The 56774-nt window shown below is 62.8% G+C and carries 56 protein-coding genes and 1 riboswitch (1 of these 57 cut by a window edge); of the genes, 33 read left to right on the top strand and 23 right to left on the bottom strand.

The annotated features are described in order from the left end of the window. Positions 1 to 216: 216 nt before the first annotated feature. The 3 genes from A3M3_RS0102165 (at position 217) to A3M3_RS23505 (ending at position 4801) form a co-directional block, all read left to right on the top strand. Complete coding sequence (locus A3M3_RS0102165) at positions 217 to 1992, top strand: ABC transporter family substrate-binding protein (RefSeq protein ID WP_028264957.1); 1776 nt, start codon at positions 217 to 219, stop codon at positions 1990 to 1992. 176 nt (positions 1993 to 2168) lie between these two features. Then, the gene (locus A3M3_RS0102160) at positions 2169 to 3710 is read left to right on the top strand and encodes an ABC transporter permease (protein WP_028264956.1); all 1542 of its coding nucleotides are present in this window, start codon (positions 2169 to 2171) and stop codon (positions 3708 to 3710) included. Continuing rightward, entirely contained in the window at positions 3707 to 4801 is a 1095-nt protein-coding gene (locus A3M3_RS23505; protein ID WP_051422886.1) for an ABC transporter permease, read from the top strand. The genes A3M3_RS0102160 and A3M3_RS23505 overlap by 4 nt, the downstream gene beginning before the upstream one ends. 21 nt (positions 4802 to 4822) lie before the next feature. Here A3M3_RS23505 and A3M3_RS0102150 read toward each other — a convergent pair whose 3' ends face one another. Continuing rightward, on the bottom strand, positions 4823 to 5452 hold the full coding sequence (locus A3M3_RS0102150; RefSeq protein WP_028264955.1) for a PH domain-containing protein: 630 nt from the start codon (positions 5450 to 5452) through the stop codon (positions 4823 to 4825). A gap of 79 nt (positions 5453 to 5531) precedes the next feature. Here A3M3_RS0102150 and A3M3_RS23500 point away from each other — a divergent pair, with 79 nt between their 5' ends. The 7 genes from A3M3_RS23500 (at position 5532) to A3M3_RS23495 (ending at position 15865) form a co-directional block, all read left to right on the top strand. Next, entirely contained in the window at positions 5532 to 7379 is a 1848-nt protein-coding gene (locus A3M3_RS23500; RefSeq protein WP_035741240.1) for an ABC transporter ATP-binding protein, read from the top strand. A gap of 425 nt (positions 7380 to 7804) precedes the next feature. Then, entirely contained in the window at positions 7805 to 9487 is a 1683-nt protein-coding gene (locus A3M3_RS0102140) for a peptide ABC transporter substrate-binding protein (RefSeq protein WP_028264954.1), read from the top strand. Between the two features lie 133 nt (positions 9488 to 9620). Continuing rightward, on the top strand, positions 9621 to 10550 hold the full coding sequence (locus A3M3_RS0102135) for an ABC transporter permease (RefSeq protein WP_028264953.1): 930 nt from the start codon (positions 9621 to 9623) through the stop codon (positions 10548 to 10550). A 7-nt stretch (positions 10551 to 10557) separates the two neighbouring features. Further along, entirely contained in the window at positions 10558 to 11508 is a 951-nt protein-coding gene (locus tag A3M3_RS0102130) for an ABC transporter permease (RefSeq protein WP_028264952.1), read from the top strand. Positions 11509 to 11519: 11 nt separating this feature from the next. Then, the gene (locus A3M3_RS0102125) at positions 11520 to 13232 is read left to right on the top strand and encodes a dipeptide ABC transporter ATP-binding protein (protein WP_028264951.1); all 1713 of its coding nucleotides are present in this window, start codon (positions 11520 to 11522) and stop codon (positions 13230 to 13232) included. 284 nt (positions 13233 to 13516) lie between these two features. After that, entirely contained in the window at positions 13517 to 15445 is a 1929-nt protein-coding gene (gene typA / locus A3M3_RS0102120) for a translational GTPase TypA (RefSeq protein ID WP_028264950.1), read from the top strand. A gap of 42 nt (positions 15446 to 15487) precedes the next feature. Next, positions 15488 to 15865 carry a hypothetical protein gene (locus A3M3_RS23495; RefSeq protein ID WP_035741237.1) on the top strand — a complete coding sequence of 126 codons (378 nt, stop codon included), beginning with the start codon at positions 15488 to 15490 and terminating at the stop codon, positions 15863 to 15865. Between the two features lie 3 nt (positions 15866 to 15868). On the opposite strand, the gene A3M3_RS0102110 is transcribed toward A3M3_RS23495, so the two are convergent. Continuing rightward, positions 15869 to 16375 carry a helix-turn-helix domain-containing protein gene (locus A3M3_RS0102110; RefSeq protein ID WP_028264949.1) on the bottom strand — a complete coding sequence of 169 codons (507 nt, stop codon included), beginning with the start codon at positions 16373 to 16375 and terminating at the stop codon, positions 15869 to 15871. 24 nt (positions 16376 to 16399) lie between these two features. On the opposite strand from A3M3_RS0102110, the gene A3M3_RS23490 reads away from it, so the two are divergent. Together A3M3_RS23490 and A3M3_RS0102100 are read left to right on the top strand one after the other, a co-directional pair. Continuing rightward, positions 16400 to 17791 (top strand): MFS transporter, encoded by a 1392-nt coding sequence (locus A3M3_RS23490; protein ID WP_231497160.1) that lies wholly within the window; start codon positions 16400 to 16402, stop codon positions 17789 to 17791. Positions 17792 to 17991: 200 nt separating this feature from the next. After that, positions 17992 to 18801, top strand: coding sequence for a type IV toxin-antitoxin system AbiEi family antitoxin domain-containing protein (locus A3M3_RS0102100; RefSeq protein WP_028264948.1), 810 nt, complete (start codon positions 17992 to 17994; stop codon positions 18799 to 18801). 231 nt (positions 18802 to 19032) lie between these two features. Here the strand turns inward: A3M3_RS0102100 and A3M3_RS0102095 are convergent, their stop codons facing one another. Next, positions 19033 to 19275, bottom strand: coding sequence for a putative acetyltransferase (locus A3M3_RS0102095; RefSeq protein ID WP_051422885.1), 243 nt, complete (start codon positions 19273 to 19275; stop codon positions 19033 to 19035). Between the two features lie 137 nt (positions 19276 to 19412). Between A3M3_RS0102095 and fdxA the strand changes: the two genes are divergently transcribed. From fdxA to A3M3_RS0102080, 3 genes are all read left to right on the top strand, one after another. Beyond that, complete coding sequence (gene fdxA, locus A3M3_RS0102090) at positions 19413 to 19739, top strand: ferredoxin (protein ID WP_018776555.1); 327 nt, start codon at positions 19413 to 19415, stop codon at positions 19737 to 19739. Between the two features lie 15 nt (positions 19740 to 19754). Then, positions 19755 to 20903 (top strand): succinyldiaminopimelate transaminase, encoded by a 1149-nt coding sequence (dapC, locus tag A3M3_RS0102085; RefSeq protein ID WP_028264946.1) that lies wholly within the window; start codon positions 19755 to 19757, stop codon positions 20901 to 20903. Between the two features lie 229 nt (positions 20904 to 21132). Next, positions 21133 to 22416 carry a citrate synthase gene (locus A3M3_RS0102080; RefSeq protein WP_028264945.1) on the top strand — a complete coding sequence of 428 codons (1284 nt, stop codon included), beginning with the start codon at positions 21133 to 21135 and terminating at the stop codon, positions 22414 to 22416. Between the two features lie 70 nt (positions 22417 to 22486). Here the strand turns inward: A3M3_RS0102080 and galE are convergent, their stop codons facing one another. Next, entirely contained in the window at positions 22487 to 23500 is a 1014-nt protein-coding gene (galE, locus tag A3M3_RS0102075; protein ID WP_028264944.1) for a UDP-glucose 4-epimerase GalE, read from the bottom strand. 114 nt (positions 23501 to 23614) lie between these two features. Here galE and A3M3_RS0102070 point away from each other — a divergent pair, with 114 nt between their 5' ends. Both A3M3_RS0102070 and A3M3_RS0102065 read left to right on the top strand, forming a co-directional pair. Then, entirely contained in the window at positions 23615 to 24241 is a 627-nt protein-coding gene (locus tag A3M3_RS0102070; RefSeq protein WP_028264943.1) for a TetR/AcrR family transcriptional regulator, read from the top strand. A 64-nt stretch (positions 24242 to 24305) separates the two neighbouring features. Next, positions 24306 to 24917: a hypothetical protein gene (locus A3M3_RS0102065; protein ID WP_028264942.1), complete on the top strand. Its 612-nt coding sequence runs from the start codon at positions 24306 to 24308 to the stop codon at positions 24915 to 24917. 34 nt (positions 24918 to 24951) lie between these two features. Here A3M3_RS0102065 and A3M3_RS0102060 read toward each other — a convergent pair whose 3' ends face one another. Continuing rightward, a complete protein-coding gene (locus tag A3M3_RS0102060; RefSeq protein WP_028264941.1) occupies positions 24952 to 25794 on the bottom strand; it encodes a hypothetical protein in 843 nt (280 codons plus the stop codon). Positions 25795 to 25805: 11 nt separating this feature from the next. After that, positions 25806 to 26831: a 2,3,4,5-tetrahydropyridine-2,6-dicarboxylate N-succinyltransferase gene (gene dapD / locus A3M3_RS0102055; protein ID WP_028264940.1), complete on the bottom strand. Its 1026-nt coding sequence runs from the start codon at positions 26829 to 26831 to the stop codon at positions 25806 to 25808. A gap of 93 nt (positions 26832 to 26924) precedes the next feature. Between dapD and dapE the strand changes: the two genes are divergently transcribed. Then, positions 26925 to 28049, top strand: a complete 1125-nt coding sequence (gene dapE / locus A3M3_RS0102050) for a succinyl-diaminopimelate desuccinylase (RefSeq protein ID WP_028264939.1) — start codon at positions 26925 to 26927, stop codon at positions 28047 to 28049. Between the two features lie 51 nt (positions 28050 to 28100). Here the strand turns inward: dapE and A3M3_RS0102045 are convergent, their stop codons facing one another. The 4 genes from A3M3_RS0102045 to A3M3_RS0102030 form a co-directional block, all read right to left on the bottom strand. Then, positions 28101 to 28955: an amino acid ABC transporter permease gene (locus A3M3_RS0102045; RefSeq protein ID WP_028264938.1), complete on the bottom strand. Its 855-nt coding sequence runs from the start codon at positions 28953 to 28955 to the stop codon at positions 28101 to 28103. After that, positions 28952 to 29599, bottom strand: coding sequence for an amino acid ABC transporter permease (locus A3M3_RS0102040; RefSeq protein WP_028264937.1), 648 nt, complete (start codon positions 29597 to 29599; stop codon positions 28952 to 28954). Before A3M3_RS0102040 ends, A3M3_RS0102045 begins: the two co-directional genes overlap by 4 nt. 74 nt (positions 29600 to 29673) lie before the next feature. Further along, positions 29674 to 30573, bottom strand: a complete 900-nt coding sequence (locus tag A3M3_RS0102035) for a glutamate ABC transporter substrate-binding protein (RefSeq protein ID WP_035741234.1) — start codon at positions 30571 to 30573, stop codon at positions 29674 to 29676. Between the two features lie 49 nt (positions 30574 to 30622). Beyond that, positions 30623 to 31378, bottom strand: a complete 756-nt coding sequence (locus A3M3_RS0102030; RefSeq protein ID WP_028264935.1) for an amino acid ABC transporter ATP-binding protein — start codon at positions 31376 to 31378, stop codon at positions 30623 to 30625. A 183-nt stretch (positions 31379 to 31561) separates the two neighbouring features. On the opposite strand from A3M3_RS0102030, the gene A3M3_RS0102025 reads away from it, so the two are divergent. The 4 genes from A3M3_RS0102025 to A3M3_RS27200 all read left to right on the top strand — a co-directional run bounded on the left by A3M3_RS0102025 (position 31562) and on the right by A3M3_RS27200 (position 34441). Continuing rightward, entirely contained in the window at positions 31562 to 32413 is an 852-nt protein-coding gene (locus tag A3M3_RS0102025) for a TIGR00730 family Rossman fold protein (protein ID WP_028264934.1), read from the top strand. A gap of 40 nt (positions 32414 to 32453) precedes the next feature. Further along, complete coding sequence (locus A3M3_RS0102020; protein ID WP_028264933.1) at positions 32454 to 32780, top strand: DivIVA domain-containing protein; 327 nt, start codon at positions 32454 to 32456, stop codon at positions 32778 to 32780. A 35-nt stretch (positions 32781 to 32815) separates the two neighbouring features. Beyond that, a complete protein-coding gene (locus A3M3_RS0102015; protein WP_028264932.1) occupies positions 32816 to 34033 on the top strand; it encodes a glycosyltransferase family 39 protein in 1218 nt (405 codons plus the stop codon). A 240-nt stretch (positions 34034 to 34273) separates the two neighbouring features. Then, positions 34274 to 34441: a DUF3117 domain-containing protein gene (locus tag A3M3_RS27200; RefSeq protein WP_009357720.1), complete on the top strand. Its 168-nt coding sequence runs from the start codon at positions 34274 to 34276 to the stop codon at positions 34439 to 34441. Positions 34442 to 34516: 75 nt separating this feature from the next. Here A3M3_RS27200 and A3M3_RS0102005 read toward each other — a convergent pair whose 3' ends face one another. Continuing rightward, entirely contained in the window at positions 34517 to 35149 is a 633-nt protein-coding gene (locus A3M3_RS0102005) for an O-methyltransferase (protein WP_028264931.1), read from the bottom strand. Positions 35150 to 35416: 267 nt separating this feature from the next. Between A3M3_RS0102005 and sigE the strand changes: the two genes are divergently transcribed. From sigE to A3M3_RS0101990, 3 genes are read left to right on the top strand one after another with little or no spacing between them, the layout of a single operon-like run. Further along, entirely contained in the window at positions 35417 to 36061 is a 645-nt protein-coding gene (gene sigE, locus A3M3_RS0102000) for an RNA polymerase sigma factor SigE (protein WP_028264930.1), read from the top strand. Positions 36062 to 36097: 36 nt separating this feature from the next. Further along, positions 36098 to 36976 carry a hypothetical protein gene (locus A3M3_RS0101995; protein WP_028264929.1) on the top strand — a complete coding sequence of 293 codons (879 nt, stop codon included), beginning with the start codon at positions 36098 to 36100 and terminating at the stop codon, positions 36974 to 36976. A 31-nt stretch (positions 36977 to 37007) separates the two neighbouring features. Next, the gene (locus tag A3M3_RS0101990; RefSeq protein WP_028264928.1) at positions 37008 to 37391 is read left to right on the top strand and encodes a twin-arginine translocase TatA/TatE family subunit; all 384 of its coding nucleotides are present in this window, start codon (positions 37008 to 37010) and stop codon (positions 37389 to 37391) included. A 3-nt stretch (positions 37392 to 37394) separates the two neighbouring features. Here the strand turns inward: A3M3_RS0101990 and A3M3_RS0101985 are convergent, their stop codons facing one another. From A3M3_RS0101985 to A3M3_RS0101975, 3 genes are read right to left on the bottom strand one after another with little or no spacing between them, the layout of a single operon-like run. Then, positions 37395 to 38522: an Mrp/NBP35 family ATP-binding protein gene (locus A3M3_RS0101985; RefSeq protein WP_028264927.1), complete on the bottom strand. Its 1128-nt coding sequence runs from the start codon at positions 38520 to 38522 to the stop codon at positions 37395 to 37397. An 11-nt stretch (positions 38523 to 38533) separates the two neighbouring features. After that, positions 38534 to 39235 carry a DUF1003 domain-containing protein gene (locus A3M3_RS23485; protein WP_442853088.1) on the bottom strand — a complete coding sequence of 234 codons (702 nt, stop codon included), beginning with the start codon at positions 39233 to 39235 and terminating at the stop codon, positions 38534 to 38536. Continuing rightward, complete coding sequence (locus tag A3M3_RS0101975; RefSeq protein ID WP_028264926.1) at positions 39228 to 40511, bottom strand: magnesium transporter MgtE N-terminal domain-containing protein; 1284 nt, start codon at positions 40509 to 40511, stop codon at positions 39228 to 39230. The genes A3M3_RS23485 and A3M3_RS0101975 overlap by 8 nt, the downstream gene beginning before the upstream one ends. Positions 40512 to 40588: 77 nt before the next feature. On the opposite strand from A3M3_RS0101975, the gene A3M3_RS23480 reads away from it, so the two are divergent. Further along, a complete protein-coding gene (locus tag A3M3_RS23480; RefSeq protein ID WP_035741231.1) occupies positions 40589 to 41410 on the top strand; it encodes a general stress protein in 822 nt (273 codons plus the stop codon). A gap of 143 nt (positions 41411 to 41553) precedes the next feature. On the opposite strand, the gene A3M3_RS0101965 is transcribed toward A3M3_RS23480, so the two are convergent. Continuing rightward, a complete protein-coding gene (locus A3M3_RS0101965; protein ID WP_028264925.1) occupies positions 41554 to 43137 on the bottom strand; it encodes an aminopeptidase P family protein in 1584 nt (527 codons plus the stop codon). Between the two features lie 81 nt (positions 43138 to 43218). Between A3M3_RS0101965 and A3M3_RS0101960 the strand changes: the two genes are divergently transcribed. After that, positions 43219 to 44064, top strand: coding sequence for a PHP domain-containing protein (locus A3M3_RS0101960; RefSeq protein WP_028264924.1), 846 nt, complete (start codon positions 43219 to 43221; stop codon positions 44062 to 44064). Between the two features lie 175 nt (positions 44065 to 44239). Here A3M3_RS0101960 and A3M3_RS0101955 read toward each other — a convergent pair whose 3' ends face one another. The 4 genes from A3M3_RS0101955 to thiE form a co-directional block, all read right to left on the bottom strand. Then, entirely contained in the window at positions 44240 to 45103 is an 864-nt protein-coding gene (locus A3M3_RS0101955; RefSeq protein ID WP_028264923.1) for a DNA-methyltransferase, read from the bottom strand. An 8-nt stretch (positions 45104 to 45111) separates the two neighbouring features. After that, positions 45112 to 46806, bottom strand: a complete 1695-nt coding sequence (locus tag A3M3_RS0101950) for a DEAD/DEAH box helicase (protein WP_028264922.1) — start codon at positions 46804 to 46806, stop codon at positions 45112 to 45114. Positions 46807 to 47092: 286 nt separating this feature from the next. Beyond that, on the bottom strand, positions 47093 to 48580 hold the full coding sequence (locus A3M3_RS0101945; RefSeq protein WP_028264921.1) for an RNB domain-containing ribonuclease: 1488 nt from the start codon (positions 48578 to 48580) through the stop codon (positions 47093 to 47095). A gap of 37 nt (positions 48581 to 48617) precedes the next feature. Next, entirely contained in the window at positions 48618 to 49307 is a 690-nt protein-coding gene (thiE, locus tag A3M3_RS0101940; RefSeq protein WP_028264920.1) for a thiamine phosphate synthase, read from the bottom strand. Between the two features lie 26 nt (positions 49308 to 49333). Beyond that, positions 49334 to 49453, top strand: a riboswitch (TPP riboswitch). Between thiE and thiO the strand changes: the two genes are divergently transcribed. The 4 genes from thiO (at position 49445) to A3M3_RS0101920 (ending at position 52544) form a co-directional block, all read left to right on the top strand. Beyond that, positions 49445 to 50776, top strand: coding sequence for a glycine oxidase ThiO (gene thiO / locus A3M3_RS0101935; RefSeq protein WP_035741228.1), 1332 nt, complete (start codon positions 49445 to 49447; stop codon positions 50774 to 50776). (Overlaps the previous riboswitch by 9 nt.) Continuing rightward, positions 50773 to 51009: a sulfur carrier protein ThiS gene (gene thiS / locus A3M3_RS0101930; RefSeq protein ID WP_028264918.1), complete on the top strand. Its 237-nt coding sequence runs from the start codon at positions 50773 to 50775 to the stop codon at positions 51007 to 51009. The genes thiO and thiS overlap by 4 nt, the downstream gene beginning before the upstream one ends. Positions 51010 to 51012: 3 nt before the next feature. Next, positions 51013 to 51819: a thiazole synthase gene (locus tag A3M3_RS0101925; protein ID WP_028264917.1), complete on the top strand. Its 807-nt coding sequence runs from the start codon at positions 51013 to 51015 to the stop codon at positions 51817 to 51819. 59 nt (positions 51820 to 51878) lie between these two features. Continuing rightward, the gene (locus A3M3_RS0101920) at positions 51879 to 52544 is read left to right on the top strand and encodes a 4a-hydroxytetrahydrobiopterin dehydratase (RefSeq protein WP_028264916.1); all 666 of its coding nucleotides are present in this window, start codon (positions 51879 to 51881) and stop codon (positions 52542 to 52544) included. Positions 52545 to 52562: 18 nt separating this feature from the next. Here the strand turns inward: A3M3_RS0101920 and A3M3_RS0101915 are convergent, their stop codons facing one another. From A3M3_RS0101915 to A3M3_RS0101905, 3 genes are read right to left on the bottom strand one after another with little or no spacing between them, the layout of a single operon-like run. Further along, the gene (locus A3M3_RS0101915) at positions 52563 to 52865 is read right to left on the bottom strand and encodes a hypothetical protein (protein WP_028264915.1); all 303 of its coding nucleotides are present in this window, start codon (positions 52863 to 52865) and stop codon (positions 52563 to 52565) included. Positions 52866 to 52902: 37 nt separating this feature from the next. Next, positions 52903 to 53127 (bottom strand): DUF3107 domain-containing protein, encoded by a 225-nt coding sequence (locus tag A3M3_RS0101910; RefSeq protein WP_028264914.1) that lies wholly within the window; start codon positions 53125 to 53127, stop codon positions 52903 to 52905. 50 nt (positions 53128 to 53177) lie between these two features. Continuing rightward, entirely contained in the window at positions 53178 to 53834 is a 657-nt protein-coding gene (locus tag A3M3_RS0101905) for a TetR/AcrR family transcriptional regulator (protein ID WP_051422883.1), read from the bottom strand. 86 nt (positions 53835 to 53920) lie between these two features. Between A3M3_RS0101905 and moeB the strand changes: the two genes are divergently transcribed. Together moeB and A3M3_RS0101895 are read left to right on the top strand one after the other, a co-directional pair. Next, positions 53921 to 55132 (top strand): molybdopterin-synthase adenylyltransferase MoeB, encoded by a 1212-nt coding sequence (moeB, locus tag A3M3_RS0101900; protein ID WP_035741224.1) that lies wholly within the window; start codon positions 53921 to 53923, stop codon positions 55130 to 55132. Between the two features lie 75 nt (positions 55133 to 55207). Further along, complete coding sequence (locus A3M3_RS0101895; RefSeq protein ID WP_081736665.1) at positions 55208 to 56200, top strand: SDR family NAD(P)-dependent oxidoreductase; 993 nt, start codon at positions 55208 to 55210, stop codon at positions 56198 to 56200. 217 nt (positions 56201 to 56417) lie between these two features. Here the strand turns inward: A3M3_RS0101895 and A3M3_RS0101890 are convergent, their stop codons facing one another. After that, positions 56418 to 56774, bottom strand: partial view of a glutamyl-tRNA reductase gene (locus A3M3_RS0101890; RefSeq protein WP_028264910.1) — the end only. 969 nt of this gene lie beyond the right edge of the window; only the last 357 of its 1326 coding nucleotides appear in the window; the start codon falls outside the window, past its right edge; the stop codon is at positions 56418 to 56420.

Here is a 56774-nt window from a genome sequence, read left to right as displayed (position 1 = left end):
TGTCGTGTCAGCTGGATCATTGAACCACTTGGACGTCCTTCAATGATTGCATATCGATAACAAACTTTACCGACGGGAAACTTTGGCCACAAACATCCGTTCCGGGCGCTAGGCTACTGCTCATGTGAGACTAGCCACAAGCCTGCTGAGGGGGTTGTGGCAGTCTGCCGGAGTCAACAGCGCCGGCTTTTTCCACTCAAATACATAGGAGGCGGAATGCGTTTCGGACGTACTTCCAAAGCAGTGGGTATTGCGGCAATCGCCGTGATGGCACTGAGCGCCTGCGCCGGCAACTCCGGTGGCAATACCCCATCCACTGGAGCAGCCAAGACGGGCGGCACGGCCACCGTGGTCGAGGTCAACGCTTTCAACACCTTCAACCCCAACACAGCCGACGGCAACACGGACATCAACTCCAAGATCAGCTACGCAACGCACTCGGGCTTCTACTACATTGACAACAAGTTGAACGTCGTTCACAACGACAAGTTCGGCTCGATGGAAAAGGTCTCGGACAACCCACTGACCGTGAAGTACACCATCAATGATGGCGTGAAGTGGTCCGACGGTACCCCGGTTTCTGCAGCCGACCTCCTCCTGCAGTGGGCAGCGTTCTCCGGTTACTACGACGACGCCGACCCCAAGGCCAAGACCGGTACCTCGTATTTCTCCTACGCCGGTGACAATACAGGCCTGAGTCTCACGGACTTCCCGGAGATCAGCAACAACAACAAGACCCTCACGCTTAAGTACTCCAAGCCGTTCGCTGACTGGGAGATCGCGCTCGGCGGTCCCGGCATTGACGTTCCTGCCCACGTCCTTGCCCAGAAGGCCGGCCTGAAGGACACCCAGGCCTTGATCGACTTCTTCAAGAGCAAGCCCCGCGGAGACTCCAAGGCACCGCTGCCTGCGGACCCGAAGCTGAAGGCAATGTCGGACATGTGGAACACCGGCTTCGACACGAAGACGCTTCCCGCGGACCCCACCCTGTTCCTCTCAAACGGTCCTTACATCGTCAAGAGCATGAACCAGGACCAGTCCCTCACCATGGTCCGGAACAAGGACTACAACTGGGGACCGACTCCGAACCTGGACGAAATCACCGTCCGATACATCGGTTCGGCACCGGCACAGGTTCAAGCCCTCAAGAACGGCGAGGCGGACATCATTGCCCCGCAGGCTTCCGCTGACACGCTTGACCAGCTCAAGGCGCTCACGAGCCAAGGCGTCACCGTTGACCAGGGCAATCAGCTGGCCTTCGATCACTTGGACCTGAACTTCTCGGGCCCGCTGGCCGACCAAAACGTGCGCACGGCTTTCATGAAGACAGTGCCCCGCAAGGACATCGTCAGCAAGATTGTGGGCAAGCTTGATCCGAACGCGAAGCCGCTGGATTCGCAGATCTTCGTTCCCCAGCAGGCTGCCTACGCTGATTCCGCCAAGAACAATGGCTCCTCGGCCTACCAGGACGTGGACATTGATGGTGCCAAGAAGCTCCTGAACGGTGCTACGCCGGAAATCCGGATCATGTACAACAAGGACAACCCGAACCGTGTTGACGCTTTCTCGCTGATCCGCGAATCCGCCACCAAGGCGGGCTTCAAGATCGTCGACGGCGGCCTCGGTGCCTCCGACTGGGGCAAAGCGCTCGGCAAGGGCGGCTACGATGCCACGATCTTCGGTTGGATCAACCCGGGCGTCGGAGTCTCCGGCGTTCCGCAGATCTTCAAGACCGCCGGCGGCAACAACTTCAACCAGTTCAGCAACACAGATGCCGACCAGTTGATGGAGCAGCTCGTGGTAACCACGGACCGCAGCAAGCAGGATGACCTTGAGAAGCAGATCGACAAGAAGATCTGGGACAGCGCATACGGTGTTCCGCTCTTCCAGTCGGTGAACGTGGACGCCTACAGCGACCGCATCACGGGCGTAAAGCTCATGCCGAACCAGACCGGTGTCTGGTGGAACTTCTGGGAGTGGGCTCAGAAGTAGGGTCTCAACCCAGCGAGCAACACCGCTAGCCGGGGCGCCGGGACCGAAGGATCATGGTCCCGGCGCCTTCGGGTTGGTACTGAACAGTCTGCTTCCCACCGACCTCAAGCAGGGAAGGGACACGATCCTGCGATAGGCACTGGCGATCCCGGGCCTGGATTTCGAGGTTTCACACAATGTTGACCTATATCGTCCGTCGGCTCGTCACCGCCGCACTCATTCTTCTGGGAGCATCATTCCTGGTGTATCTCCTGACAGCGTTGTCTGGAGACCCCCTGGCAGAGTTCCGGGCCAGCAGCGCACCAAACAGGCAAGCGCTGATGGACTCGCGAACCAATTTGCTCGATCTCGACACTCCTGCACCCCTGCGCTACTTCAAGTGGCTGGGTGGCGCCGCCCAATGCCTGGTGCCTTTTGGAAACGCCTGCAACCTGGGCAAGAACATCGCGGGGCAGCCAATTACGGAGGCGCTCGGCTTCGCGTTGGTTCAGACCCTGACACTCGTCACGGGCGCAACCATCCTGGCCATCCTCATCGGCATCTCGCTCGGCGTTGTCACTGCGCTCCGTCAGTACAGCGCTCTGGACTATGGCGTGACGTTCATGGCCTTCCTGTTCTTCTCTTTGCCGATCTTCTGGGTGGCTGTACTCCTCAAGGAATTCGGCGCCATCGGCTTCAACGACTTCCTGCGAAATCCGGAAATACCACCGGCTGTGGCCCTCGGGATTGGTGCCGTTCTCGGCGTCATCGGCGCAGTGGTCGTCGGCGGGGCAGCCAAGCGCCGGTTGATCGTCGGTGGTTCGGTTTTCGTAGCTGTCTCGCTTGTCCTCTTCTACTTCTCCTTGACACAGTGGTTCCGCAATCCCGGTTTGGGGCCGGTCATCATCGCCATCCTCGGTGCGGGAATCGCCGTCGGAATCACCATCCTGGTTTCCGGTCTTAAGAACCGGAAGGCGCTGCAATCGAGCCTGATCGTGGTCGGTATCGGCGTGGTCGCCTACTTTGCGGTACAACCGTTGCTCAATGAAGCAACCGGACTCATGATTTTCCTCCTCGCGATTGCCACCGTTCTGGTGGGCTTAGCGGTGGGCTACTTCATGGGTGGCTATGATCGCGGCCAATCGATGCGGGCCGCCGCGATCACCGCCTTCCTGGTCGGGGCCCTCGTCGTCGTGGACCGTTTCATGCAAGCCTGGCCCGCCTATTTCAGCAACAGCAGGGTGCGTGGTCGTCCCATTGCCACCATCGGGGCCGGAACCCCGAACATCCAAGGCGATTTCTGGATTTTGTCAACCGACACGCTTACGCACCTCGTCCTGCCGACGGTTGCTTTGATCCTGGTGTCCTTGGCGAGCTACACGCGGTTTACGCGCTCCTCGATGCTGGAAATCATGAACATGGACTTCATCCGGACCGCACGGGCAAAGGGACTGAGCGAACGTTCCGTGATCATGGGTCACGCCTTCCGCAATGCCCTGATTCCGATCGCGACGATTGTAGCCTTCGACATCGGAGCCCTGATCGGCGGCGCCGTCATTACGGAGACGGTCTTCTCTGTTCGAGGCATGGGCTTCCTGTTCATCGACGGACTTCTGCACACCGACCCCAACCCCGTGATGGGTGTATTCCTGTGTGTGGCCGTTACAGCCATGGTCTTCAACCTGATAGCGGACCTCGCTTACTCCGCACTCGACCCACGTGTAAGGATCAAAGCATGAGCCAGCCAACACAAGAGGAAGAACTCCTCGCGCACCAGGCGCTCGCCGAAGCTGCAGCCACCCAAACAGGCAGCGAACTTACCAGCGGCCTCAGCCAGGGCCAGATTGTCCGCAAGAGATTTTTCGGCCACACGGGCGCCCTCATAGGTTTGGCAGTCTTCGTGGCGATTTTCCTGCTTGCGTTCACGTCCGTGGGTGCTTTCGGCCTGCCTGGATGGTGGAAGTACAACTACCTGGACGTCTCGCCGCTCGTCAATGACGGCGCCCCGACGTCGTCGTTGTGGCCACCGGCCTGGGGCGAGCATCCGTTCGGCCAAGACCGGATCGGGCGCGACCTGTTTGCCATGACGATGCGTGGCGCGCAGCAGTCCATCACGGTAATGCTCCTGATCGGTGGCATTGCGGGTGCGATCGGCGCGATCATCGGGGGACTGGCAGGCTACTTCCGAGGCTGGGTCGAGGCCATCCTCATGCGCCTCACCGACGTCATCATCATCATTCCCGTGCTGCTTCTCGCCGCAGTGGTCGGCCAGATCGCCAGCCGAAGGGACGAAGGAAGTTGGATTGCCGGATTTGCTTCCAGCAACGGCGTGGTCATCCTGGGTATTTTCCTGGGACTCGTGAGTTGGGTTGGCCTGGCCCGTCTGGTCCGTGGCGAGTTCTTGACCCTTCGTGAGCGGGAGTTCGTGGATGCCGCCCGGATTTCAGGTGCGTCCAATGCCAGGATCATCTTCAAGCACATCCTCCCGAATGCGGTCGGCGTGCTGATCGTCAACGTCACCCTGACGATGTCGGCTGCGATCCTGCTTGAGACGGCCCTCAGTTACCTTGGCCTCGGCGTGCACTCACCCGATACCTCCCTGGGCTTGTTGATCTCCCAGAACCAGGAGGCCTTCGCTACCCGTCCGTGGCTGTTCTGGTACCCGGGTCTGTTCATCATTCTTATCTGCCTCAGCATCAACTTCATCGGCGACGGCCTGCGGGATGCCTTCGATCCGCGGCAGAAGAAGTTCAAAGCCAAGAGCGCCGTCGAAACCAGCCGCCATTCAAGCACGACGGCGCCGCTCACCGATACTCCGAAGGGCGCCTGAGTGGGACCCGCCGAGGGAACCCTATTGCAGGAAGACCGCCCAGTAGCTGGCCGCGGCAAGAATCACCGTGGCCGCTACCCGGAACCATCCAACAGCCACGGCCACCACGGCGTCTTCCGCGCGGCCGGGCTCAATGCGGCCCGACTCCACGAGGTTCTGCCAACGGGTGCGGACCAGGACCGCTGCGATTCCGGAGTCCGTGTTCTTGAGGTCTCCGGGACGAACGGAGCTGCCAGGACCATACGTGGAGCCCGGGAGCCCTTTCAGGTGCTCAGGGCGGGCATGGCGCCCGCCCCAGATGCCGGGGGCCGGCGCAGCCCACGCCGGATATTTCTTCCGCGGAGTTATCAGGGTGAGGGCGTAGCGGGTGTCCACGTGGACCAGGGCGTCCCACGGAACGTCGATGGTCCGGTAGGGATTCTCCAGTGTGACGTGGGTGTCCCGGACAACCACGGCCGGACGCCAGAAAAGCAACCAGCCAAGGAAAGCGACGAAGAGCAGCGGGATAGTGCCCGGAAGCGCACTTGGCCCGGCCACCACGAGCGTCACCAGCACGCCGAAGGCCGCAACTCCCCAGCAAATCCAGGCAAACAGCTTGCTGGTGCGGGCCTTGAAGATTTCGACATTTCCAGCATGTGGCTCTTGGCTCATGCCCCTAATAATTCAGGATTCCGGGCTACTTCACTAATCACCCCTTGGAGGGTGGCCCGGGTGGAAGGGAACACCCAACATGACTGACAACGCCAGCCCCGAACCAGAGGTAACCCAACTCGAGACTGCCTCAGATAAGACTGTGCCGGGGAGCGTGGTGCTGGAAGTCCGCAATCTCAGTGTGGACTTCGGCGTGGAGAAAAAATGGGTCCCGGCCGCCATTGGACTGAATTATGAAGTCAGGGCAGGCGAGGTCCTTGCGATCGTCGGGGAATCCGGCTCCGGAAAGAGCGCCAGTTCCATGGCTTTGCTCGATTTGCTGCCAAGCAACAGCAGAGTCAGCGGGAGCGTGAAGCTCTCGGGCAAGGAGTTGCTTGGCGCGAAGTCGAGCGCGATTCGGGAAGTCCGCGGCAAGGACGTGGCGGTAATCTTCCAGGAGCCCATGACTGCCCTCAACCCCGTCTATACGGTGGGAGCACAGATCGTGGAGACCATCCGGCTGCACAACGTCGTATCCCCGGCCGAAGCCAAGGAACGGGCATTGCGCATGTTGGAGCTGGTGGAACTCCCGGACCCCGAAAAGGCCTTCAAGTCGTATCCCCACCAGCTTTCCGGCGGCCAGCGTCAGCGGGCCATGATCGCCCAATCGTTGTCGTGCGATCCGAAACTCCTCATCGCGGATGAACCCACCACTGCACTGGACGTGACAGTCCAAGCCGAGATCCTGGACCTGATGCGCCATCTGCGCAACAAACTGGACAGTGCCATCGTCCTCATCACGCACGATATGGGCGTCGTGGCAGACCTCGCTGACCGGATCGCAGTCATGCGCAAGGGCGTCATTGTAGAGACGGGTACTGCGCAACAGATTTTCAGCAACCCGCAGCATGAGTACACCCAGGCGCTTCTGGCGGCCGTTCCGCATTTGGGACAGGGGGCAGAAAATGCCGACGTCGACGTGACCGCAGCTTTGGCTGCGGCAACCAACACGGAACTGGAATCGGTTGAACACGACGAGCTGCTCCGTAGGGAACGGCAAAACCAGGCGGCTCTGAAGGGGGCGGCGGAAGAAGCTGCCAAGCCCAAGGGCGAGCCGGTGCTCGAGTTGATCGATGTAGCGATCGAGTACCCCAAACAAGGCCGGGTTCCCGCGTTCCGCGCCGTTGAGGGGGCCAACTTGGTGATCTACCCGGGCCAGGTGGTGGGCCTCGTGGGCGAGTCAGGATCCGGCAAAACGACCATTGGACGCGCCGCCGTCGGGCTCTTGCCTGTGGCCGCGGGCAGCATGCGGGTGGTAGGGCAGGACATTTCGGCCGCCAAGCGGAATGGGAAGCAACTGCACGAGGTCCGGCGCGATATCGGCATGGTCTTCCAGGATCCATCGTCGTCGCTGAACCCGCGCCTGCCTATCGGCGAAAGCATCGGCGAACCCATGTTCCTTGCCGGGGTCGCCAAGGGCCTTGATTTGCAGAAGCGGATTGAAACCCTCCTGGACCAGGTGGAGCTGCCGCGAGGCTACCGGAACCGGTATCCGCATGAATTGTCAGGCGGACAGAAGCAGCGTGTGGGCATCGCCCGTGCACTATCCCTCCAGCCCAAACTCATGGTGGCCGATGAGCCCACGTCGGCTCTGGACGTCTCGGTGCAGGCAAAGGTTTTGGAACTCTTCCAGAACCTGCAGAAGGAACTGGGGTTCGCGTGCCTTTTCGTCACGCACGACCTCGCCGTCGTTGACGTGCTCGCAGACCGGATCTGCGTGATGCAGCGGGGCCGGATCGTGGAGCAGGGTACGCGGGAGCAGATCCTTCGCAATCCGCAGGAACCCTACACGCAGAGGCTGTTGGCCGCAGTGCCCCTCCCGGACCCCGAGAAGCAGCGCGAACGTCGGGAACTGCGCGCCCAACTCATGGCGGCGGGCATCGAGTAGCAATCCTCAGTATTGCCCGCGGCACAGACTGACCGTCGCGAACCGCAAAGGAGTCCCCGTGGCCATTGGCCGGCGGGGGCTCTTTTTCGTGGTTGTTTGAGGCACTGTTGGGGTGTCTTTGTATGGCTTGGGCGCCCGAAAAAGCCCGGCATTCCGGGGTAGGTGCAGGATTAGGCATGGCGAGTTTAGCAAGGACTTACCCATTACGTGAAATGACTGCTTCATTTACCTGAAATGACTGCTTCATTACTAAAACTGTCAAGTGCACACTTCGTTGATCATGCCAATGGGATTCCATATTTCGGACAAGGTGTGGTTAGGATTACACATCCATGTAGGCCGCGTCACAGGATAGTTCTGTGCCTGGCCCCGGGGGCAGCCATGAGTTGCCCCGAACCCATCCCCCTGAATCCATAGGAGGCGGAATGCGTTTTTCGCGCACTTCCAAAGCTCTTGGCTTGCTGGCTGTAGCCGCACTTGCCCTTACCGGATGCGGCAGCGCCGGCTCCGGAAGCAGCGGCCAGGCCACTGCCGGCGATCCGAACAAAATCATCACCGCATACAGCAATGAACCCCAGCACCCCCTCATGCCTTCCAACACCAACGAGGTGTACGGTGGCCGCGTCGTCGACCTCCTCTTCGAAGGCCTGACCACCTACGACGCAAATGGCAAGTCCGTGAATGCCCTCGCGCAATCCATTGACACGAGCGATGGCCAGAACTACACCATCAAGGTAAAGAGCGGCGCCAAGTTCACCAATGGCGAGGCCGTGACGGCCAAGAGCTTCGTTGATGCCTGGAACTTCGCTGCCCTGAGCACCAACGCCCAGGCCAGCAGCAGCTTCTTCGAGTCGATCGATGGCTACGACGCCGTCAGCGCGACCAAGAAGGTGACCGGTGCGGACGGTAAGTCCACTTCAACCCCCGCACCGACAGCCCAGACGATGTCAGGGCTGGTACTGAAGGACGATTCGACCATCACGGTGAAGCTGGCCCAGCCGGAAGCCGACTGGCCGCAGCGCCTCGGTTACTCAGCATTCATGCCGCTTCCGTCCGACGCCTTGAAGGACCCGAAGGCATTCGGTGAAAACCCCATTGGCAACGGCCCGTACAAGATGGCCGCCAAGGGTGCTTGGCAGCACGACAGCCAGATCGCCCTCGTCAAGAACCCTGACTACCAGGGCAACCGTACGGCCAAGAACGGCGGCGTGACTTTCAAGTTCTACACCGACCCGGCTCCGGCTTACACGGACGTCCAGGCCAACAACCTTGACGTGACCGACGTCCTGCCGACGAACGCCCTGAAGACCTACACCACGGACTTCCCGGACCACAGCCTGAACAAGGCTTACGCAGGCAACGCGACCCTGAACATCCCGAACTACCTGCCTGAGTTCCAGGGAGCAGCCGGCCAGCTGCGTCGCCAGGCCATCTCCATGGCGATCAACCGCGATGAGATCACCAAGGTCGTCTTCAACGGCACCCGTATCCCGGCGAAGGACTTCACGTCTCCCTCCATTGACGGCTACAACGCGAACGTGACCGGCTCCGACGTTCTGAAGTTCGACGCCGCAAAGGCCAAGGACCTGTGGGCCCAGGCAAACGCCATGAGCCCGTGGCCCGCCGGCAAGGTTCTTCAGCTCGCGTACAACACCGATGGTGGCAACAAGGAATGGATTGACGCCGTTGCCAACAACCTGAAGAACAACCTCGGCATCCAGGCAGAAGGCCAGCCGTTTGCCAAATTTGCCGAGATCCTGAACCTCCGCACGGCCAAGACCCTCCCGGGCTTCACCCGCGCCGGTTGGCAGGCAGACTACCCGTCGCTGTACAACTTCCTCGGCCCGCTGCTGAAGACCGGTGCCAGCGCCAACTACGAGGGTTACAGCAACCCTGAGTTCGACAAGCTGCTGACCGAGGGCCTGGCCTCCAAGTCCACGGACGACGCCAACAAGAAGTTCACCCAGGCACAGGAGATCCTCTTCAAGGACCTGCCGAACCTGCCCCTGTGGTACCAGGCGCGCCAGGCTGTATGGAGCCAGAACGTCAGCAACGTTGACTCCGGCTGGAACGGCGTCCTGCTGTACTACAACATCACCGCAAAGTAGTCCTACTGGACTTGTTCCAAGCTCGTTAGCGCATGGGGGTCCGGCCACAATCCGGGCCCCCATGCCTTGATTCGGTACGAAAGCTGTCCCTTATGAATCCCCATATATTCAAGAGCTCCCAGGAACCGTTGCTGTGACCCAGTACATCCTCCGGCGCTTGCTGCAGGTCATTCCGGTGTTCCTGGGAACCACCCTGCTCGTGTACTTCATGGTCTTTGCCCTCCCGGGCGACCCCATCCGCGCCCTGTTCGGCGACCGACCGCCCAGCGAGTCCGTCATTGCCGCGCTGCGCCAGCAATACAACCTCGACCAGCCGTTCTGGGTCCAGTACGGCCTGTTCCTCAAGAACCTCTTCACGTTCAACCTTGGGGTGGACTTCACCGGCCAGCCCATCGCCGCCACCCTTGGCCGCGTGTTCCCGGTCACCGCCATGCTCGCCGTCGAGGCCCTTGCCATCCAGGCCGTTTTCGGCGTGGCCTTCGGCCTGATCGCCGGCCTGCGCAAGGGAAAGATCTTCGACTCCACAGTGCTGGTCGCCTCCCTCGTGGTCATTGCCGTCCCGACGTTCGTCCTCGGCTTCGTGCTTCAGCTCGTCGTCGGCGTGCAGCTCGGCTGGGCCAAGCCGACCGTTGGAGCCAACGCGGACTGGGGCACCCTGATCCTTCCGGCCACAGTCCTTGGCCTCGTCTCCTTTGCCTACGTGCTGCGTCTGACCCGCGCCTCGGTCATTGAAAACATGAACGCCGACTACGTCCGCACCGCAACCGCAAAAGGCCTCTCCCGTCCCCGCGTTGTCCTGGCCCACATCCTGCGCAACTCCATGATTCCCGTAGTCACCTACCTGGGCGCGAACCTGGGTGGCTTGATGGGCGGCGCGATCGTCACCGAAGGCATTTTCAACGTGCCCGGCGTCGGCCAAAAGCTCTACCAAGCAGTAATCCGCAGCGAAGGCCCCACGGTCGTCGCCATTGTGAGCGTGCTGGTGCTGGTCTTCGTTGCCGCCAACCTGTTGGTCGACCTCCTCTACGCCTGGCTTGACCCCAGGATTCGCTATGAAAAGTAGATCCGTTATGAAAAGTAACCATCAGATCGAGCACTATGTTGCCCCTGTCGACGAGACACCGCTGCTGGCGACCGATTCCCTCAAGGTCGACGCAGCACCCCTGAGCCTGTGGGCGGACGCCTGGCGGAAGCTCCGCCGTCGGCCGCTCTTCATCATCTCGGCGCTCATGATCCTGCTGCTCCTCGTCGTCGCGTTCTTCCCGGGCTTGTTCACCCAGACAGCTCCGAACGACAACTGCCAGCTGAGCGACTCCCTGGCAGGACCCTCCGCCGGCCATCCCCTGGGATTCACGTTCCAGGGCTGCGACATCTACTCCCGCGTCATCCACGGCACACAGGCATCCTTGACCGTCGGCGTCGTCTCCGTTATCTTCGTCCTGATCATCGGGGTAACCCTGGGCGCGTTGGCAGGATTCTTCGGCGGCTGGGTCGACACCGTCATTGCCCGCATTGGTGACATCTTCTTCGCCTTGCCCTTGGTCCTCGGTGCGCTGGTGGTTACCCAGTTGCCCTTCTTCCGTGAGAACAAGAGCGTCTTCACGGTGGTCATGGTCATTGTGATGCTCGGCTGGCCGCAAATGGCCCGTATCACCCGTGGCGCCGTGATCGAGGTCCGCAACGCCGATTTCGTGACCGCCGCCCGCTCGCTGGGTGTCTCCAAGATCGGTACCCTGGTCCGGCACGTGGTTCCCAACGCGCTCGCGCCGATCATCGTCCTTGCCACCATGGAGCTTGGCGTCTTTATTGTGACCGAGGCAACGCTGTCCTTCCTTGGCATCGGCCTGCCCGGAAGCATCATGTCCTGGGGTAACGACATTTCCGCGGCAAAGGACACGCTGCGCACCAACCCCGAAGTGCTGATGTTCCCCGCAACCGCACTGTCCATCACGGTCCTGAGCTTCATCATGCTTGGTGACGCGCTGCGTGACGCCCTTGACCCCAAGAGCCGCAAGCGATGAAGGAGGCAATCATGACAACGTCCAACGTCACTATCGGCGAGGCTGAGACGGAAGAGCGCCCACTCCTGGAAATCAGGGATCTCGCCATTTCCTTCCAGACGGCGAGCGGCGAATTCCAAGCCGTCAAGAACGCCCACCTGACCATCATGCCCGGCGAGACAGTTGCCATTGTGGGGGAGTCCGGTTCGGGAAAGTCCACGACGGCGCTCGCCGCGATCGGGCTCCTGCCGGAGAACGGCCGGGTTTCCGGCGGCCAGATCCTACTCGACGGTGAGGATATCTCCCACGCGACGGAACGGCGCATGATCGAGCTGCGCGGCAACACGATCGGCATGGTCCCGCAGGACCCGATGTCCAACCTCAACCCGGTCTGGAAGATCGGCTACCAGGTCCGCGAGACCCTGCGCGCCAACGGCAAGCCGAACGGTCCCGCCGACGTCGCCCGCGTCCTGGGGGAAGCCGGCTTGCCGGACTCTGCGCGGCGCGCCAAGCAGTACCCGCACGAATTCTCCGGCGGCATGCGCCAGCGCGCCCTGATCGCGATCGGACTGTCCTGCCAGCCGCGCCTCCTGATTGCCGATGAGCCGACCTCGGCCCTCGACGTCACGGTGCAGCGGCAGATCCTGGACCACCTCGAGACCATGACGGCGGAGCTCGGCACGGCGGTCCTCCTCATCACGCACGATCTCGGCCTGGCTGCCGAGCGCGCGGACAAAGTGGTGGTCATGTACCGGGGCAACGTAGTGGAGGCCGGTCCTTCGCTCGAATTGCTCCGCAACCCGCAACACCCCTACACCCAGCGGCTGGTGGCATCGGCGCCTTCCCTCGCTTCCCGGAGGATCCAGGCCGCCAAGGCCGAAGGCATCCAGACGGAAGAACTCCTGGCGCCCACCGGGGCTGTAGTCGAAAAGGCGTTGCCGGAAGACGTCCTGAAGGTCGAGAACCTCAGCAAGGTCTTCAAGCTGCGCTCCGGCATGGGCAAGGCAACGGACTTCACCGCGGTGGACAACGTCTCGTTCAACGTCACGCGGGGAACGACGACGGCGATCGTGGGGGAGTCGGGCTCCGGCAAGTCCACAGTGGCCCAGATGGTCCTCAACCTGCTGGCACCGACGTCGGGGCGGATCGTGTTCGACGGCGTGGACACCTCCACCTTGAACAGCAGGGAGATCTTCAAGTTCCGGCGCCGGGTCCAGCCGATCTTCCAGGACCCGTACGGCTCCCTCGACCCGATGTACAACATCTTCAGGACCATCGAGGAACCGCTCCGGACCCACAAGATTGGTGACAAGGCCAGCCGCGAGAAGAAGGTCCGGGAACTTCTGGACCAGGTCGCTTTGCCGCAGTCCACCATGCAGCGATACCCGAACGAGCTCTCGGGCGGACAGCGGCAACGCGTCGCGATTGCCCGGGCCTTGGCACTTGACCCTGAAGTGATCATCTGCGACGAGGCGGTCTCCGCCCTGGATGTCTTGGTGCAGGCCCAGGTGCTGAACTTGCTGGCCGAGCTGCAGTCCAATCTTGGACTGACGTATCTGTTCATCACGCACGACCTCGCCGTTGTGCGGCAGATCGCCGACCATGTCTGCGTGATGCAGAAGGGCAAACTCGTGGAAACCGGCAGCACCGACGACGTCTTCGATTCGCCGCAACAGGACTACACCAAGGCCCTGCTTCACGCTATTCCAGGAGCGAGCCTGATGCTTCCGCCGGTGGTGGCCTGAGCTGTTGGGGCAACCCTTGTCCAGCGCTGATTGGGCAAGCTGAAGAGCCGGTGCAACTTCTCTCTGGGAAGTGGCACCGGCTCTTTGCTGTTCTTCGAAGACACCTCGTGGTTGTGATGAAGGGCACAATTCGGTTGCTTGGGGGTCATTTTTAGGCCAATAAATACCACAGCGTTTAGACTCTAGGAAGGTGCCCTGTGTCAAAGGGGCTAATCCGTCGTGCGTTCCGGTTGGAAATGTCGCGATACAACAGCTGACTTCACCACTGAATCGAGCCATTACGCATGTCTGAAACCACCACCAACACCGCCGCGGCCACTGCATCGCGCAGTGATCTGCGCAACGTCGCGATTGTGGCCCACGTTGACCACGGCAAGACCACACTGGTCGACGCCATGCTCAAGCAGACCAACTCCTTCGCCGAGCACAACCACCTTGAAGACCGTGTCATGGACTCCGGTGACCTGGAGCGCGAAAAGGGCATCACGATCCTCGCCAAGAACACCACGGTTGCCTACAACGGCCCGTCGTCCAACGGCGAGACCATCACCATCAACGTGATCGACACCCCCGGCCACGCCGACTTCGGTGGCGAGGTAGAACGCGGCCTGTCCATGGTCGACGGCGTTGTCCTCCTGGTTGACGCTTCCGAAGGCCCGCTGCCGCAGACCCGCTTTGTGCTCCGCAAGGCTCTCGCCGCCCACCTGCCCGTCATCCTGCTGGTCAACAAGACCGACCGCCCTGACGCACGCATCGATGAAGTGGTCCACGAGTCGATGGACCTGCTCCTCGGTCTGGCCTCGGACCTTGCGGACGAAGTTCCGGACCTGGATCTGGACAAGATCCTGGAAGTTCCCGTGGTCTACGCCGCAGCCAAGGTTGGCCGCGCTTCCTTGGAGCAGCCGGCCGATGGCTCGGCACCGGAGAACGGAGACCTCGAACCTCTCTTCAAGACGATCATCGAGCACATTCCGGCCCCGACATATAACCCCGAGGGCGTCCTCCAGGCGCACGTCACCAACTTGGACGCTTCCCCGTTCCTTGGCCGCCTAGCCCTGTTGCGCATCTACAACGGAACCCTTCGCAAGGGGCAGACCGTTGCTTGGGCACGCGCCAACGGCGAACTCAAGAACGTCAAGATCACCGAGCTCCTGGCCACCAAGGCCCTGGACCGCGTTCCAACCGAGTCTGCCGGGCCCGGCGAGATCGTGGCTGTCGCCGGTATCGAGGAAATCACCATTGGCGAAACCCTGACCGACGCCGAGAACCCGCAGCCGCTGCCGCTCATCACGGTGGATGATCCCGCAATCTCCATGACCATCGGTATCAACACCTCTCCGCTGGCCGGCAAAGTCAAGGGTGCCAAGGTCACGGCCCGCCAAGTGAAGGACCGCCTCGACAAGGAACTGATCGGTAACGTCTCCATCAAGGTTCTGCCCACCGAGCGTCCGGACGCTTGGGAAGTCCAGGGCCGTGGTGAACTTGCGCTGGCCATCCTCGTGGAGCAGATGCGTCGCGAAGGCTTCGAACTGACTGTCGGCAAGCCGCAGGTTGTCACCCGGACCATCGACGGCAAGATCCACGAGCCGATGGAGCACATGACCATCGACGTCCCCGAAGAGTACCTCGGCGCCGTCACGCAGCTCATGGCCGCCCGCAAGGGCCGCATGACCAACATGGCCAACCACGGTACCGGCTGGTGCCGGATGGAATTCATCGTTCCCGCCCGTGGCCTCATCGGCTTCCGCACCAAGTTCCTCACGGACACCCGTGGCGCCGGCATCGCTTCCTCGATCTCCGAGGGTTACGAGCCGTGGGCCGGCCCGATCGAATACCGCACCAACGGTTCGATGGTTGCCGACCGCGCCGGTGTGGTTACGCCCTTCGCAATGATCAACCTGCAGGAACGCGGCTCCTTCTTCGTGAAGCCCACGTCCGAGGTCTACGAAGGCATGATCGTGGGCGAGAACTCCCGCGCGGACGACATGGACGTCAACATCACCAAGGAAAAGAAGCTCACCAACATGCGTGCCGCTTCCTCCGACACCTTCGAGAACTTGACGCCCCCGCGCGACCTGACCCTCGAAGAGTCCCTCGAGTTCGCCCGCGAGGACGAGTGCGTTGAGGTGACCCCGGAGTCCATCCGGATCCGCAAGCTGATCCTGGACTCCAACGAGCGCGCCAAGGCTACCCGTGCCCGCGCCAAAGTCTGACCCTGCGCTAATTGCAGACTGACGCAATGAACGGACTACACGTTGAATAGAAGAGCCACCGGAACAGCACGCGGCATTGCCGTTGCTGTTCCGGTGGCTCTTTTTGCTGCCTTGGCGGGCACTGCGCTGCACCGGCAGGCGCTACTCCTTGCCGGCGTCGACGTTTATTGGGGTGCCGCAGCGGCACTGCTGTTGCTCGCCTCGCTGGAACTCCTGCTCGCCGCGTGGTCCAGGTCTTTGCTCCCGACGGCGGTGGCCGGCATTGCCTGCTATGCGGCCGTTGGCGCACTCTCGGTGACCGGAACCGGTAAGCAATTGATCGTCGCCGATGTTGCGGGAAATGTGTGGGTATATGGGATCGCGGCCGTAACCCTCGTGATGCTCTTGTGGTGCCGACGGTACAGCCGCCGGCGGCGCTGATAGCTAATCGGCGCTTGGATCCCGGTGGTGGGCGATCAAGAGCGAGGTGGCCTCGCCGTCGTCGTCAGCGGGGAGGCGCATGTACTCCTCGACGACCGCCCGCAGCTTGCCCATCATTTCCTGCTGGCGTGCAGCGTTGAATTTCACGCCAAGTCGCCAGACATCGATCTCCTCGGGTGCGAGTCCGCGGGTTTCCTGGACGAACGTTTCGATCAGGACGGGAGAAATATCGTCCACAGGGGTGCTCCACGACGTGCGCGTGGCGATATAGGGGACTTCCTTGGCGCCCCGCTTTCCCTTCCGGCCCTCCTGTGGCATGAGAAATCCCGTGCGGACCAGGGTCCGCACATGGTGCAGGCTCGACGCCGGATTGATACCCAGTAGTCCGGCGATCTCCTTGTTGGTGCGCCCGTGGTGGAGGCACAGCCGCAGGATCCTCAGGCGAAGCGGGGAGCTCAATGCGCGGCCCTTGGCCATCAGGTCATTGTCCTCGCGCGCATGTTCGGTCATGGTGGTCAGTGTAGCCATCCCTGAGTGATTGACATATACCAATCACTGCAGGAAACTAGGCGGGTGAATGCCGGGGCCAGTGACCATGGTGAGCAAACTGACACTGCCCAGCAAACTGACACTGCCCAGCAAATTGACACCGTCCGGCGTTCCGGTACTTCCCGGCAAGGGGCCTCGCTCTGGCGGGACAAAAACTTCACCACCTTCTGGTCGGGCCAGGCCATCAGTCAGCTGGGTGCGCAACTGGGGCAACTGGCGTTTCCCGTCCTTGCGGTGTCCCTGCTCGGCGCCAGCGAGTTCGAGGTTGGCGCGCTCAACGCCGCCGGCCTGGCGGCTTTCCTCCTGATCGGCCTGCCTGCGGGAGCCTGGGTGGACCGATGGCTGAAGCGTCGCACCATGATCGTGGCAGACCTGGTCCGGACGGCGGCGATGGCGGCGGTACCACTCCTGTGGTGGACGGGCATGCTGCAGATCTGGCACTTGTACGCGGTAGCCGCCGTCGTCGGAACCGCAACGGTCTTCTTCGACGTCGCCTACCAAAGCTATGTGCCTGTACTCGTGCACGCCGCGAAAGTGCCGCAGGCTAACTCCAAGCTGGAAGCCACCTCCCAGATCGCGCGGATCGGGGGGCCCGCCGCGGGTGGTGCGTTGCTCGCTGTCGTGTCCGCACCGGTGCTCTTCATTGGCGAGGCGATGGGGTATCTGCTGTCCGCCATTTTCCTGCTCAGAACGCGCGATGCGGAACGGCCCGTGCCTGCCAAGGATCGACAGCCGCTAGCAAGCGAAATCAAGGAAGGTCTGGTCTTCGTGGTCGGGCATCCGTTGATCAGCAGGATTGTGGCCTGCACGGGCGGGGTCAACTTCTTCACCACGATCGCCTTTACCTTGATGCCCGTGCTGGTGCTTCGTGAATTGGAACTCGGTCCGGAGGGCATGGGCCTCATCATGGCGCTGGGGTCAGTTGGCGGACTGATCGGGGCAGTTGCCGCACCCAGGTTCGCGGCCTGGATCGGCGAGGGGACCGTAATTCCGGTGTCGTCGATGATCAGCTCGCTATTCCTCTTGCTTGTTCCCTTGAGCGTGGTGGCTCCCGAACGATGGATGTCCCTTCTGATGCTCATTGTCTCCGATTTTGGGTTCGGCTTCGGTGTCCTCGTATACAACATCATGCAGCTCAGCATGCGGCAGCGTGTGTGTCCTCCCGGGCTGCAAGGTCGCATGAATGCCTCCATTCGTTTTGTGGTGTGGGGAGTCATGCCGATCGCGGCACTTGTCTCCGGAATCCTCGCCGAAAACCTCGGCCTCGTCCCGACATTTTGGATCGGCTTGGGTGGAGGCGTTATCTTCGTTGCGCCGGTGTTGTTCTCGCCGCTCTGGGGAATGCGCCGGCTACCAGACGGGTTGCTTGGCGCCTGACCCCTTGGGACATGCCCAGCCTTGGCTCGCAGCAATGAGCATAATGCTCTTATGCGCATTCCTTGATGCAGGCGTGGCGCATGCCCGATGGATATGAAGGCGCATGTCCAATGGTTGACCCTAAGGTTGGACTACGAGTTTGTCCACATAGCGAATATTGACTCTTCCGCGCCTCCGATCTGGGCCGGAACGATGGGTTCATGGTGAAGATCAGCGGAGTCATTTCAGAGTACGACGGCGTGGCGCGGGCCAAGCATTTCGCAGCGGCCGGGGTCTCGCACTTCCAGCTGAAATCAGCGTTGGCAAGCGGCCGGATTCTTCGCGTAGCCCGTGGGGTCTACGCCGTGCCGGACGCCAATCCCGTTTTGCGCGCCGTTCGCGCCCTTCCCGCCGAACCGGCTTGTGTCTCCGCCGCTGAACTATCCGGGCTGTGGGTTCTGGATAGCCCCAGATGTCCCCACGTCGCGGTCCCGCATAGCCGAAAGTATGCGGGTTTCGTGTGTCATCGGTCCGCGGCGCCGCCCACCCTGATGGATTCGGTGGTCCAGGCCTTGCGCTGCTTGCCGGACCTGGATGGGCTCGTCATTGCCGAATCTGCGGTGGTCCTCGGCCGGCTGCCACTCTCGGGCCTGAGGAGGAGGCTTGACGGGCGAAATGATGCGCACGAGCGGAGACTCGTGTCGCGGATCGTGCCACAATCGCAGTCGATTATTGAGTGTATCGCGCGCTATCACCTGCGGAATGCAGGCTTTCACGTTGAGTCGCAGGTGAACATTCCGGGCATGGGGCATCTGGATTTGATGGTGGACGGAAGACTGGGGATTGAGACCGACGGGGCAAGCTACCACATGGACAAGCCGAGCTTCGAGGAGGATCGTCGTCGCTGGAATGTCACCACCAAGCTCGGCGTTCCGACCTTGGTGGTGAGCTATTCCATGTTGAAGCATCGGCCTCGAGAATTTGTTGCCATGGTCAGGGAAACTCTCAGGACTCTCGACCGCGCAGCGTGATAGTCAGCCCCCGGGAGCGTGCTCATGCTCACTACCGCCCCAAGGGACATGCGCCGCGCTCGCGGTCAAGCATGGACATGTTCCTCGCCCAGATTCCATCGACCAAGGGACATGCTCGTTGCTCGGAGCTATGAACGGGCATATTGGCATTATGCCCATCGGTTGGGACAAACAGGGGGCATGTCCGGCGGGTGGGCGCAGAAGGGGGCATGCTCGTGGGTGGGGGCGGGGCTACTGTGGGGTGGTGCGGGGGCCTCGGCGTGCCGGGGGAGGGGGGACCTCCTTTGCCGCCACCACAAGCGCCAGCGGGATCTCGACGTCGGATCGGCGGGTGCGGATGGTACACGCACCATCGGTGACGGAGAGCAGGTAGCCGAGGGCGTCGGTAAAGCCAGTGTTCACCCGGTATCGGACAACTATCCGTGTTCCGGATACGGTATTGAGCAGGAAATCCTGGGGGCGGGGCAAACTCACCAGTTCATAGTAGGACGCCCGGCTAGGTTGGGGCGTTCCGGCTGGTGGATAATAGGCTCAGAATTCGATGTACCGGCTACAGGGCCGGTGGTACTACCCGGAAAATTGACCGGGACAACTGTGGAGAGGCAAGGGACGTGACCTACGTAATCGCGCAGCCGTGTGTGGACGTCAAGGACAAGGCATGTATTGAAGAATGCCCTGTCGACTGCATCTACGAAGGCGAACGTTCCCTCTATATCCACCCGGATGAGTGCGTGGACTGCGGCGCCTGCGAACCCGTGTGCCCGGTGGAAGCGATCTACTACGAGGATGACACCCCGGAGGAATGGGCGGACTACTACAAGGCCAACGTCGAGTTCTTCGATGACCTCGGGTCCCCGGGTGGAGCTGCCAAGATCGGCAACACCGGCAAGGACCACCCGTTCATCGCTGCGTTGCCCCCGCAGAACCAAGACCATTAAGAACGGTTGCTTCCTTTGATTTCTGCGGCGCCCGCCTTTGGACTCAATCTGCCTGACTACCCTTGGGAGGCCATGGCTCCGTATGTGGCCAAGGCTGCACAACATCCGGGCGGGGTGGTCAACCTCTCCATTGGAACTCCCGTGGATCCTACGCCGGAACTCATTCGGGAGGCACTTGCCGGCGCAGCGGACGCGCACGGTTACCCCACCGTCCACGGCACGGAAGCTCTTCGCGAGGCCGTGTCGGGCTGGTTCGCCAGCCGTCGCGGAGTCTCAGGAATAGACCCCAGGGACATTATGCCCACGGTCGGCTCCAAGGAACTGGTGGCATGGCTGCCGTTCCTGCTGGGCCTGAGGGCAGGCGATGTCGTGGTCCGTCCCACTGTGGCCTACCCGACTTATGACATCGGCGCTATGTTTGCCGGCGCCACTGCGGTCGCTGCAGACAGCCTGGACGAACTGGACTCCGCCACCCGTGCCAGGGTCCGCCTTATCTGGATCAATTCCCCGGGCAATCCGACCGGAAGCGTGCGCGACGTCGAATCACTTCGGCAGATCGTGGCCCAGGCCCGTGAGATCGGCGCCGTTGTTGCGTCGGACGAATGCTATGCCGAACTCGGCTGGGGTCAATGGGATGCCCAGCGCGGCGGCCAAGCGGTACCCAGCATCCTTGACCCGCGTGTCACCGGTGGGTCCACGGACGGTCTGTTGTGTGTCTACTCGCTCAGCAAGCAGTCGAACCTGGCGGGCTACCGCGCTGCCTTCGTGGCCGGGGACTCGACGATCGTGGCGAACCTGGTCAACAGCCGCAAGCACGCAGGCATGATCGTGCCCTACCCGGTCCAGGAAGCCATGCGCGTGGCGCTCGGCGACGCCGGGCACGTACTGGCGCAAAAGGACCTCTACCGCGGGCGCCGCGAACGCCTCCTGCCGGCACTGCAGAACTTTGGCCTGAAGATCCACGAGTCAAAAGCCGGACTGTACTTGTGGGCTACCGCGGGGGAGGCGACGTGGGACGCCGTCCAGCGCTTCGCTGACTTGGGCATCGTCGTCGGGCCCGGAGTATTCTATGGTGACGCCGGGAACGGCTTCATCCGTGTGGCGCTCACGGGGACCGACGAACGCATCGACGCCGCCGTCGAACGCTTGAACGCCGCACCATAACAATCCTGTGACTTGCGGCACAGGGCGCGTCATTCCGCCAGTAACCGTCGCTTGTGGATTAGTTTGTCCCGCTGACTGGCGGTAGCTTTTAAGTGACTATCAATGGTGGCTTTCTCCACGAAGGCAGTCCGGCCGATGGCGCCTGCACTTGCAGGCCGGGGCCGGTGTCACCAGATGTTGGTTGGATCAAGCTTTCGACCGAGGCCCAGAGCCTCATGAAGGGGACTCCATGACTGAGACCACCAGTGCTACCCTGCGCCATGCCGGCGGAGAGCTCGAGCTCCCGCGGATCAAGGTTGTAGAAGGGAACGAAGGATACGACGTTTCCAAGCTGCTGAAGCAGACGGGCGCCGTCGCCTATGACCCCGGCTTCATGAACACCGCCGCCACCACGTCGGCAATCACTTACATCGATGGCGATGCCGGCATCCTGCGCTACCGCGGATACCCGATCGAGCAGCTTGCACAGCACTCCAGCTTCCTGGAGGTTTCCTACCTGCTGATCTACGGCAACTTGCCCACGCCTACCGAGCTGGACGCGTTCGACCAGCGCATCCGCCACCACACGCTGCTCCACGAAGAACTCAAGGGTTTCTTCGGCGGCTTCCCGCGTGATGCGCATCCGATGCCGGTCCTGTCTTCGGCTGTCTCCGCGTTGTCCACGTTTTACCAGGACTCTTTGGACCCGTTCAACCCGGAGCATGTGGAAGTGTCCACCATCCGCCTGATGGCGAAGCTCCCGGTCATCGCGGCCTACGCCCATAAGAAGTCCATTGGCCAGCCCATGCTGTACCCGGACAATTCCATGAACCTCGTGGAGAACTTCCTGCGGTTGAGCTTCGGCCTGCCGGCGGAGCAGTACGAACTGGATCCGGTCGTCGTCAAGGCGCTGGACCTCCTGCTCATCCTGCACGCGGACCACGAGCAGAACTGCTCGACGTCGACCGTGCGCCTGGTGGGCTCGTCGAACGCGAACTTGTTCGCTTCCGTTTCCGCAGGCATCAACGCCCTCTTCGGCCCCGCACACGGCGGCGCCAACGAGGCCGTGCTGAAGATGCTGCGCCAGATCCAAGCCGACGGCGTTAAGCCCGAGGACTACATGGAGAAGGTCAAGAACAAGGAGGACGGTGTCCGCCTCATGGGCTTCGGACACCGGGTCTACAAGAACTACGACCCGCGCGCGAAGATCATCAAGGCGACGGCACACGAAATCCTCGGCAAGCTCGGCGGTAACGACGAACTCCTGGACATCGCTATGCGTCTCGAAGAGAAGGCCTTGGCTGACGACTACTTCATCCAGCGCAAGCTCTACCCGAACGTCGACTTCTACACGGGCCTGATCTACAAGGCCATGGGTTTCCCGGAGAAGATGTTCACCGTCCTGTTCGCGATCGGGCGCCTTCCCGGCTGGATCGCCCAGTGGCGCGAAATGATCAACGATCCTCAGACGAAGATCGGCCGCCCGCGGCAGCTCTACACCGGAGAACCGGAACGCGACTACCCGGCGATCTAGACCCTAACGCGGGGTCACTTACGGCCTGTCCCGGAGGACATCATGGGCCGTAAGTGACCCCGCGTTGCTTTTAAGAGCTATAGCCGAGCGGGTTGTTCTTCTGCCAGCGCCAATGGTCCTCGCACATTTGATCCACGGTCTTCGTGGTGGACCAGTTGAGGTCCGCCAGGGCGGATGAGGCGTCGGCCCAGAACGCGGGCAGGTCTCCGGCTCGGCGTCCCGTGATCTCATACGGCAGCGCGTGGCCCACGGCCTGTTCGAAGGCGTGGAGCATCTCCAACACGGAGGTACCCTTTCCGGAGCCGAGGTTCCAGCGGTGTACTCCTGGGCGGACCGCGACGTAGTCCAACGCGGCGACATGGCCTTCAGCGAGGTCGACCACGTGGATGTAATCCCGTAGGCAGGTGCCGTCCGGGGTGTCATAGTCTCCACCGAACACCATGAGCTTTTCACGGCGACCGACAGCAACTTGGGCGATGTACGGAACCAAGTTGTTCGGGATGCCCTGCGGGTCCTCGCCGATCCTGCCGGAGGGGTGCGCGCCCACCGGATTGAAGTAGCGCAGCAAGGCGATGTGCCAACGTTCGTCCGCTGCGCCGAGGTCCGTCAGGACGTCCTCGATCTGCTCCTTGGTGCGGCCATAAGGGTTGTTCGCCCCGATCTCCATCTTCTCAACATAGGGGATGGGGTTGTGCTCGCCGTACACGGTTGCCGAGGAACTGAAGACGATGGACCGGACGCCGTATTTGTCCATGGCCCGGAGCAGGTTCAGCGTTCCCCCAACGTTGTTGTAGTAGTAGTTCAGCGGCTCCTCCACGGACTCGCCAACTGCCTTAAGCCCGGCGAAATGAATCACGGCGTCGATACTGTGCTGATCGAACACAGACTCAAGCGCGCCCGCATCCAAGAGATCTACGTGGTGGAACGCTGCCGCCTTTCCTGCGAGTTCAACAACGCGGCGCAAGGACTCTTCGCTTGAATTCACGAGGTTGTCTACCACGAGGACTTCGTGTCCGGCTTCCAAAAGGGACAGGACGGTGTGCGATCCGATGTAACCGGTGCCGCCCGTGACAAGAATTCTCATGCAACCAACGCTAACCGAACTTGGGCCGTGTCCGCTGACTGTTGCGTGCGCCACAGTTTTGCCACGCCCGGGTGCCGCCCCCGCGGTACAAGCACATTCGTGCTAAAAAGATCTGTGCCCAAGATTGTTGATGCCGAAGCCCGGCGCCAGGAAGTAGTCGAAGCCGTCTTCAGGATCATCGCCTCGGATGGCCTGGAACGTGCCTCATTGCGGGAGGTGGCTGACGAGGCCGGACTTGCTGTTGGCTCGGTCCGCCACTACTTTGCCAGCAGCGATGAATTGCTGGTCCATTCCTTCTCCGTGGTCATCGACAGGATCGCCGCGCGGCTCGAGGAAGCGTTCGCCGTCGTCGAATCCTCGGAACCGGACTCGGCTGAACACGATGCCGCCGTATTAACCCTCCTGGGTCAATTCCTGCCGCTCGACGAGGAACTGGCCGTCGACGCCTGCGTCTGGATCGCATTCCGGCATGCGGCGCGGATCAAACCCGTACTCCAACAAGAAGCCGCACGCAGCCACCGTGCCGTGGCCGCCGTCGTCGGCCGCTTGGTGATGCGACTGATGCCCGACGGCGGGACCGGCCAGGAGCGCCTGGTAACTGAGGCCGAGCGCCTCTTGGCGACCCTCGACGGACTGTGCATGCATGCCCTGCTGCAGCCGGAGTGGATGACAGCGGAGGTCTGCCGTGACGTTCTGACCGCGCATCTGGACACTCTCGTTGGGCTGCCGTCCAACCGTTAACGTCAAGGCTCATCGGGAATAGACTGGAACCCTGAGCGGGCACCTGCCAAGGGAGGCAATTCGGATGCATGACACAGGCGGTCAGGGGTGGCGGATCACCATGGACACCTCAGGACCGATGCTCATTGCCTTGTATCTGAGAGACGTTGCCGGACTGGACGGAGCCGGAAGGCCGGCGCTCTCCCATGCCACACCCAAAGTGAGGCACGCGGACCACACACACCTTACCGCCGAAGTAGGCGGGATGCCGGCCCTCAAGACCGAGTGGGAAGCATGGTGGGAGCAACTGCTGAAAGCGTATCCCGATGCCGCGCCAGAGCTTTCACCCCCGGGTTTCAATGCTTTCGGCAACTCGCCTGCCCTCCGCAGGGTCCTGCAGGCACACTTCGGTGCTGCCCTCACGTGGGCCCGTGAACGCGTCGAAGAGTACGAAAAGCTTGAAGCCGAGCGCGAGGCCAGCGGTGCCACGATGCTTATTGGTGACATGGTGGAGGACCGCTTGCTGGAGGTCGGACGGAGTTCCCGGGACTTCAACCTGAAGATCATCGAACTGCCGCTCAACGAGCCGAGGGCCTGGTACCTCGAGCCTGACAAGATGATCATGAGCGAGGGTCTGTTGTCCCAGCCGGAGATATTCCGCAGCTACGTCCAGCCGGTGGTTGAACTACTGGTCTGAGGCGCGGGGTGGGGACCGGACTACCAGGCAGGGACTACGTCTTCGGCGCCGAAACCGTGATAGTCACCGTTCCCGATCCTGCCGTGGAATCCTGCCAGCCTTTGCGATCCTGCCGGTTCCAAGTCCCGCCCGCCACGTCCACCTGAGTCACCGAGAGGGCTTTGGCATTCGCCACTGCCCACTGGGCCACAGCCCACGATTGCGGAGCAGTGACGTTCAGCTGGACCGTTCGGCCTTGGGCCACGGCCGGCAGGGACCCGAACGCCGTCGTCATCGCATCCACAACGGCGTTCGGATCACCGGCAGTGTCCGCGGCGCGGAGCGTGCAGTCCAGAGCCCTTTCGGAGTGTCCGGTCAGGGCAGACGCGTAGGCGCGGCCCATGGCTTCATGCTGCGCGTAGGCCTGAGGGAATGCGGAGTGCTGGACCGCTTGCGCAGCATCGGTGATCGCCATGGTCTCGTAGCCGGGTATCTTCACCAGGTGGTCGTAGAAAGCGTTTGTCGCGTAAACGGGATCCATGACCTGCGCCTCGGTCCCCCATCCCTGGGACGGACGCTGCTGGAACAGCCCGCGCGAATCGGGGCCTACCTCGTCGCCGTGGCCGATGTTGCGCAGCCTGGATTCCTGCATGGCGGTGGCGACAGCAATGGTGGCAGCGCGAGGTGGCAGCCCCCGTTTCACTGAGATAGCCGCGATCAGGGCGGCATTTGCCGCCTGGTCCGTCGCCAACTCGTAGGAATCCGAGCCGACGACGGCGGTGCAGCGCTCCGTAACCAGGGTTTCGGAGCGCTGCAGTACAGTCACCACGGCGTAGAAGGCGCCAGCCACCAAGGCAAGCGCCAGCAACAAGATGATGGTGCGTCGGAGACGGCGCATCCAGATATCAGCTAGTTGATGTGAAGGGCTTCGTTGAGCTCCACCGTCTGTCCCTTGCGGGGGAGGACCTCGACTTCACCCGTGCTGGAGTTGCGGCGGAACAGCAGGTTCGGCATGCCCGAGAGTTCCACGGCCTTGATGATGCTGCTGGTGTCCTCGCCGTTGGCGTCCTTTGGGCCGAGGATCCGTACGCGGGTTCCTGCCGTGACGTAGAGGCCGGCTTCAACCACGGAATCATCGCCGATGCTGATGCCCACGCCGGAATTCGCCCCCAGCAGTACACGCTCACCCAGGGCGATCTTTTCCTTGCCGCCACCGGACAGGGTGCCCATGATGGAGGCGCCGCCGCCGACGTCGGTGCCGTCACCGGTCACCACCCCTGCGGAGATGCGGCCTTCCACCATGGAGGTGCCAAGCGTGCCGGCATTGAAGTTCACGAAGCCCTCGTGCATGACGGTGGTGCCTTCGGAGAGGTAGGCGCCCAAACGGACACGGTCTGCGTCAGCTATCCTGACGCCGCTGGGGACGACGTAGTCCACCATACGGGGGAACTTGTCCACTCCATACACGGTGACCGCGCCGCGCTTGCGGAGGCGGGCGCGAGTCGCTTCAAAACCGTCCACCGCGGCGGGACCGAAGTTGGTCCACACAACGTTGGGGAGCTTGCCGAAGATACCGTCCAGGTTGATGCTGTTGGGCTGGACCAGGCGGTGCGAGAGCAAGTGAAGGCGCAAGTAGGCGTCCACGGTGTCCGCGGGGGCTTCATCCAGGTTGATCTGGGCGAAGACAACCTTCTGCTCCGTCCCGCGGTCGGCGTCGCGGCTATCAGAAGCAAGGCTGGTCAACGATTCATCCGCATGCTCCACCGTTCGCAGGGACTCGGCCGCTACGCCCAGGGCCGGCGCCGGAAACCATGCGTCCAGTACTGTCGCTTCTCCGGCGTCGGAGGTGGCGATGGTGGCCAGGCCAAAGCCATAGGCGGAACGGTGGTTTGCAGATGCGCTATCGGGTGCGGCTGAGGCAGCGGTTTCAGTCATGCTGCAAGTCTATCGAGAGCCGCTGGCTGCCTCGAAACCGAGTGTGGTCCCAAGGGTCGCAATTCGCGCGGGATCGCGGGATACAGTGGACAAGTGACCGTCGAAACTACTCCGATTCTTCTTGACCTCCGGCAAGACGTCGCGTTGCTGACCGCAGCGCTCATGGACATCAACAGCGTGTCCGGCAACGAATCCGCGTTGGCGAACGCCGTCGAGTCTGCCCTTCGCACGATCCCGGGGCTGCGGTTGGTGCGGGATGGCGACGCCATCATTGCCCGAACCGAGCTTGGACGTCCTGAGCGGGTCATCCTTGCCGGCCACCTCGATACCGTACCGTTGCCCACCGTGGAAGGTTCACTAGGCACAGTGCCGTCGACGTGGGAGTCCGGCATCGCGGGCACAGGGAATCTATACGGACGCGGCGCAACCGACATGAAGGGCGGAGTTGCGGTACAGCTTGCCCTCGCGGCCACCATGTTCGACGGCGGTGCCGAGCCGGGCAAGGATGTCACGTTCGTCTTCTACGACCATGAGGAAGTCGAAGCCGTCAAGAGCGGCCTTGCTCGCTTGGTACGGAACCACGGCCATCTCCTGGAAGGTGACTTCGCGATCCTCCTCGAACCCACTGACGGCACCGTGGAAGGTGGCTGCAATGGCACTAGCCGCTTCGAAGCCACCACGGTGGGGGAGGCGGCCCACTCGGCCCGGGCGTGGATGGGCAGCAATGCGATCCACGCTGCCGCGCCCATCCTCAGCCGCTTGGCTGCCTACGAACCGCGCACTGTCAACGTGGACGGGCTCGACTACCGGGAAAGCCTCAATGCCGTGAAGATCAACGGCGGTACCGCAGGCAACGTGATTCCGGACCGCTGCGTGGTGGAAATCAACTACCGATTCGCGCCGGACAAGACCCCGGACCAAGCCGAAGCCCACGTCCGTGAACTGTTGGAGGGCTTCGACGTGGTCCGCACCGACGCCGCCGCTGGCGCCAGGCCCGGCCTCAACCACCCGGCTGCCGCGTCCTTCGTTGCCGCCGTCGGCGCCGATCCCAAACCCAAATACGGTTGGACCGACGTCGCGCGCTTCAGTGAACTAGGCGTTCCCGCAGTCAATTTCGGCCCCGGCGATCCGCTGCTGGCCCATAAGGACAATGAACACGTCGACGCCGATGCCATCCGCGAGTGCCTCCGCGCCCTTCGTCTGTGGCTGGCCGACTAACGTTTAACTGCGAACGTGGGTGTGGCCCCGCGGGCCACACCCACGTTTTGGCTAGCCCTCGGCCGCCACAATTTCCGATCTGGCTACCTTCACCACTTTGACGTTGCGGCGCATCCGGCTTTCAAGCCACTTGGCGATGCCCGCGAGGATCAGGCACATGCCCACGTACAGCACGCCGGCAATGATGGCGGAGGGGATGATGGGCGAGCCGTACTGGGCTTGGCTTCCGAAGTATTTCGCTTGGAAGAGGATTTCGTTGTAGGTCACGATGAAGCCCAACGCCGTGTCCTTGAGAATGACCACGAGCTGGGAAATGATCACCGGGAGCATCGAGCGGACCGCCTGCGGAAGCAGGATGTTCGTCATCACCGCGCTCTTGGGCAAGCCGATGGCATAGCCGGCCTCGCTCTGTCCGCGGGGAAGCGATTCAATGCCGGCGCGGAAGACTTCCGCCAGCACCGATCCGTTGTACAGCACCAGGCCGGCAACGACTGCCGTAAAAGGCGTGATGCCCTGGACGCCCAGCTGGGGTAGTCCGTAGTAGAAGATCATCATGAGGATCAGCAAGGGAACGGCACGGAAGAGTTCCGTGAACCCGTAGCAAGGCATGCTGATCCACTTGCGGTCGGAGAGCCGGCCGAACGCCAGGAAGACACCGAGGACAAGGCTGAACACGGCTGCCGTGGCAAAAGCGGAAAGCGTTGCACCTACCGACTGGACGATGGTCTGCTGCACCAGCGGGAAGGTGAACAACTGCCATTTCTTCGCATCGAACTGCCCGCTTTGAGCGAAGCGGAGGACGATGAACCCGACGATGGCAATGATGACCAGGGCGGTTACGACGCCGAGAATCCTGTAGCGTGCGCGCGCTTTTGGCCCCGGGGCGTCAAAGAGAACCGAGCTCATCGGGCCACCTTCCATTTCTTTTCAAGCTTTCGCTGTGCGAAGGAAAGGATGAAAACGATCAGAACGAATATTAGTGCGACCCAGAGCAGTCCGGCCATGGCGGGTTCCCCGCGCTCGGAAAGGTTTGACCGAATGGCCCCCGCTTCGGCCACTGAAAATCCTGCAGCCACCGTGGTGTTCTTGAGCAATGCAATGAACACGCTGAACATGGGCGGGATGACCGCGCGGAAAGCCTGGGGGAGGATCACGACCGTGAGCGTTTGCGTGAACGTCAGTCCGATGGCGCGGGCAGCTTCGGCTTGGCCCACGGGAACGGTGTTGATGCCGGAGCGTACGGCCTCGGCCACGTACGTGGCCGTGTATAGGCTGAGGCCAACGGTAGCGGCAGTCATGAAATCAATTTCGACGAGGCCGAGCTTCGGATAGCCCAAGGCAAAAAAGAACAGGACCAGCGTCAACGGGGTGTTGCGCACCACGTTGATATACAGCGTGGCTGCGGCGCGCATCGCAGGGATCGGAGAAACACGCAGTGTTGCCACGATGGTGCCCAGGATCAAGGCAAAGATCCCGGCAAAGAAGAAGAGTATGAGGGTGTTCCGGAACCCCGTGATAAAGAGATCCGAGTTGTTCAGCAGCGTATTCACAGAATGGTCGCTTTCAGCCGATATTTGAGGGGACATCCGAGGGAGCGGCTTTGAGCCGCCCCCTCAACATTGGCTTAGTAGTTGTCCACTGCGGGCTGGGTGACCTTGGTGCCGGACTGCCCCAGGGTGGAGTCGTAGATTTTCTGCCACGTGGATCCGCCATCGGTGAACATCTTGTTGATGAACTGGCGCAGCGCAGTGTCGCCCTTCTTCAGGCCGACACCGTACTTCTCAACGGTGAATGGCTGGCCGACGACCTTCAGGCTGTCCGGCTCCTGGGCAGCGTAGCCGAGCAGGATGGCCTGGTCGGTGGTGACGGCGTCGACCTGACCGCTCTTGAGGGCTTCGACGCACTGCGAGTACGTGTCGAACTCTGTGGTCTTGGTGCTGGGGAAGTTCGCCTTGATGTTCTGAATCGGCGTGGAACCGGTGGCCGAGCAGACGTTCTTGCCGGAGAGGTCCTTCTCACTGTTGATGGACGTGTTGTCCTTCTTGACCAGCAGGCCCTGGCCGGTCACGAAGTAGGGACCCGCGAAATCGATCAGCTGCTTGCGCTTGTCAGTGATGGAGTACGTCCCGACGTAATAGTCGATGTCGCCGTTGGTAATGGCTGACTCGCGGTTGGCGGAAGGGATTGGCTTGTATTCGATCTTGTCCTGGGAGAAGCCAAGGGATGCCGCAATCCACTGGGCAATCTGGATGTCAAAGCCGCTGTACTCGCCGGTCGCAGCATCTTTGAATCCCAAGCCGGGCTGATCCTGCTTCACGCCGATCCGGACTTTCCCATTCGATTTGATGGTGTCGAATGTCGGGCTGCCCGTGATGGACACATTCTGAGCCACGGTGAAAGGTGCGGACGCACTGCTCGGCGCCGTGGAGCCGCCGCCGCTTCCCCCACATGCGCTCAGCGACAGGGCGAGCACTGCACTTGCGGCGACCAGAAGAGATTTCCTCCGGGTGATAAAAGCCTTCATGATGTTCCTTTCATTGTGCGGCCGCACTGCGGCCCGGGTGCGGTGGGTGCTAGTGGGTCAGGAGTTTCGAGAGGAAATCCTTGGCACGGTTGCTCTGGGGATTGGTGAAGAATTCCTCGGGTTTGGCGTCTTCCACGATCTGGCCGTCCGCCATGAAGACCACACGGTCCGCAGCCTTCCTGGCAAAGCCCATCTCGTGGGTGACCACGATCATGGTCATGCCTTCCTTGGCCAGCTGGACCATGACGTCCAGGACCTCGTTGATCATTTCCGGGTCAAGGGCGGAGGTCGGCTCATCGAACAGCATGACCTTCGGTTTCATGGCGAGGGCCCGCGCGATTGCCACACGCTGCTGCTGGCCGCCGGACAATTGTGCCGGCAACTTGGGTGCCTGTTGCCCGACGCCGACCCGCTCCAACAACGCCATGGCTTCCTTGTCCGCGGTTGCCTTGTCCAGTTTCTTGACCTTGATCGGACCCAGGGTGACGTTCTCGAGGATCGTCTTGTGCGCGAACAGGTTGAAGGACTGGAAGACCATCCCGACGTCGGCACGGAGGAGGGCGAGTTCCTTGCCTTCCTCGGGAAGTTTCTTGCCGTCGATCGAGATCTCGCCCGTGTCGATGGTCTCGAGCCGGTTGATGGCCCGGCACAGCGTCGACTTACCCGAGCCCGACGGCCCGATGACAACCACAACCTCGCCCTTCTTGACCTGGAGGTTGATGTCCTTGAGGACATGCAGTTGACCGTAGTGCTTGTTGACGCCATTCAGGGAGACGAGGGTTTCGCTGGAGGCTTGAGTAGTCATACGTCGAATCTAGCGAAGAAACGCCCTATGATGAGCCAGCTCACAACAACTTCCGCAGATCGTGATTCAACAGATACCTCTCTTGCAGTTTGTTGGCAGGAAGGAGTGCAGCCGCGTGCGGCAACACGAACAAGAGAGCAGCGCTGGAACAGTAGTACCCGCCATCCGCGCTAGCCTATGTCAATGAGTACCAGCCAGCCCCAGGTTCCAAGTCCAGACGCTAACGGCAAAGCCACGGGCAACGGAACGGCAGCGTCAGCTCCTGCCGTTGCCGCGGAACCGCCAGCCAAGCACAAAGGACCCTTGGAGCTTCGGCGCAAACAGGCCGCCATGCCGATGTCGGACCAACGGCTCCTGGACACGCGGGGAGCGGACCACTTTATTCACACCGACCCGTGGCGGGTACTTCGAATCCAGAGCGAATTCGTCGAAGGGTTCGGTGCACTGGCAGAGCTTGGCCCGGCGGTCAGCGTCTTCGGTTCCGCCCGCACCAAGCCAGGAACCGGCTTTTACGACATGGGCGTGCAAGTCGGCCGCCATCTCGCCGAAGCCGGCGTCGCCGTCATCACAGGAGGCGGCCCCGGATCCATGGAAGCCGCCAACAGGGGTGCTGTGGAAGGCAATGGAGTGTCCGTGGGCCTGGGCATCGAACTGCCGTTTGAACAGGGTCTGAACCGGTGGGTGGACCTGGGTATCAACTTCAGGTACTTCTTCGCCCGAAAGACCATGTTCGTGAAGTACGCGCAAGGTTTCATCGTCCTGCCGGGCGGCTTGGGGACCTTGGACGAACTGTTCGAGGCCATGGTCCTGGTGCAGACCCGCAAAGTGACGTCGTTCCCCATCGTCCTGTTGGGTGTTGACTTCTGGAGCCCGATGATCGAATGGATCAAGGGGACTTTGGTGGCCGAAGGCATGGTCTCCGCGAAGGACCTGGACCTCATCCAGCTGGTTGACGATCCGGCGGATGCCGTGCACCGCGTGCTGCACGGCGTCCCGCGTCCGCCCTCGACCAATGGCGACCAGCGCCCGGAGTAGCGTTGCCTGAGCTCTCAGCTGAGTCTGGCACGATGGTGTTGTGAGCTTCTTCTTGGTCTTTCTCGCGATCGCCATTGCCGGTGCCGTGTTGTTTCTCGGTGCCGGAATGGCCCGGTCCAGCCGCAACTCCGGCGCCGGGTTGGATGAACCAGTCCCGAACCTGCCGCCGGTTCTGCTACCGGCCGGAGCCAAGGCGTCCGACGTCGACCGCGTACGGTTTGCCCTGGGCCTGCGCGGCTACCGGATGGACCAGGTTGATCAGGTGCTCGATGAGTTGAGGGATCAACTCACCGCGCAGGAGAGGGAAATCGACCGGCTGAAGCGCTCCCTTGAAACAGCCAGGAACCAGGAAGAACCGACAGCGTGACCCCGTCCCTCGGAACGCGCTCCTCGAAGAGTACGCTGCGCCGCGTAGGAGCTCATGCCGCGGCTTGGCCGTGGTGGGTCCAGATCGCCCTCATCTACATCGCCGCGAGGCTTGTCAGCGCGTGCATCTTCATGGCTGCGGCATTGCAGCAAGGCGTCAATCCGTGGTTTCCGCCAACACCTGACTACTGGAACTTCATCACGATCTGGGATGGACGCTGGTACGCCCAAGCGGCCGACAACGGTTATCCGTCTGTCCTGCCGCTGAATGCGAGCGGCAATGTCGCGGAAAATTCCTGGGCCTTCTACGCCCTGTTTCCCTACCTCGCCAGGGCACTCGGAGCCCTCACCGGATTGGCAACCCTGCCGGCTTTAACGACGATTGCCATGGTCGCCGGGCTCGGGGCGGCCATGGTGGTTTACAAGCTGTTCCGGGAATACACCGGGCGCCGCACTGCGCTCTGGGCAGTCGTTTTTTTCTCGACATTCCCCGTCTCGCCCATCCTGCAGGTCCCCTACGCGGAATCCCTCAATATCCTGCTGCTGGCGGGCTCCCTTCTGCTCGTGGTGCGCCGCAAGTACCTTGCAGCGATGCCCGTGGTCTTGCTCATGTGCCTATCGCGGCCCACTGGTGTGCCTTTCGCGGCGATGGTCGGGGTGCTCTTGCTGAATCGCCTTTGGAGGAGGTTCGGACGCCGTCCGGAGCTGACCACCGTGCCCAGGGAATTGGCTGCTCCCGCGCTCCGGGAACTTGCATCGCTGACCGGGCTGGTAGTGGTCAGCGTGGCGGGCGCGCTCGCTTGGCCGGCCATTGCCTGGGCAGTCACCGGCGATCCGCTGGCCTACACGAAGACCGAAACCGTGTGGCGTGGGGATGACCTTGTTCCCTTCAAGCCGTGGTTCGAGACCGGCCAAATGCTCTTCGGGCCCGTGCTCGGGACGCTGGCGCCGTTTATGTTCGTGGCGGTCTTTGCCCTGATGATGCTGAGCAAGCCGGTCCGGGCCTTGGGCACTGAACTGCGGCTGTGGTGCACGTGCTACATGGCGTACCTGCTGGCTTTCCTGCACCCGCAGACGAGTACGTTCCGGATGCTCCTGCCGTTGTTCCCCCTGGCGCTCAGCGCGGCATGGTTGTCTCGTTCGAAGGCCTACCGTGGCACGGTGGTGGTCATGTTCGTCCTCCTTCAGATCGTCTGGATTGTCTGGCTGTGGGCGTGGGCTCCGCTGCCGGGCGGCGGAGACTATCCTCCGTGACGCCGGGGGGCGTTTGGCCTGTTCAAGAGCGATCGCGGCCCGCCGGGAAAAGTCCATCAATTAGCTACGGGCGGGTAATTACGAGATAATGGACACAAGCAAGGACAAAAAGCACCCTCGGGTGCTCGGCGGCGACGACTGAGACGACTGAACAGCCAAGACTGTCGACGCCGTAAATTCCACGCGGAGCCAGCCCGGCCGGGTTGGCGGGATTTGGGACAACTGGAGGGGATTTTCCTAATGGCGGCTATGAAACCACGTACTGGCGACGGCCCTATGGAAGTAACCAAAGAGGGCCGCAGCCTGATCATGCGTGTGCCGCTCGAAGGCGGAGGACGGCTAGTGGTCGAACTCAACGCAGCAGAAGCGGCGAACCTCAAGGAATGCCTCGTAGGCGTTACCGAATAGATTCACTGGGCAGGGCCCGGCAGAAGAGCCGGCGCCCTGCTTTGATGTTTAAGCTTGGGGTATGGCGGGAGCAGACTACTTCTTGACTGCTACCAGCAAACCGTCACCAGTGGGAAGCATTGCCGAGGAGAGGCGCTCGTCATCGCGGATGGCCTTGCCGATCTGGCGCAACACCACTGTGGTGCTGTCCCTGGCGGCCGGGTTGGAAACCTTGTCCTTGTCCAAAGCGTCATTGATGACCAGCGTTCCGCCGGACTTGAGCAACCTGATGGCCTGCTCGACGTATCCGGGAAAGTTGGGCTTGTCAGCGTCGATGAACACGAGGTCGTAAGCGGAATCGGTGAGGCGCGGCAAGACATCGGCTGCGCGGCCGGAAATGGTCCGGGTCCGGTTCGCGGGACTGCCCGACTCCAGGAAGGCCTCGCGCGCGGCTTTAAGGTGCTCGACGTCGACGTCGATCGTTGTCAGGACAGCTTGGGGGCTGAGGCCACGCAGAAGGCACACGCCGGACACTCCTGCCCCGGAACCGACCTCCACAACGGTCTGCGCCTTCGATGCCGCCGCGAGTACCGTCAGGACAGCGCCGACGCCGGGGCTGACTGGAGTAACGCCCAGCTCGAACGACCGTTCACGGGCGCGAAGCAACACGTCGTCCTCGGCAGGCAGATCTTCTGCATAGGACCAGCTGGTTGACTTATCGGCACTCATGGGGGTTCGCTTTCCAGGCAGAGGGGTGTTGCTTCCAGACTACTGGCTCCCGGCCGCTCAGCCCGGACACCCCCGGCCGCTAATTCTGTGTCTTCCCGGCGGCGTGCGGGTGTCCTTCGGACGATGTTCGCTCTGCGGGAAAACGGACCCGTGATCAGCAAAATCCCAGACAAAACTGGGATGATGTAGGTCCGGCCATCCAAGTGACGGTCGGCAACGAACTCCTGAGTGACCGGCAGGACGACAAACAGTTGAGGGGAGTGGACGATGCGGGCATCAAGTGCTGCGCCAGTCCAGACGACGGAAGCAGTCCTGGGTTCAACCGACCAGGCCCCGCCCGCGGAAGAATGGGTCAGACCTACCTGGGAAGAAGTGGTGGAGAACCACTCGGCCAAAGTCTTCCGTCTTGCCTATCGGCTGACGGGAAACAAGTTCGACGCCGAGGATCTCACCCAGGAAGTCTTTGTCCGCGTCTTCCGTTCGCTCGAAAACTTCAAGCCGGGGACGCTCGACGGCTGGTTGCACCGGATCACCACCAACCTCTTCCTCGACCAGGCACGGCGGAAGAGCCGCATCCGCTTCGATGCCTTGGCCGAAGACGCCGAATCCCGGTTGCCCGGCCGTGAGCCCGGGCCCGAGCAGAGCTTCGAGTTGAACAACCTGGACCTTGACGTCCAGCGCGCCCTTGAAGAACTCCCGCCGGACTTTCGCGCCGCCGTCGTGCTTTGCGATCTTGAAGGCCTCTCCTATGACGAAGTTGCCGAAGCCCTGGGCGTGAAACTCGGGACCGTCAGGTCCCGCATCCACCGCGGCCGGACCATGCTCCGCGAAAAGCTGGCGCACCGGGATCCGCGTCCGGTCCAAACCCGCAAGCCACGGCTGAAAATGCCCCGCATCGCCGGTCTCCTTTAGCCAGCGATGGGTCTGCTGAACGGACGACGAGGTGGCTTGAACCGGGGAACTATCCGGCACAGCCGCACCCCCGGCCACCTGCAGGAATGCTCTGAATGCCAGGCTGCCGTCCTTCGTGAACGCCAGTACCTGGAGCGCCTTAGGCGTGCCGAGGTCCCCGAAGCCAGCCGGGATTTGACCAACCGGCTGCTCGAACACACCGAACGCTTGGCGCAAACCGAGTCGCCCGGGCGCAGGCCGGTCCAGCGAAGCGTCTGGCGTGGCGTACGGCTTGTCAGTGCCACGGCAAGCGGGCTCGCTATCAGTGCCGGAATCCTGGCGGTGGCCGCCTATGCGATCGGCGGCGACGCCACGCCCCAGGCTTCCAACCGCGGAGATCAGGAAGTCCGGACCTTGCTCGGTTCAACCCTGGCCGGCAACACCGAGCAGCAGCTCGCAGTGACCGGTTCGCAGCTCGGCCTGCCTGTCACCGTGGCGGGAACTGTCAGCCTGACCGGGCAGCAGCTGGCGGAACTTCGGAAGGACGGCTGGGCATGCCCGGACATGGCAAACATGGGATACCACGTGGTATCCGCCCGGGCCATGATGCAGGACGGGCACCCCGCCATCGAGCTGCACTTGAGCAGCGGAGACCACCACGCGACCCTGGTGGAAGAGCACCTGGAAGGCAGCGGCACCCCCGGGACAAGGCTGTCCATCAGCCAGGGAGCCCTGTGGCAGGCCGTCTACGCCTCTCCGGTGGCTGTCCTGCGCTATTCCTCCGAGCTGCCGGCCGAGCAAACTGCGGGGGCGGTTCCCGAGCTTGTGAGGGCAGGAGATTCGCTCCTGGCCCGGCCCTCCGCCGGCAACCCAGGCACGTGGAATGAACGGGTGCAACGGGGACTACGGGCGCTGGCTGGCCTGGCAGGGTTCTGAGCGGACTAGCGGACAAGGTAATCTTCGATACGTGTTTGGAATCAATGGCCCGGAGTTTCTGATCCTGCTGATCATCGGCGTAATCGTGATCGGTCCCAGTCGCTTGCCTGAATACACCCGGAAGCTGGCGAATCTGGTCAAGGAACTGCGGCGCATGGCGTCCGGAGCCCGTGAACAGATCAAGGAAGAAGTCGGCATCGACATCGATGAAGTCGACTGGAAGAAATATGACCCTCGTCAATATGATCCCCGCCGCATCATCAAGGAAGCGCTGCTCGACGATGACACGAAGCCTGTCAGCGAAGGTGCGCCCGTTGCTGCAGTAGCCGTGGATATCGCGCCGAAAGCTCCCGAGCGGGTTGTTGAACGGCTCTCCGCCGGTGAAAAGGCGCCCTTCGATTCCGAGGCCACCTAGGGATTACTTCGGCTGGATCCCGAGCGACATTCGGGCCAACCCGCGGGGCTTGGCGTTGAGCTTGCCCGCGATGCTCTGAAGGGCCTGCGCTGCGGCCGTCTCAGGAGCCGTCAACACCACCGGGCGCCCCGCGTCGCCGCCTTCGCGCAAACGGATGTCCAAGGGGATTTGCCCCAACAGCGGCACCTCGGCTCCGACGGCGGCGCTCAGCCGCTCAGTCAGCACCAGCCCGCCGCCACTGCCGAACAATTCCATCCTGCCGCCGTCGGGCATGTCCAGGAAGGACATGTTTTCCACGACGCCGGCAAGTTTCTGGCCCGTCTGCGTTGCGATGGTGCCGGCCCTCTCGGCGACATCCGCTGCGGCTGCCTGCGGGGTGGTCACCACCAGGATTTCGGCGTTGGGAAGCAACTGCGCCACCGAGATGGCGATGTCGCCGGTGCCGGGCGGAAGATCCAAAAACAGGACATCGAGGTCACCGAAATAGACATCGGTCAGGAACTGTTCCAGTGCCCGGTGCAACATGGGGCCACGCCAAGCCACCGCCTTGTTCCCCGAAACAAACATTCCGACAGAGATCACTTTTACGCCGTAGGCCACCGGCGGGAGGATCATGTCGTCAACGCGGGTGGGCTGCTGCGTGATTCCCATGAGAGCCGGGACGGAGAAGCCATGGACATCGGCGTCGACGATTCCTACGCGCAGCCCCTGGGCCGCAAGGGCACACGCCAAGTTGACGGTCACCGAGGACTTTCCCACACCACCCTTGCCGCTGGCCACCGCGAACACCTTCGTCAGGGAGCCCGGTTCGTTGAAAGGGATTCCGCGCTGGCCGCCGGCGCCGCGCAACCGTTCCTTGAGGGCATCGCGTTGAACCTGCGTCATGACTTTGAGCTCGACCTCGACGCCCGTCACGCCCGGCACCCGCGCCAGGGCAGCCGTGGCGTCAGCCGTGATTGTCTCCCGCAAGGGGCAGCCGGCGATGGTCAACAGCACCGCCACCCGGACAGTTCCGTCCGAGTTGGCTTCCACCGCCTCCAGCATCCCCAACTCAGTGATGGGACGGCGAAGCTCGGGGTCGATGACGGTTGCCAAGGCAGCGTTGAGGGCCTCGACGGATGGTGTGCTCATGTGGAGGATCTTCAGCTTTCAGGCTGGGTGGGGGAACCTGGGTTCGGCGAGGTGCCGACCGCGGAGAGCCCGGATTCGGGCTGTGTGGCACTTGAATGGGCGGGGTGGACTTTCGGGATTTGCTGTGTCCGGGGATTGCGCTGTTTGTCGCGCTTGTCCTTTACTTTGTCTTTGGCTTTGTCTTTGTCGCCATCGTTCGAGCCATTGGCCTTGTTTGTGCCCATCTCCTCCTGCGCTTCGAGCAAATCCGACAGCAGCGAGCGGAGTTCGGCCCGCACGTAGTCCCTGGTGGCCACCTCGCGCAGGACGATGCGAAGTGCCGCCACCTCGCGGGTCAGGTACTCCGTGTCCGCAAGGTTACGCTCGTCGCGGGCGCGGTCTTGCTCGATGGTCACACGGTCCCGGTCGTCCTGGCGGTTCTGGGCCAACAGGATGAGGGGGGCTGCGTAGGAGGCCTGCGTGGAGAAGAAGAGATTGAGGAGGATGAACGGGTAGGGATCCCACTGGAGACCGAACAGGCCGACCACATTGAACGCGATCCAGACAATGACGAAGATCGTCATGTAGAACAGGAAGTTGGCCGTGCCCATGTAGCGGGCAAAGCGCTCGGCGAAGCGGCCGAACGCATCGGGATCGCTGCTGAAATTCGGCAGCATGCGGGAACGCAGCTCGAGCGGGGTGTCCAGCCCGCCGGTGGTGTGCTTCTCAGCCAATTCGACCTCCTAGTTTCCTGATCGGGGCTCCATCTTCGTGGGTTCTCCAGTCGTCCGGGAGCAAACGGTCCAAGAGGTCATCAACAGTCACCGCCCCCACCAAGCGGCCGGCGCTGTTGACTACCGGGAGGGAATTGAGGTTGTAAGAGGCCATGGTGTGGCTGACCTCGCTGACGCTTGCGTGATCCGAAACCGGTTCGAGGTTCTTGTCCACGATGCTGCCCAGCTGCTCCGGCGGTGCGCTCCGGAGCAGCTGCTGGATATGCACGACGCCGAGGAAACGCCCTGTGGGGGTCTCCAAGGGTGGGCGGCAAATAAAGATGGCCGAAGCCAGGGCAGGGGAGAGTTCCTCGCTGCGAACATGAGCCAGCGCTTCAGCGACCGTAGCTTCCGGGGGAAGGATGACCGGGACAGGGGTCATCAGACCGCCGGCTGTGTCTTCGTCATACTGCAGGAGCCTACGGACGTCGTCGGCCTCGTCGGGCTCCATCAAGAGCAGCAGTTCCTCCGCTTTTGCGGAGGGCAAATCAGCCAGCAGGTCCGCGGCGTCGTCCGGGTCCATTTCTTCCAGCACGTCTGCGGCACGTTCATTGTCCAGCGCGGACAGCAGTGTTACCTGGTCCTCTTCCGGCAATTCCTGGAGCACGTCGGCCAGCCGTTCATCCTGGAGCTCACTGGCCACCTCGATCCTGCGCTTGTCTGACATTTCCTGCAGCGCATCGGCGAAGTCTGCAGGCTTGAGGTCCTCGTGCGTGGCCACGAAATGGCTGGCACCCTGTGGATCGTTATCGGAGCCTTGTAGCGTGTCCGCCCAGTCCACCAGCAGCGTGTGGCCCCGACGCAGCCCCCTTAGCCTTGAGGTGGATGTGCCACGGCGAACGAAGAGCTTGGAGACCAGCCAGTCGCCGTTGCGCTGCTGGTCCATGGCGATGTCTTCGATGATGGCGTCGCCGCTGCCGTCCTTGAGTGTCACCTTGCGGTCAAAGAGTTCGCCCACCACGAGTTGCTCGGCGCCGCGTTGCTGGAATCGGCGCAGATTGACCAACCCGGTGCAGATGATCTGGCTCTGGTCCATGGACGTCAGCCGGGTCATGGGGACGAAGACCCGCTTCTTGCCCGGAACTTCCACCACGATACCCACAGCGTGCGGGGCTCCGCGCAAGCCGCGCGAGAGCACCACGACATCACGCAGCCGGCCCAGGCGATCGCCCAAGGGGTCGAAGACGTCGAGGCCGAGCAAGCGCGCAACAAAGATGCGTGAAGGATTTCTGCTCACCCTTACAGGCTACCGAGTCTGCTCTCCTTTAGCTGAATTTCAGCCGGTTCACATGTGTATAGGACAGAATGGGGGATATGGCGAACATTTTCGGTGCCCCCAAGGCCACGGAGGAATCCCGCAGCGTCCCCAAGGGCGACACTGTTGGCTCCTACACCTCCTATCTTGATGCCCAGAAGGCGGTGGATTATCTGGCCGACCAGCAGTTCCCGGTCCAACATGTCTCCATTGTGGGAAACGACCTCAAAATGGTGGAGCGGGTCACAGGACGGCTCAGCTACCCGCGTGTCGCGTTGTCGGGTGCCCTGAGCGGTATGTGGTTCGGCCTCTTCGTCGGGGTCATGCTTTCGTTCTTCACCCCGGCTGGGGGACCGTTCTCGATTGTTACCTCGGTACTCATGGGTGCGGCCTTCTTCATGCTTTTTGGGATCGTCACCTACGCCGCACAGCGCGGGAAGCGGGACTTCACCTCCACCAGTCAGGTCGTAGCGACCAACTATGACGTCATTGTCGCGTTGGAAGCATCACAGGAAGCCCGCCGTCTCCTTCACCAACTGCCGATGAATCCCTCCGAGGCAGCGTTTGGACGGCCTCCGCAGGCATACCCTCCGCTGGACCACCAGAACCCGCCGGTCCAGCCAGGTAATTCGAAGCGCCCGGGTCCGGAACGACCGGCGTCCTGGCAGGACCCCTATGGCCAGCGCAGCCCCGAGACCGGGCAGGGAACGGCCGGCGAGGCAGCCCGTCCGGTTCCGGATGCCCCAGTCGAGGCAGCGCGGCCGACAGCCGCTGTCCGCTACCCGGACCTTCCGGACGGCAGGCCACAGTACGGTGTGCGGGTGAACGACGGCGGAAACAGCGAGCAAGGCGCCAACGGCGAGGACACCGCCAAGGACTAGCCGCAAGCATCGCCCAGCCATCACGCCGCTTGGGCAGTCCGGCGAGATCGCTGCCCGCCACCACTACTAGGACGGCGCAAGCAAAAGAGGCGGGCTACCGGATCAGTATCCGGTAGCCCGCCTCCCGCGTTCTGCTTCAGTGGCTAGGATTCAGCATCCTGGTAGATGCCCGCCATCCAGGACTCGACATCGTCGGCCTTGCGGGGGAGGGCCGCGCTGAGGTTGACGGGACCGTCAACAGTCATCAGGATGTCGTCCTCGATCCGGACACCGATTCCGCGGTACTCCTCGGGAATGGCGAGGTCCTCGTTCTTGAAGTAGAGCCCCGGTTCGATGGTGAAGACCATGCCCGCGGTGAGCACTCCGTCCAGGTAGAGGTCACGTTTGGCCTGGGCACAGTCGTGGACGTCCAAGCCAAGGTGGTGGCTGGTACCGTGGGGCATCCAGCGGCGGTGCTGCTGGCCCTCGCTGCTGATGGCTTCCTCCACGGAGACGGGCAGCAGGCCCCACTCGGCGAGGCGCTCGGCAAGGACTGTGGTGGCCGCGGTATGGATGTCGCGGAACTTCACTCCCGGCTGGGCTGCGGCAAATCCCGCGTCGGCCGCGTCAAGGACCGCTTCATAGACCTTGCGCTGGACGTCTGAGAATTTCCCGTTGGCTGGAATGGTCCGCGTGACGTCTGCTGTGTAGAGCGAATCCGCCTCCACTCCGGCGTCCAGCAGTAGCAGTTCGCCGGCGTTGACCTTGCCCGTGTTCCGGGTCCAGTGCAGCACGGTGGCGTTGTTTCCCGCGGCCGCGATGGTGTCGTAGCCGAGCTCGTTCCCTTCCTCACGGGCGCGCGCGAAGAAAGCGCCTTCGATGACGCGTTCACCGCGGTGGTGGGTCATCGCCCGGGGCAAGGCGCGGACCACGTCGCCGAAGCCCTCCACCGTCGCGGCAACGGCGACCTTCATTTGCTCGATCTCCCAGGCGTCCTTGAGCAAGCGCAATTCGGAGAGGGCCTCGCTCAGCAGTTCGTCCAGGGCATCGAGTTCTCCGAGATCCAGGTTGTCCGGATCCTTGGCTGTGTTGTAGCGGGCGGTGTCCACGAGTGCATCAATGTTTTCGTCAACTTTGCGGACCAGACGGATGGCGATGCCGCCGATTTCCGGGGCACCGACATTCTTGGTGATGGCCATCTCGAGTTCGTCGATATGCGCTGTCCTGAGGCCAAGGCGCGCTTCGAATTCAGCGAGCGTCGGACGCGCTCCGATCCAGAACTCACCGGAACGCGAGTCGGCGTAGAACTGTTCGGTGTCGCGGCCGGCCAACGGACGGAAGTAGAGCGTCGCACGGTGGTTGCCGCCGTCGTCGCCGGTTCCCTCCTCGACGGGTTCCAGGACCAGCACGGCATCGGGCTCGTGGTCCAGGCCCAAGCCCGTGAGGTGGGCGAAGCCGGAGTGGGGGCGGAAACGGTAGTCGCAATCGTTCGAGCGGACCTTGAGCGGACCCGCAGGCACGACGAGGCGCAAACCGGCAAATTTGTCGGAAATGGCCCGACGACGCGTGGCAGCATGGTCTGCAACGGTGTCGCGCGCAGGGGTTACCTGCGGCGCGGGCGCCCAATTGCTGGCCATGAACGCCTTGAAGGCATCGGATGTGGGCCGCTGGGAACGGTTGTTGACGCGTTCCTCCAGCGGCTGGGAGGCTGTGTTTTCACCGTTTTGGGTGTTTTCTGCATCTTTCACCATCCCATCGTCCCATCAAAGCCCTGCGCTAGGCCAACGTCGCAACGGTCCAAGCGGTCCCTGATCAAATAGGCTGGGAAAGTGAAGATCGACCTGCATGCGCACTCCAATGTTTCCGACGGGACCGAGGCTCCCGCTGGAGTGATCGCTTCGGCTTCTGCCGCGGGTCTGGATGTGGTGGCCCTGACCGACCACGACTCCACTGACGGTTGGGGCGGGGCGTCTACCGCCGCCCTTGAGTACGGCATTGCTTTCGTGCCGGGCATGGAGATTTCCTGCCGGACGCGGGAGGGGATCAGCGTCCATTTGTTGAGCTACCTTCATGATCCCGGGCACCCCGGCTTGCTCGAAGAAATTACCAAGGCGAAGGATGCGAGGCTCACACGGGCGAAACGCATGGTCACGCTCCTGGCCGAGGATTACCCCTTGAGCTGGGACGACGTGATCCACCATGTGGCTCCCGGTGCGACCGTGGGCCGCCCGCACATCGCCGATGCCCTTGTGGCTGCCGGCGCGGTGGCAGACCGGTCCGAGGCTTTCACCGCGATTCTGACCTCCCACTCCCGCTACTTCGTGCAGCACTATGCACCTGACCCGGCGGTCGCCGTCGAACTCGTCCGGGCGGCCGGCGGCGTCCCGGTCTTCGCGCACCCTGTGGCCTCGGCCCGCGGCCGGGTGGTCGGGGAACGGACATACAGGGAAATGATCGACGCCGGCCTCCAAGGGCTGGAAGTCGAACACCGCGACAATCCTGAAGAAGGCCGCGTGTTCCTGCGCCGCATGGCCGCCGAGCACGGGTTGTTCATGACGGGTTCGTCCGACTACCACGGAACGGGCAAACCGAATTTGCTCGGGGAGAACCTGACGTCCCCGGAGGTCCTGGCCCGCATCGAGGAACTGGGCACGGGAAGCACCGTAGTCCGCTAACCTTCCGGCCCGACTGACTGGCATTTGTTGTCGTTCTCAGTCCTCAGAGCGACAACAAATGCGTGGGCCCACGCCGCCAGGGTTCCCTGGCCGAGCCTGCGAGGCGAGGGTGGCGGTGGGCCCACGCCGCCAGGGTTCCCTGGCCGAGCCTGCGAGGCGAGGGTGGCGGTGGGGACTAGTTGGGGGAGAAGACGGCCTTGCCGTCCAGACGCTTGCGCATCACATCGATAGCCGGCGCGTTTTGGTCCACGCACACGAACCTGCGCCCCAATTTCGCCGCGACCGAACCAAGCGTGCCGGAACCGGCAAAGAAGTCCAGGCACCAGTCGCCTGGCCGGCTCGATGCCGTCACGATCCGGCGGACAAGTCCTTCCGGCTTTTGCGTGGGATAGCCCGTCTTTTCCCTGCCCGTAGGCGAAACGATGGTGTGCCACCACACGTCCGTGGGAAGCTTTCCCAGTTCCCGTTTGGCCGGCGTCACCAGGCCGGGCGCCATATACGGCTCGCGGTCCACCTCGGCGTTGTCGAAGTGGTATCCGGCGGGGTTTTTGACGTACACGAGGATGTTGTCGTGCTTGGTGGGCCAACGGTTCTTGGCACGGGCGCCGTAGTCGTAAGCCCAGATGATCTCGTTCAGGAAACACTCCCGGCCGAAGATCGAGTCCAGCATCACCTTGGCGTAATGCACCTCACGGTAGTCCAGGTGCAGGTACAAGGTGCCGTCGTCGGCGAGCAGGCGCCAGGCTTCCAGGAGCCGTGGTTCCAGGAAGGACCAGTAGTCGCTGAAGGCGTCGTCGTAGCTGTGCAGGGCGCCTTTGATGGTGTCATAGGACCGCCCCTTGAAGCCGACGCGGTCGCCGTCGCCGTCGGTGTTGCGGACCATGCGGGTTTCCTGGCGCCGCTGGACCCGGCCTGTGTTGAAGGGCGGGTCCACGTAGATCAGTGTGAAGGCGCCGTCCGGCAGCGTCGGGAGGAAATCCGCGTTGTCCGCGTGCACCACCAAATTGCTGCCGTCCGGCGCCCAAACAGTTTCTGTCATTGAAGCCGTTAAGCCTCGGTGCTCTCGGCGGACGCGCCGGAAGCGGTGACTACTTCGCCATTGCGGCGACGGGTGCGGGAACGGCGTGCGCGGGCAGGCTTGTCCTCGCCGGACTGTGGCTGGGTCGCGTGTGACTCGGCAGTACCTTCAGCGGGGGCTGCTTCGCCTTCGGACGTACGACGGCGGCGGGTGCGGTTGCGTCCGGCGTCGCCGTTGCCCTCACGCGAGGGAGCATCGCCGGATTTGGCGCCGCGGCTTCCACTTTCGCGTCCGCCGTCGCGACCGGAGCGTCCGCGCCCGGAATTGCTGCCGGAACGGGAGTTCTTCTTGCCGGTCTCGCCGAGGTCTTCGAGGAGCTCGGCGTCGACGCCCGCAAGGGTGCGCTGGTTGCGGGGCAGGCGTCCCTTGGTGCCGGTGGGGATGTCGAGCTCCTCGAAGAGGTGCGGCGAGGAGGAGTAGGTTTCCACCGGCTCCGGGACGCTCAGGCCGAGCGCCTTGTTGATCAGGCCCCAGCGGGGCATGTCGTCCCAGTCGACGAAGGTCACGGCGGTGCCCTTGTTGCCGGCGCGGCCGGTGCGGCCGACGCGGTGCAAGTAGATCTTTTCGTCTTCGACGCACTGATAGTTGATGACGTGCGTAACGTCGTCGACGTCGATGCCCCGGGCAGCGACGTCAGTGGCGACCAGGACGTCAACCTTGTTGTTGCGGAACGCGCGCAGGGCCTGCTCGCGGGCGCCCTGGCCGAGGTCACCGTGGATGGCGGCGGCGGCGAAGCCGCGGTCCACGAGCTCTTCGGCAACCTTGGCAGCGGTGCGCTTGGTCTTGGTGAAGATGATGGTGCGGCCGCGGCCGCGGGCCTGCAGGATGCGGGCCACGACCTCGATCTTGTCCATGCTGTGGGCGCGGTAGATCAGCTGGCGGATGTCCCGCTTCGTCAGGCCTTCGTCATTCGGGTCCGCGGCGCGGATGTGCGTGGGCTGCGTCATGTAGCGACGGGCCATGGCAATGACCGGGCCGGGCATGGTGGCTGAGAAGAGAAGAGTCTGGCGGACGGCGGGAGTGCCGGCAATCAGGGTCTCGACGTCTGGAAGGAATCCGAGGTCAAGCATCTCGTCCGCTTCGTCGAGAATCACCATGCGGACGTTCTTCAGGGTCAGGTGCTTCTGCTTGTAGAGGTCGATCAAACGGCCGGGCGTGCCGACCACAACCTCGACGCCCTTCTGCAGGGCTTCGATCTGCGGCTCGTAAGCGCGGCCGCCGTAGATGGTGGCGATGCGCGCGTTGCGTTTCCGGGACGCCGTCTGGAGGTCGTTGGCCACCTGAACAGCAAGTTCACGGGTAGGTACGATCACAAGGGCCTGGGGAGCACCCGGGACAGCGAGCTTGTCGTAGCCGGCGTCATCCGGACCCACGACGCGCTGCAGGGCCGGGATGCCGAAGCCGAGCGTCTTTCCAGTGCCGGTTTTGGCCTGGCCGATGATGTCGTGTCCGCCCAAGGCGACCGGGAGGGTCATGGCCTGGATGGGGAAAGGATGGGTGATCCCGGCGTCGGCGAGCGATTCAACGATGTCGGCGCGGACGTTGTAGTCGGCGAAGGACTTTTCTGCGATCTCGTGGGGTATTTCGTCCGAGGAAATGGTCTCCTCGGGTTCGATCGTTTCGGTTCCGTCTGTCAGAACTTCATGGGTGTGCAATTCACTCACAGTGGAGTTTCCTTATTCATTTGGGCTGCGCCGCGTGCTCAACGGTGGTGGCAGGGCCGTTCCGGAGCACGAATGGGCGCAAGCAAATCCAGTGGAAGCCGATCGCGGGCTATCTAAATACTGGCACTGGGGACCAGCTGGTGTATCTCAAGATCGCGTAGGGGCGGGCTTGTTGACGTCAAAAAATTATCTGAATCAACGACCGGGCATCCATTACTACTTACACAGTCTACCGTCTGGGGGCAATAAACCCCGGATCGCGGTCTTGGTTCGCGAACGAACGTCGCTACCGAAGCAGTTCGAAGGTGATTTGGCGGCTCGCGATGTCCGCGTCAAGCAGTTTCACGCGGACTTTCGTGCCGGACTCCATTTCGCCGTCGCAGCGGGCTGTTATCGCGGGCTCGGCAATTTGTACGACGCCGTACGGCCCGTGCGCGGATCCGTTGCCATTGCCGTTGCCATTTCCGTTGTTGTTCTTGGCAGGCTTCGATCCGGAGATCACCAGGGCGTCGAACTCCTGGCCGATGTGGTTCATCACGAGTGCTGCCTCCACGGTGTCCAAGGCCAGGCGCTCGAGCTTGCCGGCAAGCTGATCCGACGACGCCATGATTGCCGGCAAGCTCGGCAGGGCGTCCCGCGCCCAACCGGGAATCTCGGTTCCGTTACTCAGTGCTTCGCAGATGACCAAGACGAAGCGATCGATCAGGCGGCGCAACGGCGCGGTGGTGTGGGCATACGGTGCGCCGATCGCCGACTGCAGAACACTGTCCGGTACCTCGCCATCGAAAGGCGTGTAACCCGCGCCGCGGAAAAGCATCCCCGCGGAATGGAGGATGGCCAGTTGCCGGGGGTCCCTGGCATCGAGGGTCCGTAGATACTCGCCGTAGCTGATCCCGTCGCTCCAAGGTTTGCCGAGGGCACCGGTCTGGCGTTTGAAGTGGCGCAGGGAGCGCTCATCCGGAGCGGGCATGGTGCGCAGGATTCCCACTTTTCCGTCGAGCATCAGCCGGGCGGCGGCCATCCCGGTCATGAGGGAAATCTGGGCATTCCAGTCCTCCACCGGCAGCGAGGGGGCAGCGACGATCCTGTAGCCGCCGCCGTCGGGCAGTTGAACGATTTCCTGTTCCGGCATGTTAAGGCTTGCCCCGCCGCGGCGGCGTTCGAGTTCCACCCGCTTGAGGCCCACTTCCTTGAGGAGCCGGAGGACGGGATCAGCTGTCCCGGCGTCGATTTGCGCCTGGACGCCCTTGTAGTCGAGCTTGGCACGGCTGCGCACGCTTGCCCGGCGCACGGAGACCTTGTGGAATTCCGCCTCGGCGTCGAGCTCGAAGTCCCACACGAACGCGCCGCAGGTCTGGCCGGCGAGCAGGCTTCCGGCGTTCTCGCTGATGATCTCCGGGTGCAGCGGTATGCGGCCGTCCGGAGCATAGAACGTTTGTCCGCGGTGGCGGGTCTCGGCGTCGAGCGCCCCTCCTGGGGGCACGAAGGAGGGCACATCGGAGATGGCGTAGAGCACCCGGTATCCATCGCTGGACCGGTCGATGAAGAGGGCTTGGTCAAGGTCCGTGGATGAGGCCGGGTCGATCGTGATGAACGGAACGTCCGTGAGGTCCTGCGTCGGCAGGGCGTGGCGGGAAACTGCCGCTTCGGCGTCGCGCAGCGCGTCAGCGGGATAGCCTGCGGGCAGCTCGAGTTCCGTCCGAAGCGCAGCGAGCGCTTCCGCCAGCGTGTTCGACGTTTCACTGACATTCGGGGCTATCCGCTGATGTGACACGAAAGTCAGGGTAGCGCCAAAATCTCCCGGAGTCTCGCTAGGCCGTCGCTGCGTCGAGGGCAGCCAGGAGCGCCTGTGCAGCCGCCGTCGGATCGTCCGCTTCCGTGATGGCCCGCACGACCACGATACGGCTGGCTCCCGCCCGCACCACCTCTTCCACATTGCCGAGATCGATGCCCCCGATCGCAAACCAAGGGAGCACAACACCGCCCACTGTCTCTTCGTCTGCCCTTTTCACGGCGTCCGCGGCGTACCGCACCAGATCAAGCCCGACGGCGGAGCGCCCCGGCTTGGTGGGCGTTGCCCAGACCGGACCGACGCAGAAGTAGTCCAGGCCGCTGCGCCCCGGCGACGCGGCGATCGCGGCGTCAATCTGCTCGGGCGTGTGGGTGGAGAGGCCGATGACGGTGGGGTCGTGGAGCAGCTTCCGGGCCGAGCGCAGCGGAATGTCCTTCTGGCCGATATGGAACACGGGAGCGCCGGCGAGCGATGCCACATCCGCGCGGTCGTTCACTGCCCAGAGCCGCCCGTGGCGGTGTGCGACCGAGTGCAGGACCTCCAGGAGCTCCAGCTCCTCAGCCGCTTCAATGGTCTTGTCGCGCAGCTGGATGATATCCACGCCGCCTTCGAATGCGGCATCGACAAATTGCTCAAAGTCGCCTTGCTGCTTGCGGGCGTCGGTGCAGAGGTAGAGGCGGGCAGTGGTGTGGAGCGCGTGCTGGGTCATGGAAACAGAGTAGTTCCTCTAAACTGGGTTAGTACCGCGGGAGCCGCGGCGGCAGTCACAATCGCCGCGCGGCTGAGAGGGCTTCAGCGCCGACCGCTTGACCTGATCCGGCTAGTACCGGCGTAGGGAAGGACCTCATGGACGAAGTAACCATTCAACACGAACCCCTGCACGAGCATCTGCATGCGGATGTGGCGGTGATCGGTGGCGGGGTTATCGGCCTTGGCATCGCGTGGGAAGCCCGCAGATCCGGCCGCTCCGTGGTTCTGATCGACCCGGCACCGGCCAGCGGTGCTACCTTCGCGGCGGCGGGTATGTTGGCGCCCGTCAGCGAACTGCACTACCAGGAGGAAGACCTCCTGGAACTCATGCTCGAATCGGCGGCGTTGTGGCCGAACTTCGAACGCGGGCTGTCCGGATCACCCGACGGAACCGCCTGGAATCGAACGGGATACCGTACGACGCCGACCCTCGCCGTCGGCGCGGACGCGGCAGACCGGCGGGCGCTCGCCGACCTTCGCGACGTCCAGTTGGCCAACGGCCTCGTGGTGGAATCTGTGCCGTTGCGTGAGGCCCGTGAGCGTGAGCCCCTCCTGAGTCCGCAGATTTCCTGTGCCTTCGACATTCCCGGTGACCACCAAGTGGATCCCAGAAAATTTGCGGCGGCGATTCTTGTCGCGTTGGCAGACCACCAGCCCGGCGACTCCAGCTGGATCTCGGGAGCCGAGGATGGCTTTGCTCTCCGCGACAAAGCGGCGGGCCTCCTGTGGGAGGACGGCCGAGTTGCCGGGGCCGAGCTCGATTCAGGCATCCGCGTGATCGCCAATGAGACTGTGGTTGCCAACGGACTGGGTGCTGCCCGGCTGAACGGCCTGCCGCCTGGCTTATCCCTCCCGCTACGGCCCGTGTATGGCGACATCTTGAGGCTCCGCGTCCCGGAACACCTCCGGCCCCTCGTCACCGCCACGGTCCGCGGAATGGTGCGCGGAGTGCCCGTGTACATCGTCCCGCGTGATGACGGGACGATTGTGATCGGCGCGACGCAACGCGAGGACGGCCTGTCGGCGTCGGGGGCGTCGGTCGATCCGGTGTCGGCGGGCGGGGTGTACCAGTTGCTCCGCGACGCCCAGGTGCTGGTGCCGGCCGTAGCTGAACTGGAACTCCTGGAAGCAACTGCGCGTGCCCGTCCGGGCACGCCGGACAACGCGCCGCTGCTGGGCCGTGTGCAAGGTACCGAAAATGAAGGAGCCGTGCCCGGCCTCATCGTAGCCAGCGGTTTTTTCCGCCACGGTGTGCTCCTCACTCCGGCAGCGGCAAAAATCTGCATCGGGCTCATGGACGGTTCCGCCGATCCGCGCTGGAATAAGTTCCGGCCGGACCGCTTCTCCCGCCCACTCCCAGCAGCCGGCGCCGCAAGAAGCGGCCCGCAAGCCGTCACCCCACACCTCCATCCGAAGGACCACGCATGAACATCACCTTGAATGGCGCAGCCCACACGCTGAGCGACGACGCCTCCGTGACCACTCTCGTCCGCCACATCACCGGAAGGGTGGTGGATGCCAACGGCCAGGCGGCTGACGGACGCAAGATCGGCGTCGCCGTGGCACGCAATTCCGAAGTGGTGCCGCGCAGCCAATGGGCTGCCACCGCGCTCGCAGAGGGCGACGAACTCGAAATAGTTACTGCAGTACAGGGAGGCTGAACAATGACTACAGCAAGCACGCAAACAGCAAGCACCCAAACCGATGCTTTGGTAATCGATGGCATTGAGTTCGGCTCGCGCCTCATCATGGGGACGGGGGGAGCCCCGAGCCTCGACGGACTGGGGGCGGCTCTGCTGGCTTCCGGCACCGAGCTCACCACGGTTGCCATGCGGAGGTACTCACCAACGGAAACAGGTTCCCTCTTCCAGCTGCTGGTAGATCACGGCGTCCGCGTCCTGCCCAACACCGCTGGTTGTTTCACCGCCAAGGACGCTGTCATGACAGCGGAGCTTGCCCGGGAGGCCTTGGAAACGGATTGGGTGAAGCTCGAAGTCATCGCCGACGAACACACGCTGCTGCCGGATGCCGTGGAGTTGGTGGATGCAACGGAGAAACTCGTCGACCGCGGTTTCAAGGTTTTCGCCTACACCAATGACGATCCCGTACTGGCGCTTCGCCTGGAGAACCTCGGAGCCACGGCCGTGATGCCCTTGGGCGCGCCGATCGGCACCGGCCTCGGAATCTTGAATCCGCACAACATCGAACTGATTGTGTCCCGCGCTTCAGTTCCGGTAGTGCTCGACGCGGGCATCGGCACTGCCTCCGATGCCGCCCTGGCCATGGAGCTGGGCTGCGACGCCGTGCTCCTGGCCACTGCCGTGACCCGCGCGCAGAACCCGGTGCAGATGGGCGAGGCCTTCAAACACGCTGTCATCGCCGGTAGGCTGGCGAAGCAGGCGGGCCGCATCCCGCGCCGGGAACACGCTCTCGCGTCCTCGGCGATGGAAGGCCGGGCCGAGTTCCTCTAGCGGCTACACCGGCCGCTCGGGCGATCCTCCAACGATTCCACGGCTACGAAGGAGTTCCCATGGCGGGCAAGGATGACATTCTCACCAGGCCCGCCATCGATGGCGCTCTGGCGGAGCTGCCGGACTGGCGGTACCGCCTGGGCGGTCTGGTCACCGTCTACAAATGCCCGACGTCGGCTGCCGCACTGGAGCTGATCGCCGCCGTCGGGCGCATCGCCGAACGGCAGAACCACCACCCGGACCTGGACTGGCGCTACAACAGGGTGTTCGTCCGCTACACCTCACACGATGCCGGGAGCGAGGTGACCCAGCGAGACGTCCGCGCAGCAAGCGAAGCCTCCCAAGCGGCAGCCGAAGCCGGGGCAATAGCCGAACCCGGACTGTACCGGACGGTTGAAGTCGGAATCGACACCACGGATCCAGAAGAGATTTCGGACGTATGGCGGGTGGCGCTTGGCTACCGCAAAGGCCGCTCCGGAGACCTCGAAGATCCGTACGGTCGGGGGCCCGCCGTGTGGTTCCAAGCAACGGAAACACCCAATCCGAACCGTATCCACCTGGATGTGCACCGCAGCCAGGCTGAATCGGAACCCACTATGCAGAAGACGGCGGCAACCGGCGCGTTAATGGACCGTGACCACGCACCCAACTGGGTGGTGGTCACGGATTCCCAAGGAAACAGGTTATGCCTCTGCACCGAAGCAGGTCACGAGCCGAATCTGTAGTTAAAGCCGAAGCGCCGGCTAGAGCCGCAGGGCCGCTGTTAGCTGGGCGGTGTTGTGCCGGGCCCGATGGCGGCCCAGGAAAAACGACACAACAGCGGCAGCCACAGTACCCAGAATGATGGGCAGGACCCACGGGATCCACGTCACTCCGGGCTGGTAGCCGAAGCCAAGTTGGATGAAGACCATCCAACTCAGCATTGCCACCGCGACGGAAACACCGGCGGGCAAAGTGATTCCGTAGGTGCCACGGTGTTTGTCAGTTCCCCAGACAATGAAGCCTGACGCGATAGTGGCTAGCGCCACGATGACAAGTGAGAGCATGCGGACTCCTGGCTCGCGGGTGTTCTGACGTAAAAGATTAGAGCGCGCCGAAGCCGACCCGGCGTACTTCTTCAGCCCCGATCTCGACATACCCCACGACGTTGCCGGGAACGATGACTTGGCGGCCCTTTTCGTCGGTCAGGCGCAGGTCGGTGCCATTGCTGATGGCGTCGCCCACGATCTTGGCGACAGCCTCGGCATCCAGAGCGGATTCCAGCACGATCTCACGGCCAACGTTCTGAATGCCGATCTTTACTTCCACAGCAGGGCCTCCCAGCCAATCAAGAATTTACTCAGTCCTCTATTTGTAGCCTAGGACTCTTTCGGGAAGCGACTGATTCCGCGCCAAGCTAAACGGTAGATCAGATCGCTGGCGACATCGAGGTCCAGATCGCCATCGGTTTCCAGCCAGTACCGGGCACTGACCTGCGCCATTCCGGCGAGCCCACGGCCCAATAGTTGGGCCTCCAGCGGGGGGAGCTTGGTGTCCTCGGCGATGACCTTGGCGACGGCGTCGGCGAACGTGCGGTTGAACGTCTCCAAGCGGGAACTGACGTCCGGATCGTTGATGAGGTCGGACTCAAAGACGAGGCGGTGCGCCTGGTCGTCGCTCGCAATGAAGCGGTAGTACGCGCGCATGACCGCTTGGACGCGTTCCTTGTTGTCGGTGGTCGAATTCAGCGCCGTGAGCATCTGCTCGGTCAGCATGGCCAAATGGCTGTCCAGGAGTGCCATGTAGAGCTCCCGCTTGGACGGGAAGTGCTGATACAACACCGGCTTGCTGACATGGGCGGTCTCGGCGATTTCGTCCATCGCCGCACCGTGGAAGCCGTTGGCGACAAACACTTCCAAGGCGGCGTTGAGAAGCTGGGCCCGGCGCTCGTCGCGTGGCAGCCTAGCCGAGCGGGGCGAACCGGTCCGATCTTGCCTGACCTGTGCCTCCTGTTTGGTACGTGCACTCTCAGCCACTTGTCTGCCGCCTTTCCTTATGCAGTTATGACCACAATACTGCGCGGTAATATGACCGGGCGGCACCGGCAGGGATACTTTGAAGTATGGCCAATACTCTTGCTGCCCAAACGTTGCCGCCCTCGACTTCTTCCGCACTGCCGCCACTCGTGGAACCGGCCGCGGAACTGACCACCGATGAGGTGGAACGCTACTCGCGCCACCTCATTATTCCCGAAATCGGCGTGGTGGGTCAGCGGCGCCTCAAGAATGCGAAAGTCCTGGTGATCGGTGCCGGCGGGCTGGGCTCTCCTGCCCTGCTGTACCTGGCCGCCGCAGGGGTGGGAACGCTCGGAATCGTGGACGACGACGACGTGGATCTCAGCAACCTGCAACGTCAGATCATCCACGGGGTGGGAGATGTGGGCCGCCCGAAGATTGAATCGGCCCGGGATGCCATCAAGGAACTCAATCCCCTCGTCAACGTCCAGCTGCACAACGTTCGCCTGGACTCCTCCAACGCTTTGGAGCTTTTCGCCGGGTATGATCTCATCCTCGACGGCGCGGATAACTTCGCCACCCGCTACCTCGTGAACGATGCTGCCGCGATTCTCGGCAAACCCTACGTCTGGGGGTCCATCTTCCGCTTCGACGGCCAGGTCAGCGTGTTCTGGGAGAAGCACGGCCCCAGCTACCGCGATCTGTACCCCGAAGCTCCTCCGGCCGGTTCGGTCCCGTCCTGCGGCGAGGGTGGCGTGTTCGGCATGCTGTGCGCTGCCGTCGGCTCGCTTATGGTGACGGAGGCAGTGAAGCTGATCACCGGCGTCGGGCGCTCCATGCTGGGGCGTGTGGCGCTCTTTGATGCGCTTGGCGGCAGTTGGCGCGAAATCAAGGTTTCGAAGGATCCGGCGGCCGAACCCATCACCGAATTGACCGACTATGAGGCTTTTTGCGGCATCACCCCGGAGCCCGCGGACGACTCGATTCGCACTGTTACGGCCACCGAACTTTCCGGGATGCTCGAAGCCCGCGCGGCGGGGGAACGCGACTTTGAACTGGTGGATGTCCGCGAGATCGGTGAACACGAGATTGTGAGCATCGATGGTTCGGTGCTCATCCCGCAAGGGCGCATCCTGGCGGGGGAGGCCTGGACGGAACTACCGCAAGACAAAGAGATTGTGTTTCATTGCAAAGGCGGGACCCGTTCGGCCGCCGTGCTGGCGGCGGCACAGCGGGCGGGCTATACCCACGTCAGCCACCTCGACGGCGGGATACTTGCCTGGGTGCGCGACGTCGAGCCGGGCAAACCGGTTTACTGAACCCCAGCAACCCCAGCAACCCCAGCAACCCCAGCACCCTTGGAAACCTGGCGCCGGCACACGAAAGGTCCTGATATGAACGAGGAATCCTTGATCACCCCCCAGCATCCCATCGGATCGGGTTTCGGCCACGACTCCACGGCGTCGGACGTTGTCGCGGGAGTGGATCTCCGGGGCAAGACGGCCATAGTCACCGGAGGCTATTCCGGCTTGGGCTTGGAAACGGTGCGGGCACTGGCCTCTGCTGGAGCCCAGATCACGGTTCCTGCCCGGCGCCCGGAGCACGCGAAGGACGTCCTTGCCTCGGCCGGACTCGCTCCGGAGCATGTGACGGTGGAGGCCTTGGATCTCGCCGAGCAGCGCGCAGTGAAGGATTTCGCGGAACGCTTCCTCGGATCGAACGAAACGCTGGACATCCTGATCAACAACGCAGCCATCATGGCCAGCCCGGAGCAACGCGTGGGTCCGGGCTGGGAATCCCAGTTCGCGACCAACCACTTGGGCCACTTCACGCTTCTTAACATTTTGTGGCCCGCTCTGGCAGCTGCCGGTTCGGCTCGCGTCGTCTCCTTGTCCTCCACAGGGCACAAACTCTCGCCGATCCGCTTCGAGGACATCAATTTCGAGAACGGTTACGACAAATGGAAGGCCTACGGCCAGGCAAAGACGGCCAACGCGCTGTTCGCCGTGGAGCTGGACCGACTGGGCAAGTCAGCTGGAGTGCGCGCCTTCGCGGTCCATCCCGGCGGCATCATGACCGAGCTTCAGCGCCACTTGCCACGGGAAGAGATCGTCGCGGCGGGATGGATGGACGCCGCAGGCAAGGTCAGGGAGGGGTTCAAGACTCCGGAACAGGGCGCCGCCACGTCCACTTGGGCAGCTACGTCACCGGCCCTGGCAGGCATGGGCGGGGTGTACTGCGAAGACTGTGATATCGCCAAGCCAACGGACCCGGCTTCGCCCTTGGCACGGTACCAAGGAGTGGATGCGCACGCCGTCGATCCGGAAGCCGCGGCGAGGCTGTGGGCTGTGTCTGCCGAGATGACAGGCGTTAACGCGTTCACATAAGACCCCGGTGTTCGCCACCCCCGCCCAACCATCACGCGCCGCCCACCACCGCCCGCCGCCCCCACCACACGCCCCCCACCACCGCCCGCCGCAAGGGACATGCTCATTGGTAGGCATTGCCGGTGGACATAATCCTGTTATGTCCATTCCTGGCGATCAGGGAAGCGCATGCTCTCAGCGAAGCGAAGAGCCACCGGGGGCGGTGGGGACGCGTGGGCTAGGCGCTTTCAGCCTGCGTTGGCGCCTGCTGGTGGTCAACCGGGCACTCGGCCTCGGGTGACGGGACTGGCTGCTCCACTTGGATGCCGTACAAGGCCTCCAAGGCTGCCACGTAATCGTCCTGCTGGCCATTGGCCGCTAGTTCGCGCGCGCGGACCGTAGGAATATGGAGCAGTTGCTTGACCATGCGCCGGAGGGCGAATTCCACTTCCTCGGCCGCAGCGGTGCAGCCGTGCCGGGCCCGGACTTTTTCCATCTCGGCGTCGAGCACGTTCATGGTGTGGCGGCGCAGTGCCACAATGGCCGAGTCGACGGAGCGGGCTTCGCGCTCTTGTTCGAAGGCCGTTGCCGCTCC

Source organism: Arthrobacter sp. MA-N2 (assembly GCF_000517125.1).
In the GTDB taxonomy this organism is placed as follows: Bacteria; Actinomycetota; Actinomycetes; order Actinomycetales; family Micrococcaceae; genus Arthrobacter; species Arthrobacter methylotrophus.
This window is presented reverse-complemented; position numbering and strand designations above follow the sequence as displayed.

Excerpts from the sequence above, each read along its gene's own strand:
- A3M3_RS0102030 (WP_028264935.1), bottom strand. The coding sequence starts at position 31,378 with ATGACTACTCAAGCCTCCAGCGAAACCCTCGTCTCCCTGAATGGCGTC.
- A3M3_RS0102125 (WP_028264951.1), top strand. The coding sequence starts at position 11,520 with ATGACAACGTCCAACGTCACTATCGGCGAGGCTGAGACGGAAGAGCGC.
- A3M3_RS0101955 (WP_028264923.1), bottom strand. The coding sequence starts at position 45,103 with ATGACAGAAACTGTTTGGGCGCCGGACGGCAGCAATTTGGTGGTGCAC.
- A3M3_RS0101925 (WP_028264917.1), top strand. The coding sequence starts at position 51,013 with ATGACTACAGCAAGCACGCAAACAGCAAGCACCCAAACCGATGCTTTG.
- A3M3_RS0102100 (WP_028264948.1), top strand. The coding sequence starts at position 17,992 with ATGGTGAAGATCAGCGGAGTCATTTCAGAGTACGACGGCGTGGCGCGG.
- A3M3_RS0102005 (WP_028264931.1), bottom strand. The coding sequence starts at position 35,149 with ATGAGTGCCGATAAGTCAACCAGCTGGTCCTATGCAGAAGATCTGCCT.
- A3M3_RS0102025 (WP_028264934.1), top strand. The coding sequence starts at position 31,562 with ATGAGTACCAGCCAGCCCCAGGTTCCAAGTCCAGACGCTAACGGCAAA.
- A3M3_RS0102045 (WP_028264938.1), bottom strand. The coding sequence starts at position 28,955 with ATGAGCTCGGTTCTCTTTGACGCCCCGGGGCCAAAAGCGCGCGCACGC.
- A3M3_RS0102140 (WP_028264954.1), top strand. The coding sequence starts at position 7,805 with ATGCGTTTTTCGCGCACTTCCAAAGCTCTTGGCTTGCTGGCTGTAGCC.
- moeB (WP_035741224.1), top strand. The coding sequence starts at position 53,921 with ATGGCCAATACTCTTGCTGCCCAAACGTTGCCGCCCTCGACTTCTTCC.
- A3M3_RS0102110 (WP_028264949.1), bottom strand. The coding sequence starts at position 16,375 with ATGACCGAACATGCGCGCGAGGACAATGACCTGATGGCCAAGGGCCGC.
- A3M3_RS0101915 (WP_028264915.1), bottom strand. The coding sequence starts at position 52,865 with ATGCTCTCACTTGTCATCGTGGCGCTAGCCACTATCGCGTCAGGCTTC.
- A3M3_RS27200 (WP_009357720.1), top strand. The coding sequence starts at position 34,274 with ATGGCGGCTATGAAACCACGTACTGGCGACGGCCCTATGGAAGTAACC.
- galE (WP_028264944.1), bottom strand. The coding sequence starts at position 23,500 with ATGAGAATTCTTGTCACGGGCGGCACCGGTTACATCGGATCGCACACC.
- A3M3_RS0102080 (WP_028264945.1), top strand. The coding sequence starts at position 21,133 with ATGACTGAGACCACCAGTGCTACCCTGCGCCATGCCGGCGGAGAGCTC.
- A3M3_RS0102065 (WP_028264942.1), top strand. The coding sequence starts at position 24,306 with ATGCATGACACAGGCGGTCAGGGGTGGCGGATCACCATGGACACCTCA.
- A3M3_RS0102130 (WP_028264952.1), top strand. The coding sequence starts at position 10,558 with ATGAAAAGTAACCATCAGATCGAGCACTATGTTGCCCCTGTCGACGAG.
- typA (WP_028264950.1), top strand. The coding sequence starts at position 13,517 with ATGTCTGAAACCACCACCAACACCGCCGCGGCCACTGCATCGCGCAGT.
- A3M3_RS0101920 (WP_028264916.1), top strand. The coding sequence starts at position 51,879 with ATGGCGGGCAAGGATGACATTCTCACCAGGCCCGCCATCGATGGCGCT.
- A3M3_RS0102165 (WP_028264957.1), top strand. The coding sequence starts at position 217 with ATGCGTTTCGGACGTACTTCCAAAGCAGTGGGTATTGCGGCAATCGCC.
- A3M3_RS23500 (WP_035741240.1), top strand. The coding sequence starts at position 5,532 with ATGACTGACAACGCCAGCCCCGAACCAGAGGTAACCCAACTCGAGACT.
- A3M3_RS0102060 (WP_028264941.1), bottom strand. The coding sequence starts at position 25,794 with ATGCGCCGTCTCCGACGCACCATCATCTTGTTGCTGGCGCTTGCCTTG.
- thiE (WP_028264920.1), bottom strand. The coding sequence starts at position 49,307 with ATGACCCAGCACGCGCTCCACACCACTGCCCGCCTCTACCTCTGCACC.
- A3M3_RS0102035 (WP_035741234.1), bottom strand. The coding sequence starts at position 30,573 with ATGAAGGCTTTTATCACCCGGAGGAAATCTCTTCTGGTCGCCGCAAGT.
- thiO (WP_035741228.1), top strand. The coding sequence starts at position 49,445 with ATGGACGAAGTAACCATTCAACACGAACCCCTGCACGAGCATCTGCAT.
- dapD (WP_028264940.1), bottom strand. The coding sequence starts at position 26,831 with ATGACTGAAACCGCTGCCTCAGCCGCACCCGATAGCGCATCTGCAAAC.
- A3M3_RS23505 (WP_051422886.1), top strand. The coding sequence starts at position 3,707 with ATGAGCCAGCCAACACAAGAGGAAGAACTCCTCGCGCACCAGGCGCTC.
- A3M3_RS0102150 (WP_028264955.1), bottom strand. The coding sequence starts at position 5,452 with ATGAGCCAAGAGCCACATGCTGGAAATGTCGAAATCTTCAAGGCCCGC.
- A3M3_RS0102160 (WP_028264956.1), top strand. The coding sequence starts at position 2,169 with ATGTTGACCTATATCGTCCGTCGGCTCGTCACCGCCGCACTCATTCTT.
- A3M3_RS23480 (WP_035741231.1), top strand. The coding sequence starts at position 40,589 with ATGGCGAACATTTTCGGTGCCCCCAAGGCCACGGAGGAATCCCGCAGC.
- sigE (WP_028264930.1), top strand. The coding sequence starts at position 35,417 with ATGCGGGCATCAAGTGCTGCGCCAGTCCAGACGACGGAAGCAGTCCTG.
- A3M3_RS0101895 (WP_081736665.1), top strand. The coding sequence starts at position 55,208 with ATGAACGAGGAATCCTTGATCACCCCCCAGCATCCCATCGGATCGGGT.
- A3M3_RS0101985 (WP_028264927.1), bottom strand. The coding sequence starts at position 38,522 with ATGAGCACACCATCCGTCGAGGCCCTCAACGCTGCCTTGGCAACCGTC.
- thiS (WP_028264918.1), top strand. The coding sequence starts at position 50,773 with ATGAACATCACCTTGAATGGCGCAGCCCACACGCTGAGCGACGACGCC.